This is a genomic window from Halomonas marinisediminis (assembly GCF_004347715.1).
Classification (GTDB): domain Bacteria; phylum Pseudomonadota; class Gammaproteobacteria; order Pseudomonadales; family Halomonadaceae; genus Halomonas; species Halomonas icarae.
This window is the reverse complement of record NZ_SLTR01000010.1, coordinates 56,940-113,419: the sequence shown is the minus strand read 5'-3', so window position 1 is coordinate 113,419 and position 56,480 is coordinate 56,940. Positions and strand designations below refer to the sequence as shown.

Sequence of the window (56,480 nt, the reverse complement as noted above, 5' to 3'; positions counted from 1 at the left end):
CACTCGCGATGCCTCGCCACCGTGGCGCAGGGCGTTGTCGACCAGGTTGCGCAGCGCGGTGACGGCAAGCTCCCGCGGCAGCGCCAGCGGGGCCTGTGGCCACGCCTCGGGCAACTCGAAGCGGGAGGTCTCAGCACCGCTGTCGCGCAGCGCGAGGGCCACCACCTCCGCGGGTCGACACAGAGTGCCATCCTCGAAGGCCAGCCGGCCCTCCACCCGGGCCAGCATCAACAGCTGGTCGAGAATTCGTGCCAGACGCTCGACGCCCTCCTCAGCGTAGATAACGGCATCGCGGGCGGCCCTGCCCTCTACGCGGCCCGCCACCTGCAGATGGGTCTTGATGGCGGTGAGCGGCGTGCGCAGCTCGTGGGCCGCATCGTTGGTAAAGCGCTGTTCGCGCACGATGGCCTGCTGGACGCGAGCCAGCAGGCCGTTGAGGGTTTCCACCAGCGGGCGCAGCTCGCCGGGTACCCCGTAGGTGGCCACCGGCGCCAGGGCCTCCGGATGACGCCGGGCCAGAGAGTCACGCAGCCGGGCGATGGGCGAGAGTCCGCGCACCACCCCGATCCATAGCGCCACCATGCTGCCCAGCATGGCCACCACGAAGGGCACCGTGGCCACCTTGATGACATTGCCGAGCAGCATATCGCGCTCATCCATGCGATCGGCGGTGGTGATGGTCAACCCGTTGCGCTCGTAGGTGAACACCCGCCAGGTTACGCCCCCCTCTTCGCGGTAGGTGTGCCCGCCGGCCTCCCCCATCGCCAGTATCGACCCCAGGTCGCTATGCGTCCGCGCCATGATCTCGCCGCGGGGCGAGTGCACCTGACAGGCCAGCCCCTCGATGGGCGGGATCGACAGCGCCCGTCGATCGGCCTCGAGCCACACCTCCTGGGGTAGCTGTGCCATCAGCCCCGCGACCATCCGCGCCGACTGGGCGAGACGCTGATCGAGGGTGGCCACGAACTGCTCCTCCAGATCACGCAGCAGCCAGGCGGCGGCCAGCCCCCACAGCACCAGCAGGGTGACACCGAGGGTCGCCAGCAGCCGCGTGCGCAGGCTCACGATCGTTCCTTATCGGCTGACTCGCCGACCGACTCACCCAGCGGCGGTCCCAGCCGATACCCCAGCCCGCGCACCGTCTCGATCAGCTCGCTGCCGAGCTTGCGGCGCAGATGATGGATATGCACGTTGAGGGCGTTGCTCTCCACCTCCTCGCTCAAGCCGTAGAGGCTATCCTTGAGCTGGTCGGCCGACAGCACGCTGCGCGGCGCGTGCAGGAAGGCCTCGAGCAGCACCAGCTCGCGGCGCGACAGCGTCACCGGACGACCGTCGAGGGTGACCTCCCGGGCCAGCGAATCAAGGCACAGGGCGCCGTGCTCGATCAGCGGATGCGAGCGCCCCGCCGCGCGACGCAGCAGGGCCTGGAGCCGGGCCACCAGTTCGTCGAGGTCGAAGGGCTTGACCAGATAGTCATCGGCACCGCCCTGCAGCCCCGCCACCCGGTCGCTGACCGCATCGCGGGCTGTCAGCACCAGCACCGGGGTGGTCACCCCGCCGCCGCGCCACTCCATCAGCAGGTTCAGGCCATCGCCATCGGGCAGCCCGCGGTCAAGGATCACCACGTCGCTTGCGACACTCGCCAGGGCGCGACGCGCCTCGGTGATGGAGGCCACATGATCGACGACATAGTCGTGCATCGCGAGCCCGGCGCAAATGCCCGATGCCACCAGGGCATCATCCTCGATCAGCAGTACGTGCATGGCGTAAAGGTCCTCTGGTTGGGCATCATCTTGTCACCGGGCCATTAAGCCAGCGTTAATGATTGTCGTGAGTTAAACCGTTCCCGGCGAGCCATTGGTCGTAGACGTCGACGCCCCTGCAGGCGGCACCTGCGGGGGCGTCGCTTGACGCAGGTCAGGCTCAGCCTCGGGCAGGAATCGCCCTGGCCAGGAACCAGCCCGCCACCATCGCCACCAGCATGGCGACCAGCGGGGCAGTGAGCCCCCCCACGGAGGCGATGGCCGGCCCCGGGCAGTAGCCGGAGAGCCCCCAGCCGATGCCGAACAGCGCCGAGCCGCCGATCAGGCGGGCATCCAGGTCCTGACGGGTAGGCAGCTGGAAGCGCTCGGCAAACAGCGGGTTGGGGCGCCGCAGCACCAGCCGGTAGCCGATAAAGTTGGTCACCACGGCGCCGCCGAGCACGAACATCAGGGTCGGGTCCCAGGCACCGAAGAGATCGAGGAAACCCAGCACCCGCGAGGGGTCGGTCATCCCGGAGACGGCGAGCCCCAGGCCGAAGATCAGCCCGGCGATATAGCCCGCCACGGTTTTCATGGTCGACGGTTTCATGCACCACCTCCGATCACGTGCCGCACAACAAACACGGTGAAGATTGCCGCCACCAGGAAAGAGAGGGTCGCGACCATCGAGCGCACCGAGAGCCGCGCCAGGCCGCACACCCCGTGACCACTGGTGCAGCCACTGCCCAGCCCCGTTCCCAGGCCCACCAGCAGGCCTGCCAGCAGCATCAGCGCCACGCCGCCGGCGGGCTCGCCGATCACCTGTCCCGTGATATCGACGGCACCGCCGGCGACGTTGCCCAGGCCACCGCCGAGCAGCATCACCACGAGGGGGCCGCTGATCAGGCCGAGCAGGAAGGTCAGCCGCCAGGCACTGTCACCCTTGGGTCGCGCCGTGATCAGGCCGCCGATGATGCCACTGATGCCGGCGATGCGACCCAGGGTCGCCATCAGCCAGGTCGCGGAGAGGCCGATCAGCACGCCGCCGGCCAGTCCCTGCAGGGATGAGCTCCAGTCCACTCTTCTCTCTCCTTTGGTGCACCCGGGGGTGCGCTATTAAAGAACCATTCAGGACACGGCCACTGCTAGAGCGGAGTATTTGCCTGCAGCTCGGTACAGCGCCGTGACAGGCCGAGATCGCTCTCGCCACGCAGCTCGCGCCAGGCATCATAGGTGCTCAAGAACACCTCACCGGTCATCTCGTGACAGAAATCGGTGTGCTGCAGTCGATCCATCACCGGACCCTTCACCTCGGCCAGATGGAGGCATACGCCGGAGTCCCTGAGGCGCGCATTGATCGCCTCGAGGCTCTCCAGGGCCGAGGCGTCGATGACATTGACCGCCTGACAGGCCAGCACGATATGCTCGAGGCCAGGCTGGCGGGCCGCCAGCGCCATCACGGTGTCCTCCAGGTAACGCGCATTGGCGAAGTAGAGGCTCTCGTCGACCCGCAGGATCGTCAGACGCTCGTCGGTCTCCACCACATGGCGCTGCACGTTGCGAAAGTGCTCGGTGCCTGGCACCCGTCCGACCACGGCACTGTGAGGACGGCTGGTGCGATACAGATGCAGCGCCAGCGACAGGCCCACCCCGACCATGATCCCGCTCTCCACGCCGTCTGCCAGGGTCACCGCGATGGTGGCCAGCATGGCGGCGACATCCCCCTTCGAGTACGCCCAGGTGCGCCTGATCGCAGCGATATCGACCAGCGACAGCACCGCCACGATGATGGTGGCCGCCAGCGTGGCGATCGGCAGATAGGCAATCAGTGGGGTAAGGCACAGTGCCGCCACACCGATGCCTACCGCGGTAAAGGCCCCGGCGGCCGGGGTCTCGGCCCCGGCATCGAAGTTCACCACCGAGCGCGAGAAACCACCGGTCACCGGCATGCCACCGGTCAATGACGCGGCGATATTGGAGGTACCCAGCCCCACCAGCTCCTGGTCGGGGTCGATGCGCTGACGCCGCTTGGCGGCCAGGGTCTGGCCCACTGATACCGACTCGACGAAACCGACGATGCTGATCAGCAACGCCGCCACGAACAGTTCGCGCCACAGACCACTGTCGAAGCCGGGCAGGGTCAGGGGCGGCAGTCCCGCCGGCACCTCACCGACCACCGCCACTCCATGGCGATCCAGCCCCAGCCCCCAGCTCGCCAGGGTGGTGGCGGCCACGGCGAGAATCGGCGCCGCCCTGGTGAGCATGTCCGCCGGGCGCGCCGGCACGCCGAGGCGACGCAGGGCGGGTTTGAGCCGGCGCCGCGCGACATGCAGAAAGGCCAGCACTCCAAGCCCGACCAGCAGGGTCGGCAGGTTGACGCTACCCAATTGGCCGCCCAGCTCCACCACCAGCGCCAGCAGGTTATGACCGCTCGCCTCGACGCCCAACAGATGCTTGAGTTGGCTGGCGGCGATGATCAACCCCGAGGCGGTGATAAATCCCGAAATCACCGGGTGGCTCAGGAAGTTGGCCAGAAATCCCAGCCGCGCTACTCCCATCACGGTCAGCATCAGCCCCGACATCAGCGCCAGCGCCAGGGCCGCACCAAGATATTCCGGCGTGCCCTGAGGCGCCACCTGCCCCACCGCCGCGGCAGTCATCAGCGATACCACCGCCACCGGGCCCACCGAGAGGGTGCGGCTGGTGCCGAACACGGCGTAGATCGCCAGAGGCGCGATGCTGGCGTAGAGCCCCACCTCGGGTGGCAGCCCGGCCAGCATGGCATAGGCCAGCGACTGGGGAATCAGCATGATGGTGACGATCACCGCCGCCATCAGGTCGCTGGCCAGAGCACTTCGCCCGTAGTCGGGCAGCCACTGCAGGATCGGCAGATAGCGTTTCGGATTCACGCGGCTTGCCTCGGCACTCGCTGGTTGGAACGTGTTGTTAGAACATGTTGTTAGAGCAAGTTGCTAGAATGTGTTGATCGGCACCTTGAGGTAGACCTGGCCGTTGTCCTCGGCGGGCGGCATCTCACCGGCACGCATGTTGACCTGTACCGAGGGAATGATCAGTTTCGGCATATCCAGGGTGGCGTCGCGCTCGGTGCGCATCTTGACGAACGCCTCCTCACCGATGCCTTCGTGGACGTGCACGTTATGCGCGCGCTGCTCGGCCACGCTGGTCTCGTGCTGAAACTCCTCGCGCTCCGGCGCCTTGTAGTCATGGCACAGGAAGAGTCGCGTCTCGTCGGGCAGCGCCAGCACCTTCTGGATGGAGCGATAGAGCATCCGGGCATCACCACCGGGGAAATCGCAGCGTGCGGTGCCGTAGTCCGGCATAAAGAGGGTATCGCCGACGAAGGCGGCGTCACCAATCACATAGGTCAGACAGGCCGGTGTATGACCCGGGGTGTGCAGCACCCGCCCCTCCAGATTGCCGATGGCAAAGGTATCACCCTCCTCGAAGAGGCAGTCGAACTGGCTGCCATCCCGGGCGAACTCGGTGCCGGCGTTGAACGCCTTGCCGAAGACCTCCTGCACCACGGTGATATTGGCGCCGATGCCGGTCAGCCCACCCAGTTGTTCGTGCAGATAGGGGGCGGCAGAGAGGTGGTCGGCATGCACGTGAGTCTCGAGGACCCACTCTACCTCCAAGGCGTTGTCTCGCACGAAGGCGATGATCTCGTCGGCGGAACGTACGTCGGTGCGCCCGGCGGCATAGTCGAAGTCGAGCACCGAGTCGAGGATCGCGCAGGACTTGCTGCTGGGGTCCTGCACCACATAACTGAAGGTGTTGGTGGACTCGTCGAAGAAGTGGGTCACGATGGGGAGGGGCGTGTTCGTCTTGGACATGGGAGATCGGCCTCCGTCGGATGTCGTATGGCGGTATACCGACAGCATAGACCACAATTCATTATAAGCATAGATTATTTTGCAATATGCAAGCGTCGCCACATGGCCACGCATACACCTGGAACGACACGGCTCCGAACCACACACGCACGGCGCCCGCGACCGGAAGGCCGCGGGCGCCGTCTTTCGTGAGCCGGCCGAAACCGGCGGTGACTACTTCTTGAGCTTGCAGGTGTTAACGCCCAGCAGCTTGTAGGCCGGGCAGAAGTTGAACAGGCCGGTGGCCAGCGGCACCACGCCGATCCAGCCCCAGGCACCGATGGTCCCAGTCAAGGCCAGCAGAATCAGCAGCGCTCCCACCACGATGCGCAGAATCTTGTCGATACCACCCACATTGCTTGTCATATCATGCTCCTCGGTAGATAAGCGTCAACGGCCTAGAAGGTGAAGACCGGAACGGACGGATCACGCATCAGCTCGGCAATCGGGCCTGGCGCCGCGACACCCACGCCATCCAGCAGCGCTTCCTGGCCAAAATCGCGGTTGGGGAGATAGATCGCACAGACGTCCACCTCGGCGCCGTTCTTCATCAGCATCTTCAAGATGCCCTCGGGCGTCACCTGAGCGCCAGGGCGGTCGAGGCCAATACGCCTTTTAAAGCCATGTACATAACAAAAAAATCTAAGCTAATTACCTTATTGGCGTTATCCAAGAGTAGTCTACCTGCGCGGCGTTGCCATGGGGCATGTGGCCACACCTTGATATAGGTCAAATAAATTCGGCGAGGGCTAGGCCGTCTGCCGCGCACCTATCAGCCGGTCGGTGAACCTCACGTACCAGGCCGTGGACGACGGCAAACGGCCGGTTGTCGCGGCACTACAGCTCGATTCGATCGCCGTAGCCCGGAATCTGTGCCTCGATATCGCTCTCGGCAAGCGCGGCCTGGAGCACCTTCTGGGTCTCGGGTTCGCCATGTACCAGAAAGAAGCGCGGATGGTTGCGGAAGGCGCCGGCCCAGCCGATCAGCTGGCTCTGTCCGGCGTGAGCGGAGAAGCCACCGATGGTGTGCACCCTTGCCTTAACCGCCAGATCCTGACCGAGTACGCGGATGCGTTCGGCGCCGTCGACGATCTGGCGACCGATGGTGCCACCGGCCTGGAAACCGACGATCACCAGCCGGGTGGCCGATGCCTCCAGGTTGTAGCGGAAGTGGTGGACGATGCGGCCACCGTTGCACATGCCGGCACCGGCGATGATGATGGCCCCGCCACGGATGCGGTTGATAGCCATGGACTCCTCCACCGTGCGCGTCATGCGCAGTACCGGCAGATACTGTGCAGTGTCACCGCTGGACGCCTTGTTGAGCACCTTGAGATCCTCGGGATCCAGCGCCTTGCGCGCCCGATGGTAGAGCTCGGTGACCTTGATCGCCATGGGACTGTCGAGAAACACCAGCTGCTGGCGCAGGCGGCCCTGGTGATAAAGCACACTGAGGTGATAGAGAATCTCCTGGGTGCGTCCCACCGCGAAGGCGGGAATCAGCACATTGCCACCGTCGGCATGCGCCTCCTCCAGCACGCTGGCAAACTCCTCGATGGTCTCCTCCAAAGGGCGGTGATCACGATCGCCATAGGTGCTCTCCATCAGCACCAGGTCGGCATCGAAGACCTTCTCCGGCTCCTTCATCAACACCGAACTGGGGTTGCCAAGGTCCCCCGAGAACACCAGACGCTTCTGCTGCCCACCGGAGGGGATGGTAAGCTCGACGATGGCCGAACCGAGGATATGCCCCGCATCGCGAAATACCAGGGTCACCCCGCCGGGCAGGTGCACCGGCTGGCCATAGGGGTGAGAGACGCACTGAGACAGCGTCTGTTCGACATCGTCAATCTCATAGAGCGGTTCCAACAGCGGCTTGGCGTTGCGTTTGCGCCACTTGTTCTCCCACTCGATATCCTTGGCCATCACGAAGGCCGCATCCTGCAACATGATCTCGAGCAGATCCCGGGTGCCGCGGGTGCAGTGGATCGGACCACGGTAGCCCTCGCGCACCAGCTTGGGCAGCAGGCCCGAGTGGTCCAGGTGGCCATGGGAGAGCACCACCGCCTCGAGCTCTCCCACCAACTTGCCGAAGGGCGCCTCGTTGGCTCGGTCGGCATCTACCCCGCCCTGGTGCAGACCGCACTCCAGCAGCAATTTACGGGGGCGGCCGTTGCCATCTACCTCGAGCAGGTAACGGGAGCCGGTGACCTCCTTCACCGCACCCTGGAACGTCAGGGTCGACATGGATATGCCTCCTTTTCGCCATGGATTGCCATGGCTTTCCATGGCTTACTTTCCCTTCAGCATAATAGATCCACGCCTGCACGATACCTATCCTCAACAATGGATTCGCCCAAAGGATATTCGCCAGGCGTCTATTGCCAATAAAACGACAATTTCCTTGCCTAGCCCTGCCGGCAGTTTTAATCTATCAACACACGTAATTACCGTGCTTCAAACATGACCATTGAGAGCCATTACAGGATATCGACACCCCCTCATCTCGTGCTGGTCATGGGTGTCTCGGGGTCGGGAAAGTCTTTCATCGGCCGGCTACTCGCCGAGGCGATATCGGCCGATTTCATCGATGCCGACGACCACCACAGCCCTACCAGTATCGCCAAGATGTCGCGGGGTGAGCCCCTCACCGATGGAGACCGTGAAGGGTGGCTAGCGACGCTGGCCGACTTCTATCGCGACTACCGTCGCCAGCGTCGTGCACTGGTCATCGGCTGCTCCGCCCTCAAGCGTCGCTATCGCGACACCCTGCGTAGCGGTGCGCCGGAGTTGAAGATCCTCTACCTGGACGGCAGCCGCGAGCTTCTGCTGAAACGACTGCATACCCGACAGGATCACTTCTTCCAGGGTGACCATATGCTGGATAGCCAGCTTCAGACCCTGGAACCTCCGGACGACAACGAAGCCTTGTGCCTCGACATTGCCCTGCCTCCCCTGGAAATTGTAGAGAGATTCACCCAACATCTAAGCGCCTTATAGCTCACCAACTCCTTCCCTTCCCGAAACCTTATACAAAGAAAAGGAGGAGGCTTAGGCCTCCTCCTTTTGCTTCTTCCTGCACTCATCTATAGCGGCCATATTGCCAGCTGTGGCCAGACGAGAAGTGCCGCCAACACCAGTAGCTGAATCGCCATGAAGGGTAATACAGAAAGGTAGATATCCTTCAGACTGATTTCCGGCGGGGCCACGCTCTTCAGATAGAAGGCCGCGGGTCCGAACGGCGGCGACAGGAAGGAGACCTGCATGTTTACCGCGAACAGGATGCCGAACCAGATCGGGTCGTACCCCAGCTGGGTAACGATGGGCAGAAAGATCGGCAGGGCCAGCATGGCGATGCCGATCCAGTCGAGAAAGAGCCCGAGCACCAGCATGATCGCCATCATCACCAGGATGATGACGATGGGCGCCACCTCCATGCCCAGGATCATCCCCGAGACGAAGCGGTTGCCACCCATCAGGTTATAGACTCCCACCAGGGCCGCGGCACCGATGCCGATCCAGATGATCATGCCGCAGGTATTGAGCGTCTGGCCAAGGCTATGATGCAGCATGCCGATACTGAACTCGCCACGCAGCACGATGGCCAGCATGACCCCGAACACCCCCATGGCCGCCGCCTCGGTCACCGAGGCGATCCCTCCATAGATGGTGCCCAGCACCAGGAACGCGATCATGCCCGGAAGCAGAATCGCCTTGGCCGCCTCGAGCTTGCTGTCGAAGGGGTTGTCCTGGGTATCGGCAGACAATGGCGGCCCCATCTCGGGATTCTTCAGACAACGCACCAACACGTAGGCGATGTAGGAGCCCATCAGAATCACCGCCGGGGTGATCGCGGCGGTAAACAGCTCGGCAATGGAGACGCTGGCGATCAGGCCGTAGATGATCAATACGATCGACGGCGGCATCATGGTGCCCAAGGCGCCACCCGCACATACCACGCCGATGGAGAGCCGCTTGTCGTAGCCCAGGCGCAGCATCTGGGGCAATGCCAGGATGCCGAGCAGCACGATCTCGCCGCCGATAATCCCCGACAGCGCGGCGAGGAAGAAGGCCACCACGATGGTCTGCACCGCCACGCCCCCGGGTAGCCGCCCGGCAAAGACCCGCATGGCATTGAAAAGATCCTTGGCGATGCCCGAGCGGTCGAGCAGCGAGGCCATCAGCACGAACATCGGCACCGCCACCAGCGAGTACTCGGTAATGAAGCTGAAGACTCGACTGGTGACCAGCGGCAGCGCCATCTCGCCGAACCAGCCGAAGGTGAACACCATCGCCACCAGACCGGTGATAAAGGCCAGCGGCAGGCCAGTCACCAGCAGGCCGAAGATGGCGGCGATCATGACGATTGTGGCCGTCCCGATATCCATCAGCGCACCTCCTCGTTGTCGACCGACTCAGGGTCGGCAGGACGGGCACGCAGCGACTGCACCAGGTGGAGCAGCGCCTGCAACGTCATCAGCGCCAGGGCAAACAGGATCACCCCCTTCACCAGCGCCGGAAAAGGAGGGTTCCAGGAAGTTCCGGAGCGCTCCAGCTGCCACTCGCCGAACGGGTTGTGAGAGGCTCGCCAGAACATGTGAAAGGCGGCATAGCTCATGGCCAGGCAGAAGCCCAGGGTCACCAGGTCGTTGAAGCGATCCATCCAGCACTTGAGACACGGCCCGGCACTGTCATAGAGCACGCGCACGCGAATATGGGCATTACGGGCCAGGGCTGCGGGACCGGCCAGGGCAAAGCTCACCGCCACCAGGAAGACCACCGATTCGTGTACCCAGGAGGTCGGGGTGTTGAAGCCGTAACGCAGGAATACCTCGACCACGCTGATGGCCATGGCCACCAGCACCAGCCAGGCGGCACCGCGTGCGCCACGAGCCACCAGGCGATCCAGGGCGGTACGTTCGGAACCGCTCTTCTGGCGTTGTTCGTCCGACTCGCCGTGCCCGCGATGTCGGGATTCGTTTGGGGGTTGAGTCATGCTGTATCTCGGTCGAACGCCGCCCGGAAGGAGATCCGAGCGGCGACGTGGTGATGAACAAACCGGCTTACATCAGGTTGCGCGCCTGAAGAAACGCGACCACGGAGTCGTATACCTTCTGGTTCATCTCGCTGCGCTCGGCCCAGGCGGCCCACTCTTCCTTGGCAATGTTGCGGAACTTGGCGCGCTCCTCCGGGGCCATGTCGATCAGCTCGATCTCGGGATCCTGACGTGCCTCGGCCACGGCCTCGAGATCCAGCTTCTTGAGCTCGAACACCATCTCGTAGGCCAGCTTGTCCACCGAGGTCTCGAGGATCGCTCGGAGATCCTCGGGCAGCCCATCCCAGATCTCCTTGTTCATAGAGACGGAAACCATGGGCAGCGAGTGAAACCCCGGGTAGTTGGGGTAGTTGGCGAAGCTATGCAGGCCCTGGCTGTGGTTGGTGGAGAACACCGTGTAGTCGGCGGCATCGATCACCCCCTTCTCCAGTGAGGTGTAGACCTCGGAGCCCGGCAGGTTCACCGGGGCGGCACCGGCCTTTTCGAAGATGTTGTAGACCATGCCCTCCGGAGCGCGCACCTTGAGGCCCTCGAGGTCCTCAACGGTGCGGATCGGCCGGGTGGAGGGGAAGGACTCCAGGCCGGTGGCGGCGGCACCGATCAACTGCACGCCATACGGATTGACCAGCTCGTTGTAGAGCGCTTCGCCGCCGCCGTGGTTCATGTACTCGAGGAACTCCAGCGGATCCCCCCAGGCGCCGACCAGATTGCCGAGCATGCCAAAGGCCGGATCGCGGCCGGAAAAGTAGCTGGGATCGGTCAGGTGGCCCTGGAGGATACCGGACTGTACGGCGTCCAGGGTCTGGTTGGCCTGGACCACGGCGTTGACCGGCAGGATCTCGATCTCGATGCGCCCGCCGGACATGGTGTTGACGTTGTCGGCCCACGCCTTCTTGAGCTCGAACTGCGGCTCACCGGCGGTCTCGGAGGTCTGGAAGGTCCACTCGTACTCCGCTGCCTGGGCGGACAATGTCACGGCACCGAGGACGACGGCCGTGAGCCCCTTGAGGGCGAAGGTGGGTAACGGCTTGAGCAATGGCATGGATGACTCCTTGTTATGGTGTTCGAGCTAGCACATGGTTGGCGATTGCCGTGATGGCCGGACGTTCAGCCCGGCGGGGGCTCGACCGCACCAGGCAGGCGCAGCCGAGGAGGTAAGTGATCGAAGAGACTGGCGAAGCCCAGGTCGAGGCCGGTGCGCTCAAGCACCGACAGTGCCGCCTGCTCCGCCTGTTCCGGTTGACGCAGGCGAATGGCCTCCATCAGCAGACGGTGGCGCTCCATGCTGTCGCTAAGCTCCGCGGCACTGTGATTGGAAGTCTCCACCAGCAGGCCGATGGCCGGCTTGAGCATATGGCTAAGCTGGGACCACAGCAGGTTGTGGGTGGCCGCGAAGATCGCTTCGTGGAACGCCACATCATGCTCGTCGTGGCTACGCCCTGCCCACCGGCGGTCGGGGGAGCTCAGCGCACCGATCATGTTGTGCCAGGCGGTCTCGATGGCCAACAGGTCGGCGGCGGTGGCGTTTTCGGCGGCCAGGCGTGCCATGAAAGGCTCTACCGCCACGCGGAAGGCGAAGATATCGCGTTGAATGCGAGGGTTGGGCTGGGCGAAGCGTGCCATCCAGTCGCTGACCCGTGGGTCGAGCAGATGCCAGTCGGTCAGCTCACACACCCGGCTGCCCTGCCCCGAGATTCGTACCACCATGCCCCCCGAGACCAGCTGCTGAAGCGCGCTGCGCACCGTGCTTCGGCTGACACCGTAGGTGACACAGAGGTCGACCTCTCGGGGCAGAAAGCTGCCCGGTACGTAATCTCCGGCGAAGATGCCGCGCGCCAAGTCCTCGGCGATGTCGGGTTTCTGCGGTATCGGCATGGAGAATGACTCTGTTCGACCTTTCGCACATTATGTCCGACATAGAGTGGAACAGATTGCGACCATCCGCCGCTAGACTTTAGTCGACCCCAGAAGGCAAGACCCCGCCAGGCGGAGTGCCTGGCGGGGTCTTGAAATAAGGCGCGGCGACGGACAGGCCCCGGAGGACCCGTCAGTCGTGATCAGCGATAGACCGGGAACTCGGCGCAGACGGCCTCGACCCTGGCCTTGACCTCAGCCTCGATGGCTGCGGTGTCTTCCCCCTTGGCCATCACATCGAGAATGTCGCAGATCCAGCCGGCCAGATCCCTGCACTCGCCCTCGCCGAAGCCCCGGGTGGTCACCGCCGGGGTACCGATGCGCAGCCCGGAGGTGACGAAGGGGCTCTGGGGGTCGCCCGGCACGGCGTTCTTGTTGACGGTGATATGGGCACGGCCCAGGGCGGCATCCGCATCCTTGCCGGTCAGCTCCTGCTTGATCAACGAGAGCAGAAAGAGGTGATCCTCGGTGCCACCGGAGACGATGTCATAGCCTCGCTCGAGGAACACGCCGGCCATCGTCTGGGCGTTCTTGACCACCTGCTGCTGATAGGTCTTGAACTCGGGTGCCATCGCTTCCTTGAAGCAGATCGCCTTGGCCGCGATGACGTGCTCCAGGGGACCGCCCTGGCCACCCGGGAAGACCGCGGACTGCAGTTTCTTCTCGATCTGCTCATCATTCTCGCTGGAGAGGATCAGGCCACCGCGCGGCCCACGCAGGGTCTTGTGGGTCGTGGTGGTCACCACATGGGCATGGGGCAGCGGGTTCGGGTAGACACCGGCAGCCACCAGGCCCGCCACATGGGCCATGTCGACCAGCAGATAGGCGCCCACCTCATCGGCGATCTCGCGGAACTTGCCCCAGTCGATGATCTGGGAGTAGGCGGAGAAGCCGGCGATGATCATCTTGGGCTGATGCTCACGGGCCAGCTTGGCGACTTCGTCGTAATCGATGCGACCGGACTCGTCGATCCCGTACTGCACCGCATGGTAGTGCTTGCCGGAGAAGTTGGGCTTGGCCCCGTGGGTGAGGTGGCCACCGGCATCGAGACTCATGCCGAGGATGGTATCACCCGGCTTGACCAGTGCCTGGAAGACGGCACCGTTGGCCTGGGAACCGGAGTGGGGCTGAACGTTGGCATAGGTGGCACCGAACAGCTCCTTGGCGTAGTCGATGGCCAGCTGCTCGACGATATCTACATACTCACAGCCGCCATAGTAACGCTTGCCGGGATAGCCTTCCGCGTACTTGTTGGTCAGCTGGCTGCCCTGGGCTTCCATGACCCGGGGGCTGGCGTAGTTCTCGGAAGCGATCAGCTCGATGTGCGCCTCCTGACGCTGCACCTCCTTCTGCATGGCATCAAAGAGGGCGTCATCGAAACCGGCAATCGTCATGTCACGGCTGAACATCGGCAGAAAACCTCGTATCACGGGGGGTTGAGTCAATCACGGCATGATACCCCAGCCCCCCGCCCCTTTCACATGAATCGATGTCACCCCTGATCGCGAAGCACTCATTTTCCCGGTCTGTTCCCGGGGTCAGCGCGCCTCCACCTGCATCGCAAAGCGCTCGGGCAGTGCCAAGGGATCCTCGGCGAAGCTCTCGAGACGCTCCTCGGCGGGCAGGTCCAGGGTGACCACCAGCTCCTCGGCACTTCCGGCCATCAGGTCGACCAGGCCATGGAGCAGGTCGCTCACCTGAGGACCGAACATCATCCCGAAACCTTCGGCCTGGGTCCGCGCCTTCTCGAGATACTCGGCTTCACTGACGCCCTCCATGGTCGCTCCCAGGGTCATCAAACGCCCGAATAGGCCTCGCTCGGCGAGGCTCAATACCAGATGACCGCCCCCGAGGCTGGCCTCTTCCAGCAGTGTTCCGTCAGCCATCAGCTCGGCAACCTCCGCCCCTTCCGGCAAGGCCAGCAGACTCTCCAGATCGAGGGCCAGGGACAGCGCATCGCGCAGGGCCAACTCGCCATTGCTGACCAGGCGCCCCTCCCGCTCACCCGAAGGCGCCCACTGGGCATCGAAGCCGCCATCCAGGCGAAGCTGACCGCTACCGTCGGTCAGTACATTGCTGACCATGCGCATCTGGGTACGCTCCTCTTCGGGCGCAAGCGCGATCAGGCGGTTCAGGTCGACCTTCAGCGCCTCGAGTGACAGCCCGCCCTCCTCGTCTTCGAAGTTACCGTCCAGCTCGAGCCCTACCAGGGACGCCAGCTTCCCCTCGGGATGATCGAGGCTCAGTTCGGCCAGGCTTATCACCTGGAACCACTGCTCCGCCAGCGTCTCGTCGTCGAGAGGCGGCACGGCACTGCCAGGCGCCTCCACCACGATGCTGCCGATGTTCAGCAACAGGTCTTCCTCGAGCTCCTGTGGAGCACCCTCCAGTTCGATGCCTTCAACACGGATGCCCTCGAGGGTGACGGTATCCGGATGCGCGTAGTCCCCCTCGACCACATAACGCTCGATCAAGAGCGTCTCGCCATCATGGCTCTCGAAGCGCAGATCCTCGGCGCGGGTCTCCCCGCCCAGCAGCGAGGTGGAGAGGTCGCCGATGGTAAGCTCGCCATGCTCGGCGACCAGAGCCCGCAGGTCGCTGCCGAGACGCTCGGCATCGGCGAATACGGACGAGCTGGCCAGCAGGGAGAGCGCCAGGGGCAGGGCCAGGCGTGGCAGAGTGGTATTCGGGAATCGCATGGGATCACCTCCTGTGTGATCGTGGAATCAGGCCACAGTCTAGACTAGAGAACTATTCTTCACTTGCGATGCCCCTGGCCGTCAAGGCCCTTTCAAGTCTCGCCCAACAGCCCCAGGCTGATGGCAGGAGCCTGGCGGCGCAAATTCCGGGAGAGCAGATGCCCGATGGCCCCGATCAACAGGGCCCCGCCCAGTGGCAGCACCAGCCATAGCCAAAGATGCAGGCGCGGCGCGAGATCGAGCCAAGCCAGGTAGAGCGCCGCGGCGGCCAGCTCGGCAAGCAGCGCCCCCATCAGACCACTGGACAGGCCGAGAATGGCAAACTCCGCACCCTGTATCCGGGAGAGCAGGCGATTACCGGCACCGAACACTCGCAGCAGGCCACTCTCATGGGCGCGCACCGGAAAGCTGGCGGTCAGCGCCGCGTAGAGCACGCTGACGCCGGCCAGCAGCACGAAGATCAGCACCACTTCCACGGCGCGAGTGACCCGGCTCAGCAGGTCTCGCACCTGGGCGAGGATGGCATCGACATTGAGCAGGGTCACGCCGGGAAAGTCGCGCACCAGGCCACGCTGCACCTCGCGTTCCGCGTCGTCGAGATGGAAGGCGGTGATATAGCTGTGGCCGAAGCGCTCCAGCACCCCGGGCGGGAAGATGACGAAGAAGTTGGGGCGAAAGCTGTCCCAGTCCAGGTCACGCAGGCTGTTCACCTCGCCGACGATCTCGGCGGCACCGATGGTAAAGGTCAGGGTGTCTCCCAACCCCAGGCCAAGTCGCTCGGCCAGGCCATCCTCCACGGAGATTGGCACCCGCTCGGCCTCGGGCGACGTGGCGGCCTCGCTGGCCACCTCGGCATACCAGTCGCTGGGCTCGCTGCCATCCTGTCCACTCTCCTGTCTACCTCGCTGCTTGTCGAACCAGGTGCCGGCGACCAGGCGATTGCCCTCCGGCAGCGTCTCACGCCAGGTGAGGTTGAGCTCACGGCGCAGGGCATTGTCGCCGCGCGCCTCGGCGGGCACCGCCTCGCGCGGCGTCATGTCGTTGATGGCGGTGATACGCCCGCGCACCATGGGGTAGAGAGCGCTGCGGGCATCGGCGGCACCGCTGAGGGATGCCGCGAAGGCCTCGCGCTCGTGGGGCTGGATATTGATGGCGAAATAGTTTGGCGTCTCTGCGGGTAGCTGCGCCTCCCAGGTGGAGAGCAGATCACCACGCACCAGGGCGATCATCGCCATGGCGAAGAAGGTGACCGCGAAGGCCAGCAGCTGGCCGAGGCTCGCGGTGCGTCGGCGTGCCAGCTGGGCACCGCCCAGCCGCAGCGCCTGGGCCACACCCGCCTCGCGCCCGTCACGCGGCAGGCGGGCCGCCAGGCGCAACACGCCGCCGAGCAGCAGCGAACCCAGCCCCCACAGCACCATCAGCATCACCAGGCCGCCCAGCAGCAGGCCCAACGCCAGACCCGGGTCACCCGAGTAGAGCCACAGCAGCCCACCGAATACGCCGCTGGCTACCGCCACCACCAACCAGGCCGAGGCGGGCAGCGGGTCGAGCTCGCGGCGCAGCACCTTGAGGGCGCTGACCCTCTTGAGTCGCAGCAGGGTGGGACCGGCGAAGCCTACCAGCACCGCCAGGGCGGTAAACACCCCGAGCCATAGCGGCAGCGCACCCGGGGGCGGCAGTTCCATGGGCAGCAGTGCCGTCAGCAGCGCCAGCAGCGCGGCCTGACCGGCCAGGCCCAGCAGAGCTCCCAGCAGCGAGGCCGCCAGCGCCAGCCACAGCAGTTGCAGGCCGAACAGGCGGCTCAACTCGCCCTGGGTGGCGCCGAAGCAGCGCAGCAGCGCGGCGGTATCCAGATGGCGATCGACATAGCGTCGGGTAGACATCGCCACCGCCACCCCGGCCAGCAGCACGGCGGCGAGCCCGGCCAGGCTCAGGTAGCGTTCGGCACGCTCCAGGGCACTGCCGAGCCCGGGACGGTCGCGACGCACGTCGCGGACCTCGACGCCGTTGCGGCGCAGCCGCTCCAGCAGCGGCGCCAGGTCGTCGAGGATAGCCGGCGGCCCCGCACCGAGCAGCTCGAAACCCACCCGCGAGCCATCCTGGACCAGCTCGGTGGCCGCCATGTCGTCACGATGCATCATCAGCCGCGGGTTGAAGCTGCCGAAGCCCGCGGACTGATCCGGTTCGCGCTCCACCACGCCACCGACGGTCAGCTCGCTCTCGCCCAGGCGTACACGGTCGCCGATCTCGGCCTCGAGCAGCAATGCCAGGCGGGGCGCCAGCCACACCTCTCCCGGAGTCGGGCCGTGAGCCACCACCTCGAGCCCCTCCCCCTGGTCGACATGTACCCCGCCATAGAGGGGATAGCGGTCATCCACCACCTTGAGGCTGGCGGGCTGGAAGGCGTCACCCAGGCTGATCATGGAGACCATGTCGACCTGATCGCTGAGCACCAGCCCCGCCTCCTCCAGGGTGGCACGCAACTCGGCATCGAAGGGGCGCCCCTGCTCCAGCACCAGATCACCGCCCAGCAGCTGACTGGCCTGACGGGTCAGGCCGCGGTCCAGCCGGTCCAGGAAGAAGCCGATCATGGTGGAGGCAGCCACCGCCAGGGCCAGGGCGATGAACAGCGCACGCACATCGGCGGCGCGCAGGTCGCGGGCAAGCCCCCGGACCGAGAAACGCACCAGGCGCAGAATGGAGAGACTCATGCGTCCACCTCGTCGAGCCGCATCTCCTCCAGACGGCCGTGATCGAGGCGCAGGCAGCGGTCACAGCGCCGCGCCAGGGCGTGGTCGTGGGTCACCAGCACCAGGGTGGTCCCGGCCTCGCGGTTAAGCAAGAACAGGGCATCGATGATGCGCTCTCCGGTCTCGGGGTCGAGGTTGCCGGTGGGCTCATCGGCGAATACCAGCTCGGCACCGGTGACGAAGGCGCGCGCCAGGGCCACCCGCTGCTGCTCGCCACCGGAGAGCTGCTTGGGCAGATGGTCGAGGCGCTCGCCTAGTCCCACGCGGGTCAGCCACTCCCTGGCACGCTGCTCGCTGTCCGCACGGGGTGAAAGTTCCAGCGGCAGCAGCACATTCTCCAGGGCGGTCAGGGTCGGCAGGAGCTGAAAGTTCTGGAACACGAAGCCGACACGGCCGGCACGCAACCGCGCCCGACCATCCTCGTCGAGGTCGGCGAGGCGCTGGCCGAACATCGCCAGCTCACCGCCGGTGGGCAGATCGAGTCCGGCCAGCAGCCCCAACAGGGTCGACTTGCCGGCACCACTCTGGCCGAGAATCGCCAGCGTTTCCCCGGGGAACACCGAGACGGCCAGATCACTCAGAATGGTGAGTTTTCGCTCACCGCTTCTCACCTGCTTGATCAGATGCTCGGCGTGTAGAATCGGCGTCATATCCGTACGAGAGGTCGCGTTCATGATGAAAAAGTTCCCTGAAGTTGCGTTGCGCCATCTCATCACCTGGCTGCTGGCGTTGGCCCTGTCGATGGGTCTCACCGTGGTCCAGGCCGACGAGCGTCCCACCCTGCTGGTGATGGGCGACAGCCTGAGTGCCGCCTACGGTATCGAGGCCGACAGTGGCTGGGTCAGCCTGCTGCAGGCGAGGCTGGAGAACAAGGCGCGGGTGATCAACGCCAGCATCAGCGGCGAGACCACAGGCGGCGGGGCAAGCCGCTTACCCGAGCTTCTCGGACAGCATGCCCCCGACATCGTTCTTCTCGAACTGGGTGGCAACGATGGCCTGCGCGGCCTGCCTCCCGGCCAATTCGAGGCCAACATGCGGCGCATGATCGAGGCCAGTCACGCGGCCGATGCCGAGGTGCTGTTGCTGGGGATCGATATCCCCCCAAACTATGGTCGGGCCTATCGCGACGCCTTCACCGGGGTCTACCGCCGCCTGGCCGATGATTTCGAACTACCGCTGGTGCCTTTCCTGCTCGATGGCGTGGCTCTGGATGACAATCTGATGCAGGAGGACGGCATTCACCCCACCGCCGCCGGCCAACCCATCATTCTGGAGAATGTATGGCCCAAACTGATGACGTTGCTGGAGATTGATCTGGACCTGGTATCAGACTAAACCTTAACTCACCTGCTGCCGGTTTAGTGGAGACAGCCCCCATTTCTGGACCCTGCCCATGCCTTCGCCGCCGCATTCACAATTACGCTACTCGCGTCGTGGTCTGCTCGGTGGAGGCTTGGCTCTGTTGACGACGCTATGTATCGGCGGCTGGCCGGGGACAGCCGCGGGAAGCTTCAGGCCCGACCAGCTACGCCTGGTGATGCGTACCCGCTATGGCGACTCGGGCAGCACAATCCTTGAGGAGTGGTTCACCCTACTCGAGCGATTGGCCAGCCAACCCTTGCGGACGCAGCTTCGCGACACCAACGACTTCTTCAACCGACGCATTCGCTGGCTGGATGATATCGATATCTGGGGCCAGGAAGACTATTGGGCCACGCCGCTGGAGACCATGGGCAAGGCCCAGGGCGACTGCGAAGACTTCTCCATTGCCAAGTACATCACCCTTACGCACCTTGGTGTGCCGACCCGGCAGCTACGCATGATCTATGTGCGTGCCCGCATCGGACGTCGACGGGTTACCCAGGCACACATGGTGGTGGGTTATTACGAGACACCCACCAGCGAGCCTCTGGTCCTCGACAACCTGTTGACCACGATCACACCCGCTGCCCAGCGGGTCGATCTGGACCCCGTATTCAGCTTCAACAGCGATGGCTTATGGGCCGCCGGCTCGACACGGTCAACCGCCAATCCGGTACAGCGCCTGTCGCGGTGGAGCAGCGCACTGACTCGGATGCAGGAGCAGGGGTTTTTATGATTTTCCTCTGCATCACGATACCAACCGCCTTGTTCTCACCGCGAAACCTTGCAGGGGAGTGGCCGCCATGTCGCTGATAAAACAACTGTGGATCACGATTCTGGTGATCCTGCTACTAGCCCTGGGCGGCAGCCTGGCGATCGGGCTAACGGCTCTGCGGAATTACACTGAGCAGGAAATTCGGATCAAGAATATCGATAACGTCAATGCCCTGGCACTCTCGATAAGCCAACTGGACAAGGATCCGGTCGTTATCGAACTGCTGATGGCCGCTCAGTTCGATACCGGTCACTACCAGCTGATCGAACTGCACACCCCCGGTGGAGAGCTGATTGCTCGGCGCGAGGCCGACGACCCTGTCGATAAGGTGCCTGGCTGGTTCGTCGACCTGGTACGTTTCGATATCCCCTCCAGCCAGGCGGTGATCCAGAACGGTTGGCAACAATACGGTACCCTGACCCTGCAGAGCCAGCATGGCTTCGCCTACCAGTCCCTATGGCACGGCACCATACGGTTGGTCGCCTGGTTCGGCCTGGCCGCTCTGGTCGGCCTGCTGCTCGCCGGCTGGATCGTGAGAACCATCCGCAAGCCACTAGAAACCGTGATCGCCCAGGCCCGGGATATCGGCGCACGACACTTTACTAACAGCCCCGAGCCGCGGACTCGGGAGCTGCGCCAGGTGGTTCAGGCCATGAACCGGCTCTCCAATTCCGTCAGGCAGATGCTGCATAGCGAGAGCGAGAAGCTCGACAAACTGCGCCGCCGGCTGCAGCAGGATAAAGCGACTGGCGCCCTGGGACGCGATGCTTTCATGACCCAGCTGGCTGCGCATCTCGAAAGCAACGATGAGCGCGCCAGTGGCTGCCTGGCGATGGTGCGCCTGAATCAGCTTCCCGACGTCAACCAGCATCTGGGGCGGGCCCCCACCAAGGCACTGCTCAAGAACCTGAGCCAACGCCTTCACAGGGTCGTCCAGACCCAGGGCGATGGCGTCGTAGGCCGCCTGAATAGCGGCGACTTTGCTCTTCTGATACCGGGTAGCGAGAACAACGGCGCACTGGGCAAGGCCCTGACCGCCGAGCTGGAGGCCCTGCGGAACAGCGAGACTTCGCGGGAACTGGAGCTGTTCTCGGCCCTCTGTCACTATGCACCTGAAGATACCATCAGCACGCTGATGGCCGGCCTGGATGCCGCCCTGGCCGCCGCCGAAGCCCAGGACGGCCTGGGTCAGCAGTGGGTCGAGAGCCAACCCGGCAATCTGCTCTATACCAACCGCGCCGACTGGCGAAACGCCCTGGAACGCGCCATCGCACAGGGGCCCCGGCTGGCCAGTTTCCCGGTGATCGATGCCCACGGCAATCTGCTACATCATGAGAGCCCCGCTCGCCTTCACCTCAAGGGCGAGTGGCGAGCGGCGGGCACCTTCATGCCCTGGATATCGCGTCTCGCACTCACCACGTCTCTCGACCTGGCAGTTGCCAAGACCGCCATCGATTCCATCGTCCGTGACCACACTCCCCTCGGAATCAACCTCTCGCTCGCCTCGATTCGCGATGCACACTTCCTTACTCGTCTGTCAGACCTGCTCAAGGCACACCCCGAACAGGCCCGGTTACTGTGGTTGGAGCTGCCAAAATCCGCCGCCCTGCGCGACCCGGAGCGATTCCGTCTGCTGTGCAGGGTGCTGCTGCCGCTAGGCTGCCGTATTGGTCTGGAGCATGTGGGGAACGAGTTTTCTCGCCTCGGCGAGCTGCAGGGTAGCGGCCTCTCCTTCCTGAAGTTCGACCGCAGTCTGGTTCAGGGCATCGAAACGAGCCAGGAGCAGCAGACGGTCCTGCTTGGCATGGCGACCCTCTGTCGCTCCCTGGGCGTGCTGACGATTGCCGAGGGTGTTGCCAACGACACCGAGTGGCAAACGGTGCTCGACCTCGGTCTGGATGGCGTCACCGGTCCCGGCGTTCGCTTGTAGCACCGCCGAGAGCGCTCATGAAGGATCACACAGTCAACGCTTCCGGTTCGACTCGCGCGACTCAATGGCCTCGTCGAAGACCCTGACTCAAGGCGCCTTCTGCCACTGCTGCAGCCCGAGTCCGCCGAGGATCAGGACCAGGCCGATCAGGGTGGAGGGCAGAATCGGCTCACCCACCACCAGGTAGAGCAACAGCAGCGATACCGGCGGCGAGAGGAAGATCAGGTTGGAGACCTTGGCCGTTCGCGACACGCCGTGCACGGCGAGCTGCCACAGCACGAAGGCGATCCCCATCTCGAACAGTCCCACATAGACACCGGCTCCGAGCGCCGGCCAGCCATGCCACTCGAACCCGGGGCCGGCGATCAGCAGCAGCGTCAACACCGGCACTCCGACGCTGAAGTTCTGCCACTGGGCCACCAGCGGGGGCCGATGGTCACGGGCGTTGAGCAGCCAGTAGAGCGCCCAGACCAGCGTCGAGGCCAGCGCCATTCCGACCCCGAGCGGATCGGCGAAGGCCACATCGAAGATGGCGCCACGGGTGGCGATCACCCACACCCCGGCGTAGGCAACAAGGCCCGCCAGCACATCGATACGCGTCAATCGCTGGCCGAGGAGCGGTACCGCCAGAAACGCCATGGCCAACGCCCAGGTATAGTTGAGCGCCATGGCTTCCTGCCCAGGCAGGCGGTCATAGGCACCGAACAGCACCAGGTAGTAGGCCACCGGGTTCATCAGCCCGGCCCAGGCGGCGGTACGCCAGCCCCGCCGCAACGCCTGGCCCAGTCGTCCCTCGCGTGCCACCAGGATGCCGATCAGCGCCCATGAGACCAACGAGGCGAGCCACATCAGCTCCAGCGGGGTCATGTACCCCAGCGCCACCTTGAAGGCGGTGGCCACGGTGGACCACAGTGCCACCGCGCCGAGGCCGTAGAGCATGGCCTGACCATCGCGGGTCATGGTGACACCTGCATGCGTCTAGAGCAGTCGAAGAATCTGATAGATGACACGGCGGCCTCCCTGTCGCGACAATGGGCCACCATCCTACCAGCGAGGAGCCCCCATGGCCGCACCCGATATCAGTCAGCACCGCCTCTATGAGTGGCTGACCGGCGACGATGACAGCCGGATGTGCAAGGACATCCCCGACGAGGCGTGCGACGAGCAGCCACGCAGCTTCTTCCTGCATCTGATCGCCTCGCTGGGCAACAAGCTGGCCGACGAGCTGTCCAGTGCGCGGCTGGTGCTGCCCTGGCTACTGGGGGTGATCGGTGCCCCCCTCTGGATGATCGGCCTGCTGGTGCCGATCCGCGAGTCCGGCGCCCTGCTGCCACAGCTGTTCGTGGCCGGCTTCATCCGCCTCAAGCCCCAGCGCAAGTGGGTATGGGTGGCCGGTGGGCTGCTCCAGGCGGCAGCCGCGGCGTGCCTGGCCCTGCTGGCGCTATTCGGCTCCGGCGGCATCGGCGGCAGCCTGGTGCTTGTCGCCCTGGTGGCGCTCTCGCTGGCCCGGGGGCTCTCCTCCATCGCCACCAAGGATGTGCTGGGCAAGACCATCGCCAAGCAGCGCCGTGGCAATCTGATGGGCTGGAGCGGCAGCGTGGCGGGCGCCGTGACCCTGGCCGCCGGCGGCGTATTGATGCTCTTCGAGGACCGCCAGGGGGAGGTCGCCCTGGCCGTGCTGCTCGGGGTGGCGGCGCTGGGCTGGGCGCTGAATGCCCTGTGTGCGGCGCGTATCCATGAGGCGCCTGGTGCCGTGGAGGGCGGCGAGAATGCCTGGGACAGCATCAAGCTAGGCCTGCGCCTGCTGCGTGAGGATCGCGCCTTCCTGCACTTCAATATCTCGCGCACCCTGCTCCTGGCCAGCGCCCTGGCACTGCCCTGGGTGGCACTGCTCGGCCAGCAGCAGAGTGGCACCGAACTGGGAGGCCTGGGGGTGCTGATCGTGGTGTCGGGACTCGCCGGCATGCTGGCAAGCCCGGTATGGGGAAAGCGCGCCGATGCCTCGAGCCGACGGGTGATGCGCGATGCTGGCCTGGGGGCAGCGGCCTGCTGCCTGCTCGGCGCCACCATCGCCTGGCTGCCGGGCGACTGGACCCGGACGGTATGGCCCTATGCGCTGGTCTATGCGCTGCTGGTGGTCGTACACGCCGGGGTGCGGCTGGGTCGCAAGACCTATGTGGTCGACATGGCCAGCGGCGACAACCGCGCCCTCTACGTGGCGCTCTCCAACACCATCACCGGGGCACTGCTGCTGGCGGTGGGTGGAGCGGTCGGTGCCCTCGGCCAGTGGCTGGGCAGCCCGGCCCTGCTGGTGATACTCGCCGCCATGGCGCTGGCCGCCGCCGCCAGCGCCAGCCGGCTGCCCGAGGTGGAGTAAAGAGACGGAGCAAGCAGATGACACGGAAAAGCCAGGGTATGCAGCATGCCGAATTGAAATCCACGCGGTCGCTGGCCATGATAACAGGCACACTTGACCGCAATTGGCATGCCGTCAGCCCAGTGGCCAGGACAGGATCAGCGCCGGTAACAGCCCCATAATGGAATGCTTAACATGAAACGATCTCCACTGATCAGCCCGGACCTGCTCGAGCGCATCGTCGACGCCTCCGATGATGGCATCGTGGTTGCCGAACAGGAGGGCGACGAGACTATCCTGATCTATGTCAACCAGGGCTTCGAGCGCCTGACCGGCTACAGTGCCGACGAGATCCTCTATCAGGACTGTCGGTTCCTGCAGAACGATGATCGTGACCAGGAGGGGCTTGTCACCATTCGCAAGGCGCTGGCCGAGGGGCGCCCCTGCCGAACGATACTGCGCAACTATCGCAAGGACGGCACCCTGTTCTGGAATGAACTCTCAATCACGCCGGTCCACGACGAGGACGACAACCTTACCTATTACATCGGCGTGCAGAAGGACGTTACCGAGCGAGTCGAGGCCCAGCAGGAACTGGAGCGCGTCAAGGCCGAGCACGGCCTGGATTGACCACCCTGAACGATATCGCACCCAAAGGGCTTGCACTTCTCGATTTTTAGCATTATATAGCGCCCAGGCAGCCATGTTGTGACCGAGTGTTGTGACCGAGTTGCCTGGGCGCTTCGGATTCCACGGATGCACGGGGAAGAGAAGCGATATGTGATCGGTCGGCACGGGTCGACCACTGGCCATGGGAGGAACGCCACATGCGCCGTGAACACCTTCTCGATTCCGATGATGACACTGATCGGGAATCCGCTGATGCAATGAACGATGACGACTACGCTCCGCCCCGCGCCTCCAGTCGCGCCGACACCCTGCGCGCCCGACGCCGCGTGGAGTCACTGCTAGAGGAGCGGCGCCTGCGTCGTGCCATCGAGGATGACTGGGCGATCGACGAAGAGGAGTAGGCCCCGACCGAGCGCTCACTCCAGTGGCTGGCCTTTACCCGTTGCGGGCACTATCATCCGTGGGTCAGCCAATCCTCCAACCAAGTGGAACTCCATGGCGCAATACGTCTACACCATGAACCGGGTGGGCAAGATCGTGCCCCCCAAGAAGCAGATCCTCAAGGATATCTCTCTCTCCTTCTTCCCGGGCGCGAAGATCGGCGTACTGGGCCTCAACGGCGCCGGCAAGTCGACCCTGCTGCGCATCATGGCAGGCGTCGACACCGAATTCGAGGGCGAAGCGCGCCCCATGCCGGGCATCAACGTCGGCTACCTGCCCCAGGAGCCCCAGCTCGACGACGACAAGAACGTTCGCGAGACCGTGGAAGAGGCGCTGGGCGAGATCAAGGATGCCCAGGAGAAACTCGACGCCGTCTACGCCGCCTATGCCGAGCCGGATGCCGACTTCGATGCCCTGGCCAGCGAACAGGCTCGTCTGGAAAATATCATCGAGGCCTCGGACGCTCATAACCTGGACCGCAAGCTGGAGGTGGCCGCCGAGGCCCTGCGCCTGCCGCCCTGGGATGCCCGCGTCGGCAATCTCTCGGGGGGTGAGCGGCGCCGCGTGGCGCTGTGCCGCCTGCTGCTCTCAAGCCCCGACATGTTGCTGCTCGACGAGCCCACCAACCACCTGGACGCCGAGTCCGTGGCCTGGCTCGAGCGCTTCCTGCATGACTACAGCGGCACCGTGGTCGCGATCACCCACGACCGCTACTTCCTCGACAACGTGGCCGGCTGGATCCTCGAGCTCGACCGCGGTCAGGGCATCCCCTTCGAGGGCAACTACTCGGGATGGCTCGAAGCCAAGGAGAAGCGCCTCGAGCAGGAAGCCAAGCAGGAGGCCTCGCGGAACAAGGCCATCAAGCATGAGCTTGAGTGGGTGCGCAGCAACGCCAAGGGTCGCCAGGCCAAGAGCAAGGCGCGCCTCAATCGTTTCGAGGAGATGCAGTCCGGCGACTTCCAGAAGCGCAACGAGACCAACGAGATCTATATTCCGCCCGGCCCGCGGCTCGGCGACAAGGTCATCGAGTTCCACGGCGTCTCCAAGGCCTTCGACAACAAGCTGCTCTACGAGGACCTGGACTTCACCATTCCGCCCGGTGCCATCGTCGGTATCGTCGGCGGCAACGGCGCGGGCAAGTCGACGCTGTTCAAGCTGATCACCGGCAAGGAGCAGCCCGACACCGGCGAGGTGGTGGTCGGCGAGACCGTCGATATCGCCTATGTCGAACAGCTGCGTGACGCCCTGGATGACAAGCAGACCGTGTGGGAAGCCGTCTCCGACGGCCAGGACATGCTCAACATCAACGGCTATGAGGTCTCCTCACGGGCCTATGTGGGTCGCTTCAACTTCAAGGGCAACGATCAGCAGAAGCGGCTCAACGAGCTCTCCGGCGGTGAGCGGGGTCGTCTGCAGCTGGCCCAGACCCTCAAGCAGGGGGCCAACGTGCTGCTGCTGGACGAGCCTTCCAACGACCTGGATATCGAGACCCTGCGCGCCCTCGAGGAGGCCCTGCTGGCCTTCCCCGGCTGTGCCCTGGTGATCTCTCACGATCGCTGGTTCCTCGACCGGATCGCCACTCATATCCTGGCATTCGAGGGCGACTCGCATGTGGAGTTCTTCGAGGGCAACTACACCGAGTATGAGGCAGATCACAAGAAGCGTGTCGGCGATGACACCCCGCATCGCATGAAGTACAAGCGCATCGACGCCTGACGTCTCAAGACCGCACTATCGCCCCCTCGCCCGACAGGCAGGGGGCGTTTTCGCTGTGTGGGGTTGCTCCCTGCCACGCGACAGGCCATAAGGGAGTCAATCATCGCGAGGACTCTATCATGCGCGTCTTGCTGTACTGGCCCATTCATCTGTTCAAGACCTTTCGGCAGAGTATTGCCTACCTGCCCTCTCTGCTGGCGCTGGCCTATGCGGTGTTGGCCTATGTGTCACTCTTTCTGCCGATCTCCGACGAGCAACTTCCCTCCCTGCTGGTCAAGCTGATCGAGCCACCGGAAAGCACCCGCTCGCTGCTCGCCGCCCTGCTTGGCGGCATGATCTCGTTGATGGTATTCAGCTTCTCGATGGTGATGTCGGTACTCTCCCAGGCCGGCGGTCAATTCTCCCATAAGCTGGTATTTGGCCTGATATCGGAGCGGCATCATCAGAGAGTCCTGGGTCACTATCTGGGCACCATCCTCTTTGCCCTGGTGCTGCTGATGACCCCGGATGTCACCGAGGGCATCGCGACCTGGCGGACGCTGGCGATCTACCTCGCCTGCCTCATGGTCATTCACTGTCTCGCCCTGTTCGTCTACTTCATCCACAACGCCTCCCAGTCGATACAGGTCGACGCCGTGGCGGCCGACCTGCACCGGACTACCCTCAGCTCGATGCAATCCCTGCAGTCCTGCCAGAATGGCGAGGAGTGGCGAACCCTCTCTACCTGCATCTCCCCCACCACCTCCGATCACCCCTATCACCCTGTAAATGCCCGGCAGGCGGGGTATCTGCTGAATGCCGACCTCACTACCCTGGCAACCCTGGCGGAGCGTGCCGAGGGCACCCTGCACCTGCATTTCCACTTCGGCGACTACGTGGTGGCGGGCATGCCGATCCTCTCGCTGGAAGCCCCGGAAGCGCCCGATTCGGACTGGTGCGATGAGGTGCGCGCCACGCTGACCTATATGGAGGGGGAGTCGATCGGCGAGCACTACGTGTTCGGCATGACGCAGCTGATGGAGGTGGCCCTCAAGGCACTGTCACCGGGGATCAACGACCCCGGCACTGCCCGGCTGTGCCTGCATCGCCTCACCGACCTGCTGCGCCGACGCCTGGAGTGGCGGCCCTGTGACGCGCTCTTCGACCAGGACGGCGTCTGCCGAGTGACCTGGCGGGTAGAGGAGTTCGACAGCCTGGTTTTTCGGCTCTTCCAGCCCATCCTGACCTACGGCGGAGCAGACCTGAGCATCGGCCTGGAGCTGCTGAGATCACTGAAGACCCTCTCTCAGTTCGCCGATAACAAGGATATCAAGACACTCCAGGCCCATGCCGATCGCGTGGTGGAAGCGCTCGCCCAAACGGCAGATCACCCCCTGGATCGGCGCTTCGTCTCGGATCAATTGAATCGCGGCTCCCATCGCCTCTCGCTGCCGGATACCCTGCCCCGCCTCTCCTGACTCGCCACGTCAGTAGGGAGAGGGCTCCCCTTCCGGGCGTGTCTTGAAGCGCCGGTGCAGCCACAGATACTGTTCGGGGTGCTGGCGGATCGCCGCCTCGATCACGGCATTGATGCGGGCGGCATCGGCCACTTCATCATCGCTGGGAAAGTCTCTGAGTGGCGGCAGGTACTCGAGGGTATAGGTGCGATTATCGGCGTTGCGGTGGAAGACCAGCGGTATCACCGGCGCGCCGGTCATGCGAGCGATGCGTGCGGTCATCTTCACCGTGGCCGCCTGAATACCGAAGAAGGGCGCGAAGACGCTGACATCCCGGCCAAAGTCCTGGTCAGGCGAGTACCAGACCGCATGCCCCGCCTTGATGCGACGCACCACGCCGCGCAGGTCGTGGCGGTCGATTACCGCATCGAAGTAGGGGGCTCGGGCACGCCCCATGAAGCGGGCGAAGAGCGGATTGTCATGGGGTCGCTGCACGGCGTCGGCCCGAAAATAGAGCGAATGCAGGGCGGCACCCAGGTCGAGGGTCGAGAAGTGCACCCCGAGGATCAACGCCCCCCTCCCTTCCGCCTCCAGCCGGGCACGATGCTCCTGGCCCTTGAAGACGACGCGATGGCGAAGGTGCTCAGGATCTCGACACCAGCCCGTTGCGGTCTCCATGAGACCGATGCCGTTGGCGATAAAGGTCTCTCTGACCAGGCGGCGCTGCGCCTCATCACTGAGCTCAGGGAAGCAGAGCCTGAGATTGGTCTCGGTGATATGCCGGCGCCGCCCGGCGAGGCGTTGAGCGGCCAGGCCGATCAGCTTGCCGGCCCACAGCTTGAAGCGCCAGGGAAGCAAGGCCGCGATATGCATGGCGGCAATGGCCAACCAGACCGGCCAGTAACGGGGGTGAGCGAAGTTGGGGCGGTCAGGAGCGTCCCTGGACATGTTCGGTTCCTGTCGGGCTTTCAAGACGCTCCATGATACCGCCTCGGCACCCTGGGCAGCACCCCGGTAAGCAGGGTGTAGCTGATGGTATCGCAGTGGTGGGCCACCTCATCCACCGACAGCACCTCGCCGTTGGTGGACCGACCCCACAGCACGACCTCGCTGCCGATATCCGCCTCGGGAATATCGGTGATATCCACGGTGAGCATATCCATGGAGACCTTGCCGGCAATGACGGTGCGCTGGCCCGCGACCAGCACCGGGGTGCCGTCCACGGCATGGCGATCATAGCCATCACCGTATCCCGCCGCCACCACGCCGATGCGTGAGGGCCGGGGGGTGACCCAGCGCCCGCCGTACCCTACCGGCTCACCGGCAGGAAGCTCACGTACGGCGATGATCGCCGAGCGCAGGGTCATCACCGGCAACAGCCGGGAGGTCAAGGCGTTGGGCATCTCGAGGGGATCGCTGCCGTAGAGCATCACCCCCGGGCGATTCCAGGCACCATGGGCCTCGGGGTGCGCCAGGGTCGCCGGCGAGTTGGCCAGACACAGCGGCGCCCCCAGGCGTTCTGACAGGGACTCGAGCTGGGCCAGTTGACGCTTGAAATAGCTGCCATCGACCCGATCCGCGGTCGCGAAGTGGCTCATCAGGTGGAGGTCAAAGGCCTGCTCCGGCGCCGCCGCCAGACGCTGCCATGCCGCCTGTGCACGTTCGGGCGAGAAGCCCAGACGATGCATGCCGGAGTCCACCTTGAGCCACACCGGCACCGGCCGCGAGAGTCGCTGCCCCAGCAGGGCGTCGATCTGCCAGTCGCTGTGTACCGCGATCCACAGACCAAGCGCATCCACCTGGCTCATTTCATCCGCGCTGAAGATGCCCTCGAGCAGCACGATGGGGGCGGTGATACCCGCCTCGCGCAGCGTCACCGCCTCTTCGATGCAGGCCACCGCAAAGGCGGGCGCGATGTCCTCCAGGGCTCGTGCACAGGCAACCGCACCATGCCCGTAGGCATCGGCCTTGATCACGGCGACGCTGCGACTGAGGGGCGAGCACTCACAGGCGAGACGATAGTTATGGCGCAGGGCGTCGAGGTCGATCTCGGCGATCAGCGGCCGGGCCATGGCAAACTCCTGAACGATGGTTAATGGTCCAGCATGGAATTATCATTGGAAACAACCCCAAAATCACGCAAAAAGCCACCATATTAGTGGTGGCTTATCGCAACAACATGCTTAATTATCAAGAAAAATTAGTGTTTTTTGCTGTCCAAGAGTGTCAGGCAAAGATAGCGTCCAGGCTCAGACCCTGTTTCTCGAGAACTCGGCGCAGCTTCTTCAGTGCCTCCACCTGAATCTGTCTGACACGTTCACGGGTCAGACCGATCTCCTCCCCTACCTGCTCAAGGGTGGCCGCCTCATGGCCACGCAGGCCGAAGCGACGCACCACGACTTCGCGCTGCTTTTCGCTGAGCGCGGAGAGCCACTCATCCACAAGCTGCTTGACATCACCATCGAGCAGACTCGACTCGGGACCATCATCGCTGTCATCGGCAAGCGTCTCGATCAACGGCTTGTCGCTATCCCCTCCCACGGGATAATCCACCGACGAGATGCGCTCGTTGAGACCCATCATCTTCTTGACGGCTTCCACTGGCTTGTCGAGATACTCGGCGATCTCCTCCGCGGTGGCCTCATGATCGAGCTTCTGGGTAAGCTCGCGAGCCGCACGCAGGTAGATATTGAGCTCCTTGACCACGTGGATAGGCAGCCGAATGGTGCGTGTCTGATTCATCAGCGCCCGCTCGATGGTCTGACGAATCCACCAGGTGGCATAGGTGGAGAAGCGAAAGCCTCGCTCGGGGTCGAACTTCTCCACGGCGCGAATCAAACCGAGGTTGCCCTCCTCGATCAGATCGAGCAACGAGAGACCACGATTGAGATAGCGCCTGGCAATCTTCACCACCAGCCGCAGGTTGGACTCGATCATGCGTGAGCGACCCATGGGGTCGCCCTTCTGGGCCAGGCGACCGTAGAATACCTCCTCCTCGGGAGTCAGCAGCGGCGAGAAGCCGATCTCGTTGAGATAGATCTGAGTGGCATCAAGGCTCTGATGGCTGTAGCGATCCTCGCGGGTCAGTGCCTTCTCGAAGGCCACCTCATCGTCGGCTCCTGGCTCGTCGATGGCATCGACGATCTCCTGCTCCTTCTCCTCGAGCGTGTCCAGATCTACGTCCTGAAGGTCCCGTTCAAGCATGCTCATCGATGGCTACCCCGTGCTAGCGTCCTGTCGCCGACCCCTGGAGCATCGGCGAAACCGATTATTATTGTGTGACCCCCCCGGCGAGACTCCCTCACCGGGCGGCGGCATCAACGTGAGGGCAGGTAGTCCAGGGGGTTCTGGGGCTGACCATCCTTGCGCACCTCGAAGTGAAGCCTGACACTCTCGGCATCACTGTCCCCCATGGTGGCAATCACCTCGCCTGCCTCGACCACATCATTCTCGCTTACCTTCAACGTCTCGTTATGGGCATAGGCGCTGAGGAACTGGTCGTTGTGCTTGAGCAGGATCAGCTTGCCATAGCCCCTGACGCCGCTGCCCGCGTAGACCACGATGCCGGGCCCAGCCGCCTTGACAGGTTGCCCCTTTTGTCCGGCGATATCAATGCCGGCGGTAATCGCACTGCCATCGCCGAACTGGCCGACCACATCACCGCTCACGGGCCACTGCCAGGGCACCTCGGCGACCGGGGTATAGGTACGTGAGCCGCGCTCCCGGGCCTGGGTGCCACCGGCAACGGCGGTACCGGCATCGGCTCCGGTGGCCTCTTCTCTGGATGGCTCGCTGGCCGGCTCTTCCCTGGCTGGCTCTTCCCGGGTTTCGGTGTCGGCCACTGCCTGAGACTCGTTCGCCTCGTCGGTCGCAGGGGCGCCCTGCGACCTGTCACTCGCGGCATTCCGCTCGCTGCGTTCGGCCAGGTCCCGCTCACTCAGGCTGCCGTCGGCCCCTGGACTATCCGGCGAATAGACCGGCCCCGGCCCGCCATCATTTTCTCCGCTGGATGACGATGCCTGGACGCCCTCGGAGTCGCCGGGTGCAGCACCCGACCGGTCGCGGCGTGACACCGTTTCGGTCTCGCCACTCGGCAGCAGCCACTCCATATCACCGGAGCTGTCGTCGGCCTGGGCACCGCCGAGGGGGGTGGCCACCGCCACGGCACTGTTGCTCATGTCGTCGGCCTGCGGCGCCGACGGCTGTCCAGCGGCCCCCTCGCCATCGAGGACCAGTCGCTGGCCTGGCTGAATCGCGTAGGGAGGGCCAATACGGTTGAGGCGTGCCAGGTCGCGGTAGTCCATGTTATGGCGCCAGGCGATGCCATAGAGGGTATCCCCCCGTTCCACGGTGTAGTGGCTGACCGCCGTTTCGGCGCGACTGGCCGAGAGATCTCGCACCGGCACCTGGTTCGGGGCGCCCTGCTGGTTGGCACAACCGACCAGCGCCAGGGCCAGCCCCGAAATCATCAATACATTACGCATCAGAGCCTTCCTCCTTGTTGGTCTTTAGAGCTGGTCTCTTTAGAGCTGGTCTCTTGAGAGTGAGAGCTGGCTTCTCGAGAGCTTGCCTGTTGAGAGCCAGTCCCTCGAGCACTGGTTTCCTGAATGCCTGTCGCAGATGAGCCATTGTCTCGCACTGCCGCACTGCGTCGCCCCGAGCGATCCAGCAGCAGAACGGCGACTGCCCCCGCCAGCATCAGCGCCACCACCGCCACCAGCTGAGGGGCATCGCCGGTGAGCAGGGCGTAATCGCCCGGTGTCAGGTAGCGATAGTCCAGCGGAATCATCTGCCCATCCGGACCCAGCTGGTAGCGTACCAGCTCCCGCCATGGCCAGAGTAGCGGCAGTGAGCCGACAATAAAGCCTACCAGCAGCTGCAGGGTCGCGGTGTGGTAGCGATCGAGAAGCCAGGAGAGCAGCCGCGAAAAGGCAAACAGACCCACCGCACAGCCCATCCCGAAGAGTCCGATCAATTCCATGTCAAAGCCACGGATGCCATCCATCACGGTGCCATAGAGGCCCATGGTCAGCAGCAGGAAGCTGCCGGAAACCCCGGGCAGGATCATGGCGCTGATGGCGATGGCGCCTCCTGCCAGCAGCATCACCTCCTGGCTGCCCAGCTCGCTGATCAGCGGCATCAGCGAGGGCAGTCCGTTGGCCATCAGCAGACCGCCTATCAGTGGCAGGATATGCCACCAGCGCCAGTCGGCCGGATGACGGCTGACCACCAACGCCGATGCCAGCACCAGCCCGAAGAAGAAGCCGTTGAGCAGCAGCGGGTGGTCCTCGAGCAACCACACCGCCAGGTGGGCGACGCTGATCAGGCTGACGGCGATCCCCAGCAGCAACGGCAACAGGAAGGGCAGATTGAGATGGGCCACCAGGCCAGCCACCCCACCACGCCGCCACGCCCCGAAGGCACTGGGGCCGAACTGCTTGATGGTATGGATCAACTCCTCGTAGATCCCGGTGATAAAGGCGATGGTGCCGCCGGACACGCCAGGAACCGCGTCGGCGGCGCCCATGCCGGCGCCCTTCAAGAGAGTGGCGAGATATCGCTTCAACAGCGGACTCCTTTCAACGAATGACGCCTTCGAGCAGCGGCACGAAGCGCACCGGCTCCAGCCGCCGCTTCTCGAACTGGTCGTCCTGGCGCTGGATACGGGTAAGCCACTGGCGCCCCCGAGCGTCGGACAGCGGGGCAATCAGCACGCCGCCTTCGGCGAGCTGGGAGAGCAGTGCGGCCGGTAGCTCGCTGGCACAGGCGGTCAACAGGATCACATCGAAGGGCGCGGCCTCTTCCCAGCCATGGCCGCCGTCGGCCAGGCGCAGGTGAGTATTCTTCGCCCCCAGCAGGCGCAGCCGCTCGGCGGCACGTCGCTGCAGGGCATTGATTCGCTCGATGGACCAGAGTTCCGGCACCAGTCGCGAAAGTATCAGCGTCTGATAACCGGATCCGGTGCCGACCTCCAGCACGCGTTGTGGCGATGCCTGTAGTACCAGTTCGGTCATGCGCGCCACCATCCACGGCTGGGAGAGGGTCTGGCCGTAGCCGATCGGCAGGGAGGTATCCTCGTAGGCGCGATGGGAGAGCGCCTCATCGAGAAACAGATGGCGTGGCTCACGCCCCAGGGTTTCCAGCACCCGAGGATCACGGATGCCCTGGGCGGTCAGGCGCTCCAGCATGCGGTCGCGGGTACGCTGGGAAGTCATGCCCACACCACGCACCAGCTCGGCCAGACGTTCAGGTGAGTGCATCCAGCCAGCCTTTTACGTCCGCAATGGCCGCATGCCGAGTCAGGTCGGTCTGCAACGGGGTGATGGAGACGAAGCCCGCCTCCACGGCGGCGAAATCGGTGTCGGCGCCATCGTCGGCATTCCTGCTCAGCGGAGCGATCCACCAGCGCACCTTGCCACGTGGGTCACGCACCTCCTGGGGAGACCCCGCGGGGCCACGATAGCCCAGGCGGGTAACCCGAAACCCGCGGATCTCGTCCCAGGGCAGGTCGGGCACGTTGACATTGAGCAGGCTGCGCGGCGGCAGCGAGAGCTGCTCGGCGGCCCCCACCAGGCTTGCCGCCACCCTGCCGGCGGTGTCGAAGTGGCGATGGCCCACCAGCGACATGGCGATGGCCGCCATGCCCAGGTTGCGCCCCTCCATGGCGGCGGCCACGGTGCCCGAGTAGAGCACGTCATCCCCAAGGTTGCCGCCATGGTTGATGCCCGAGATCACCAGATCGGGCTTCTCGTTCCAGACACCGTTGACACCCAGGTAGACACAGTCCGCCGGTGTGCCGTCGACGCTGTAGAAACCGTTTTCCATGGCCGTCAGTGACAGCGGCCGGGACAGGGTCAGCGAGTTGCTGGCCCCGCTCTTGTCGCGGTCCGGCGCCACCACCCGCAGCCTGGCATGGGAGGCCAGGGCATCGTGCAGGGCGCGCAGCCCCGGGGCGTGAACACCGTCGTCGTTGGAGAGCAGCAGTCGACGCATCTCGAATCCTTGCATGGGCGCCTCCGTCACAGGGTCGGGTGCGCGATCAGTTCTCTGAGTACCGCGGTGGCAAAGGCACCGCGGGGCAGTGTAAAGGTCAGCCACAGCTCACCGTCACCAGGCTCCAGGCGTGTCTCGGCCAGACGCAGGCGCAGCGGGCGGCGCCCCAGGCGTACGCCGGCCGCCTCGAGCCCCGCGCATAGCCCCGGGAAGCACTGAACCAGCTGGTCCTCACGGCGCCGCGCCTCGCCACTCGCCAGCGAGCCACCCACACCCCACAGCACACCACTAGGATGCAGGTCGAGGCGCGCCGCCCGGGCCTCGAGCTCGGCATCCGGTGCCTCGACGGCGAACTGGCTGGCGCTGCCATCGAGATTGGCCACCTCACCCGGCAACAGACGACCCCAGCTGCCCTCGCGGATGCGCTCGGCGAGCAGCTCATTGAACAGGAAGCTGCGTGTCGACGAGAGCAGCATGCCATCGCGGTCGTCGCGCTTGCGCCAGCCGCGGGCCAGCAGCGAGCGCGCACGCAGCAGGTTACGGCCATCCGGGCCGAAGCGCTGGGGGCCGAAATAGTTGGGCACCCCACGCTCGAGCAGGCGTTCCCAGCGATGAACGAGGCCCTCGTCGGCCACCGCCGGGCCCGTCAGGCGTAACCGGAAGCGGTTGGTGCGATGCACACCACGCTTGAGCTTGCGCGGATGGCGTGCCATCTCAAGCACCCTTATGCCACGCTCGGCCAGGGCCTCGCCAAGTCCCACCGGCGCCTCGCGTCCCGGCAGTTGCACCGACAACCACTGGCGGGTCACGGCGACCCGGTCCTTCATCCCCGAGTAGCCCACCGCCCGCGGCGAGGCCTCGCATAGCCTGGCGAGCTCCTTCACTGCCATGGCGGTGGTCAGGTCACGCTTCTCGATATAGAGCCAGAGATGCTCGCCCTCCCCCCCGGGGGCGAAGTCGAGCGTCTCCTCGACCAGGAAGTCCTCGGGGCGTGCTCGATAGTCCCCCGCCGGGGGCGGCCCGAACTCGGCATCGAGCACCCGCGGCCAGGTCGGAGGCCAGCCGAGGGCGTCGAGCGGATGGCGTGAAGGCGAATTACTCACCGGCGCCCTCGCTCGTCGTGGCCTCACTGTCAACGCCCGACGAGACCGGCAGAAGCAACGCCACCGCCTCGGCGGCGATGCCCTCGCCGCGGCCGGTAAAGCCCAGGCGTTCGGTGGTGGTGGCCTTGACGTTGACGGCGCTGCGCTCGACGCCCAGGTCGACGGCGACATTGGTCGCCATGGCCTCGACGTGAGGGGCCATCTTCGGCGCCTGGGCCATCAGCGTGGCATCGAGGTTACCGATCCGATAGCCGGCCTGGTGCACCAGGGCCACCACGCGACGCAACAGGTCGCGACTGTCGGCGCCCTTCCAGGCCGGATCGGTATCGGGGAAGTGACGGCCGATATCGCCCAGGCCGCAGGCGCCCAACAGCGCATCGCTGACGGCATGCAGCAGCACATCGCCATCGGAGTGCGCGACGAAGCCGCGCTCGAAGGGGACGGCGACGCCGCCGATCATCAGGTGGTCGCCCTCGCCGAAGCGGTGGACATCGAAACCATGGCCGATTCGCATCATCTCTCCGCAACGCCCTCCGGCGTCGTCTCGCTGTACGCCGAGGCCTGGGCGGCCAGGATCATGCCGGCCAGGGCCAGGTCCTCGGGATGGGTGATCTTGAGGTTGTCGCGACGCCCGGGCACCAGCCGCGGCGCATGCCCCAGGGCTTCCACCGCCGAGGCCTCGTCGGTGACCGTGACGCCGGACGCCGCGGCCTGGCGAAGCGCCTGAGTCAGCAGGCCGTAGCGAAAGCCCTGAGGGGTCAGGGCGTGCCAGAGGCCCGCACGGGGCTCGGTAAGGGCGACCCGGCCGGCGCCATCATCGCGTTTCATGGTATCCGCCACGGGGGCAGCCAGCAGCCCGCCCACCGCATCATCGGCAAGCACCTGCAGCAGCCGCCGCAGGTCCTCGACGTCGACACAGGGGCGCGCCACATCATGGACCAGCACCAGGTCATCATCACGTGCCTCACCGGCGATGGCCCCCAGGGCGTTGGCCACGCTGTCCGCACGCTCGGCGCCTCCCGCCACGCGCCGCCAGTCGGCGAAGGGTACCCAGTCAGGGTCGAACCAGGCGTCGTCGGGGTCCAGACAGAGGCAGAGTCGAGCCCCTGGGAAGGCGGCATGCAGCCGGGTCAGGGTGTGGGCCATCACCGGGCGGGCATCGAGGGTCAGGTACTGCTTGGGACGGTCGGTCCCCATGCGCCGTCCCTGCCCCGCCGCCGGCACCACCAGCCAGGGTGACGCACTCATCGGCTCGCCTCCAGGCGAGTGGCGGGCAGCGGATTGACCACCGGCTCCACCTCCACCGCCACATCGGGCACCCAGAAGAACTGCTCGTCGGTGCGCACCATGCCGATGTCGCTGCGTGCCCGCTCCTCGATGGCATCGAGGCCGGTCTTGAGGTCGAGCACCTCGGCGGCCAGGCGCGCATTGCGGTCGCGCAGCGGCTGGTTGGCCGCCTCCAGCGACGCCACTCGCTGGCGAACCTCACGCAACTCCATGACGCCTCCCTGGCCGAGCCACAGTCGATACTGCAGCAGCGCCAGCAGGATCGTCAGCGTCAGCGCCAACCCCTTGAGCATGATGCCTTCCCGTCACCTCGATACGATGCCGCGCATTATGCCATTTTCATTGCTCGCCGGCAGAGTCAATCTTCGCCTCATCGCGAAACGGCAGTGCCGACTCGGCGGCGCGCCGATAGGCCAGCACATGTTCGCGCTCCTCGGCACAGAAACGCGCCACGGCATCACGCAAGCGTGGATCGGCGATATGGTGAAGCGAGGTCAGCAGCCGCGGCTCGAACCCCCGGGTGAGCTTGTGCTCGCCCTGGGTACCGGGGTCGAAGCGCGTCAGGCCACGAGCCAGACAGTGCTCGATACCCTGGTAGTAGCAGGCCTCGAAGTGCAGGCAGTCGGCGCTCACTTCGCTGCCCCAGTAACGGCCAAAGAGGGTACGTGCACCCTGCAGGTAGAGCGCCGCCGCCACGGGGCGATCGTCGCGACGCGCCTGCACCAGCAACAGGTTCTCGGGCATGGTGGCACGCAAGCGCCGAAAGAAGTCGAGGTTGAGGTAGCCATGGCGACCACGCTCCAGATAGGTGATCTCATAGCAGCGATAGAAGTGCTCGAGGGCCGCGGCGTCAATCGCCTCGCCCTCCAGACGATGCAGGCTCAGCGTCTGGTCGGCGACGATCCGCCGTTCACGACGAATCGCCTTGCGCCGCTTGGAGGTCAGGGTGGCCAGGAAACCCTCGAAGTCGCCATAGCCACGATCCTGCCACTGGAACTGTACACCGTGCCGCGCCAGCAGCCCCGGCCAAGCCTGCTGCCACTCGGCCACCTCCGCCTCCTCGGCGAACAGCAGGTGCCAGCCGGATAGCTCGCCCTCCTCCCAGGCACTGGCCAGGGTCTCACGTGCCTCGCGTGGATCAACACCCGACGCCAGCGCCAGGCGCGGACCGGGTGCCGGAGTATAGGGAATCGCCGTCAGCGCCTTGGGGTAGTAGCGCCCACCGGCGCGCTCCCAGGCATCGGCCCAGGCCCAGTCGAAGACGTATTCACCGAAGGAGTGATGCTTGTGGTAGAGCGGCATGAGGCCGACCAGCGCTTCGCCCTGCCACAGGGTCTGGTGGCGCGGCACCCATCCGGTGGCCGGGCACGCCGAGCCGCTGGCTTCCAGGGCATGCAGGAACTCATGGCGCAGAAAGGGGTGATCATCACCGACCAGGGCGTTCCAGACGCTGGCGGACACCGCCTCCATGGAGGACAGGGGTTGGCGCCTCAGCATTGTCATGCGATCACTCCTTTCACGGTTCGTTGCGCCTCCCTCCCTGGCCCTGGCGGCGAGATGGCGCCACCATTGTGCACAGCCCCCCATCAACCTTCCATCACCACGAACAGGATTCCAGCATGAGCGATGTCCGTGATCTCCAGGCCCTCCTCGACAGCCAGCGGCGTGCCTTCGAGGAAGCGCCCTTCCCGAGTCTCGCCACCCGTCGCGACCGGCTGACACGCCTGGCCACCCTGACCCGCCGCCATCGCGACGAGATCGCCGCCGCCATCAGCACTGACTTCGGCCACCGCGCCGCCATGGAGACACGCCTGACCGAGGTGGCCACCGTCCTTCAGTCGGCCAGCTTCACCCGACGCCGACTGCGTCGCTGGATGCGCCCCGAGCGCCAGCCGGTGGGCTGGAGGCTATTGCCGGCCCGGGCGAAGGTTCACCATCAGCCGCTGGGCGTGGTCGGCATCATCGCCCCATCCAACTACCCCTGGAACCTTGCCTGGCTACCCGCCATCGATGCCCTGGCCGCCGGCAACCGGGTAATGATCAAGCCCAGCGAGTACAGCCCTGCCACCTCGGCACTGATGGCACGCCTGGCGGCTCGTTACTTCGCTCCCGAGGAGCTCTGCGTGGCAGAGGGCGATGCCGATCTGGCCAGGGCCTTCGCTGCTCTCCCCTTCGATCACCTGCTGTTTACAGGCAGTGCCACCATCGGTCGAGAGGTGGCGCGTGCCGCGGCAGCCAACCTGACGCCGGTCACCCTGGAGCTGGGCGGCAAGACGCCGGCGCTGGTGGCCGCCGACGCCGACCTGGAGAAGGCCGCCGAACGCATCGCCTTCGGCAAGTGGCTGAACGCCGGCCGCACCTGCATCGCCCCCGATCACGTGCTGGTGGAGGCCTCGCGACTCGAGGCATTTCTCAAGGCGATGCAGCGCCAGGTGGCACGCTTCTACCCCCGGGGCACCGCCAGCCATGACTACAGCGCGGTGCCGGGGACGGCACACCGTCAGCGTCTCGAGGCGATGCTCGAAGAGGCCCGCGACCATGGCTGCCGGGTGATCGACCTGGGGGAAAGGCTCGAGCTGCCCGACGGTGGAGTCAAATTGCCCCCCACGCTGATCGTCGACCCGAGTGACGGCCTCACCCTTATGCAGGAGGAGATCTTCGGCCCCTGGCTACCGGTGCTCGGGGTGCGTGACATGGAGGCCGCCATCTCACGTATCAAGAGCCAGCCACGTCCGCTGGCGCTCTACGCCTTTACCGAGGACCCCGCCCTGCGCCGACGCCTGCTCGAAGAGACCCATTCCGGTGGGGTGGTGTTCAATGACACCCTGTGGCACAACGCCGTGCCGGCACTGCCCTTCGGCGGCGTCGGCGAGAGCGGCAGCGGCGCCTATCACGGCGAGGCGGGCTTCCAGCGCTTCAGTCATGCGCGCGCCGTCTTCACCCAGTCGCCCCGCAGCCTGGTAGGCCGGCTCAATCCCCCCTACCGGCGCTGGCTGTTGCGTCTGTTGGAGCTTTGATGCCCCAGCGTCAAGCCGCGCCACGACATGCAACGGCTTCCAAGGGCATTCAACGACACAAGGTAATAAAACTACATTTCACGCGAAATATTCGCTAGCATGCCCCAGAGTACCGATCATTGATTTGGTAAACTTACCAAACAGTCACTGCCGAGGTGCACCATGGCCAACTCCAACCCGACCCTCAACGCCACCGTCGCCGACGTCACCGACCGTATTCGCCAGCGCTCCGCCGAGCGACGCGCCCTCTACGAGGCACGCATGGCCGACCAGCACCGGCGTGGCGTGCACCGCGGAGAGCTCTCCTGCGGCAACCTGGCTCACGGCTTCGCCGCCTGCGGGGTCGAAGACAAGAACGCCCTGAAACTGATGAACAGTGCCAATCTGGGCATCATCTCGGCCTACAACGACATGCTCTCGGCTCACCAGCCGCTGGAGACCTTCCCCGAGACCATCAAGGCCGCGGCGCGCGCCATGGGCAGCACCGCCCAGTTCGCCGGGGGCGTACCCGCCATGTGTGACGGCGTCACCCAGGGCCAGCCGGGCATGGAGCTGTCGCTGTTCTCCCGCGACGTGATCGCCATGGCCACCGCCGTGGGCCTCTCCCACAACATGTTCGACGCCGCGCTCTACCTCGGAGTCTGCGACAAGATCGTGCCGGGACTGTTTATCGCCGCGGCACGCTTCGGCCACCTGCCGGCCATGTTCATCCCCGCGGGCCCCATGCCCAGCGGCCTGCCAAACAAGGAGAAGGCACGCATTCGCCAGCTGTTTGCCGAGGGCAAGGCGAGCCGCGAGGAGCTGCTGGAGGCCGAGTCCGCCTCCTATCACAGCCCCGGCACCTGTACCTTCTACGGCACCGCCAACTCCAACCAGCTGATGATGGAAATGATGGGGCTGCATCTGCCCGGCACCTCCTTCGTCAACCCCGGTACCGAGATGCGCGAGGCGCTGACGCGCTTCGCCACCGAGCAGGCGATCCGCAACACTGAAGCCGGCGGCGACTACCGCCCCTTCTACAGGCAGATCGACGAGCGCGCCATCGTCAATGCCATCGTCGGTCTGCTCGCCTCCGGCGGCTCCACCAATCACACCCTGCACCTCGTGGCCATGGCCGCCGCCGCCGGCCTGACTCTCACCTGGGAGGACTTTACCGACCTCTCCGCGGTGACCCCGGGCCTGATGCAGGTCTACCCCAACGGCCAGGCCGACATCAATCACTTCCAGGCCGCCGGCGGCATGAGCTTCCTGTTCCGCGAACTGCTCACGGCCGGCCTGATCCACGGGGATATCCCCACGGTGTTCGGTACCGATCTAACCGCCTACACCCAGGAACCCTTCCTCGAGGAGGGCAAGCTGGTCTGGCGCGAGGGGCCGGCAGCGAGCCTCGATCGCGACGTGCTGCGCGGCGTGGCAGAGCCCTTCGCCGCCACCGGTGGACTCACCGTGGTCGACGGCAATCTGGGGCGCGGCGTGATCAAGGTCTCGGCGGTCGCCGAGGAGCACCGTGTGGTGGAAGCGCCGGTGAAGATCTTCGAGGACCAGAACGAGCTCAAGGCCGCCTTCGAGGCCGGCGAGCTCGACCGTGACGTCATCGCCGTGGTGCGCTTCCAGGGCCCCAAGGCCAATGGCATGCCCGAGCTGCACAAGCTGACGCCCTATCTCGGCGTGCTTCAGGACCGTGGCCACAAGGTGGCGCTGGTTACCGACGGACGCATGTCCGGCGCCTCCGGCAAGGTGCCGGCGGCCATCCATATCAGCCCCGAGGCGCTGGACGGCGGTCCCCTGTCGAAGCTGCGTGACGGCGATATCGTGCGTCTCGACGCCAATGCCGGCACTCTCGAGACCAGGGTCGAGGCCCATGTCTGGGCCGATCGCGAGCAGCGCGTCGCCGCACTGGACCACTACCATGTGGGGCTGGGCCGCGAGCTGTTTGCCGGCTTCCGCCACCTCGCCATGCGCGGCGAGGAGGGAGCCGGGGTCTTCGGCGGCTTCGAGGCCGACGACCTGGCCCGCCAGGCCGGACAGATCCACGATGAGGACGCCTGAGGATCTCTGCAATGATACGACCGGCCCTGATCGGTGACATCGGTGGGACCAACGCACGTTTCGCGCTGGTCACCCCCGGGGGAGTCGCCCCTCACGATATCCTCAGCCTGCCCTGCGCCGATTACCCCGGCCTGGTGGAAGCGGTGCAGGACTACCTTGCCCGCGTGGGCGCCACCGGCACACAGGCACCGCGAGAGGCGTGCCTGGCCTTCGCCTGCCCGGTGCATGACGACCGCATCAAGATGACCAACAACCACTGGGTCTTCTCGCGCGCCGCGGTCCAGGCCGAGCTCGGGCTCACCCTCTTCAAGGCGATCAACGACTTCACCGCCCAGGCCCTGGGAGTACCCCATGTGGCCGAGGAGGAGCTGGTCGAGATCCAGTCCGGCCAGGCGACTCCCCACGCCGCCCGGCTGGTCATCGGCCCCGGCACCGGCCTCGGTGTGGCCACCCTCTTCCCCGGACGCCACGCCTGGATCCCGCTGCCGGGTGAGGGAGGCCACATTACCTTCGCCCCCACCGATGAGCGGGAACGACAGCTGCTTCACCACTTCCATCACCGTTACGGGCGCGTCTCGGTGGAGCGCGTTCTCTGTGGCCAGGGGCTGCTCGACCTCTACCTCGCCCACTGCTCACTGGAGAGCGCCACGCCCGCGTTCTCCACGCCGGCCCAGGTGACAGCGGCCGCCGACGAGGACCCCATCGCCCGTGATACCCTGCTGCGATTCCTGAAGATCCTCGGCGATGTCTGCGGCGATGCGGCACTCACCCTGGGCGCCCGCGGCGGTGTCACGCTATGCGGTGGCATCCTGCCACGGCTGCTCGACTGGCTGCCCGAAAGTCGCTTCCGCGAGGCCTTCGCCGACAAGGGGCGCATGCATGCCTACAATGCCGCGATCCCGATCCATGTCGTCACGGCGCCATGGCCGGGCCTGCTGGGCGCCGCCGAGGCACTGCACAATGAAGAAGTCGAATAGCTCGACGGAAGAGGTCAAACGATGATTCCCGCAAGTCTGCGAACCCTGCTCGATGATACCGACGGCCAGCGTCGTGCCGAATGGCATGGCCGCGAGATATGGCTGGCCAACGAAACCTGGGGCGAGCTTGTCGTCTCGCTGCAGGGGGCCCAGGTGCTGCACTATTTTCCTGCGCCCGATGCCGCGCAAGCCGCAGGCGCTTCTCCTAACGCGCCCGAAACCGCGCGAACCGCTGACGCTCTTCCTAACGCGCCCGAAGCCGCGCGAGCCGCTGGCGCTCTTCCTAACGCGCCCGAAGCCGCGCGAGCCGCTGGCGCTCTTCCTAACGCGCCCGATGCCGCGCAAGCCGCAGGCGCTCTTCCAACCGACGCGGCGGAGGCACCCGAAGGCATGGCGGCCGGCGGCTGGCTATGGGTAACGCCCACGCCCCAGGACCCGCCCGGGGCCATCCGCGGCGGTATCCCGCTCTGCTGGCCCTGGTTCGCCGACGAGCACACGGCCGATGAGAGTGCGGACCGCTCCGGCCCGCTGCATGGGCCGGCGCGCAAGGCGGCGTGGCGCCTCGACGCGGTGGACAAACATGAAGAGGGCGTGGAGCTTCACCTCTCCCCCGAGTCACGCCTGCATAGTCAGCTCACTCCGCGAGCGGTGATCCAGGCCAACGCCAACCGCCTTCATGTGGAGCTCATCACCGAACACACCGGCGAGACGCCGGTGAAGATGAGCGGTGCGCTGCACACCTATCTGGCGGTAACCGACGCCTTCGGGTGCCGCCTGGAAGGCCTCCCCGGCGCCCGCTATCTCGACAAGCTGGCCGGCTTCGCCGAGCGGGAGCAGCAGGGCGAACTCGGCGTGCGTGGCGCGCTGGATCGCATCTATCACAGCAATGCCGAGCTCACCCTCGACGATGGCAACCGCCGCCTGCGCATCGCTCGCCAGGGCAGCGACTCGGCGGTGGTCTGGCACCCCGGCGATGATGCCTTGCCCGCCGATACACCGGCCGAGGTGGGTCGCCACTTCCTCTGCGTGGAGGCCGCCAACACCCGTCTCGACCCGGTGTGGCTGGTGCCCGGCGCCCAGCATCTGCTGGGTACCACCCTGTCCCGGGCAGAAGACGCCTGACCGCCAGCCCCACCAAGAAGAATCAACGACAAGGATCAACGACAAGGATCAACGACCATGCTGCCCGTTATCGCCTTCGGTGAAGCCCTCGTCGACATGCTCTCCAGCCGTCTGGGGGACACTGCCGATGGGACCACGGAGACCTTCACCCCCTACGCCGGCGGCGCTCCGGCCAACGTCGCCGTGGCCTGCGCACGGCTGGGGGTGCCCAGCCGTTTCCTTGGCATGCTCGGCGACGATCACTTCGGCGACTTCCTGGCCGCCGAACTCGCCGCTCAGGGCGTCGAACTCTCCGGGGTGCGGCGCACCCGCGAAGCGCGCACGGCGCTGGCCTTCGTCTCCCGGGATGCGAGCGGCGAGCGCACCTTCGACTTCTACCGCCCCCCCGCGGCCGATCTGCTCTATCGCCTGCCGGACCTGCCTGCCGGGGTCTTCGACGAGCCCGCCATTCTGCACCTCTGCAGCAATAGCCTGACTGAACCGGAGATCGCCAAGACCACGTTGGCCATGGCCGAGATGGCATCGCGGGCCGGCTGTCTGGTCAGCGTGGACGCCAACCTGCGCCACAACCTCTGGCCCCGTGGCAAAGCCGACGGCGCCCTGGTCACCCGACTGCTCGACGCCGCCGACCTGCTCAAGCTCTCCCGGGAGGAGGTCGACGATCTGCGTGGCGACCATCCGGAGGAGAGCTGGCTGGCCGAGCGCCTGGCCGCCGGCGTCAGATTGATCGTGGTCACCGATGGCGGTGGAAGCGTGCGCGCCCTTGGCGCGGAAGTGTCACTGTCGATCACTCCACCGACCGTCGTGCCGGTGGATACGACGGCGGGTGGCGATGCCTTTATCGGTGGGCTGCTGGCCGCCCTCGCCGAAGGTGGCTTCGAGGAGGGTTGGCATCGCGACGCGGAACGCCTGGAAGCCGCACTGGCGTTCGCCTGCCGCTGCGGTGCCCATGCCGTCACCCGCCCGGGCAGCTATGTCGCCCTGCCCACCCAAACCAACCTTTCGCCGGCCTGATGGGCACCACGACGGCCTGAGATACCTTGCAAGGCGATTAACGCATTATCTTACAGGCACCCTGTCCAGCAACCGGCACCGAGTTGAACACCAGCGGACTGGAAGTCATGAACTACCGGATCAAGACGCTCAAGCGGATACCCGGGCCGATACCAAGACATAGACAACATCTTCTTGAAGGTCCATGCCACGCTTCCCGGTAACATGTGATGAACTGCACTTCGAGCGACCTCACCGGCCATGGCGACGTCACCCTTGCTCAGGGCGCCACCCTGGCGGCAGCCAGGACCGGACTCTCTGTAACTTTACAACATCCCATTATGACAACTCACTGTCATCGCGCCCCCATGCCATCCTCGCCAACACCTCGGCAAGCCCCTACAGGTTCATAGACCTTCGTATAAAGATCTCCAGGTAGTAAAATAACTACATATTCGATACCTTCCTGAACATCATCGCCGTCGAGGACGTTAATCCATACCCGGTGACGGTGAGTGGCTGGCCCGCCAACGGCAGAAACTGACAGGCCGAGCCACGCATTCGAGATGTGCATTGCCGGGTCCGGCTACCGAGTCTCCGGCCGGTCCACCGATTGCCCCCTGCCTCCCAAAATCCCGACGAGGTCCACGATGTTCCAGCTTACCCGCAGCGTCACCTGGCAAGCCCTCACCCAGTTGCATGACCAGACTCGCCACGACCGCATCAGCGACTACTTCGCCGCCGACCCCCAGCGCTACGACAAGATGAGCCTGCGTGTCGGAGGGTTGTTCCTCGACTACTCGAAGCACCATATCTCCCCGGCCGTGCTCGACACCCTGCTCGAGCTCGCCGATCACTCGGCACTGGTCCAGCGTCGTGCCCAGATGTTCTCCGGCGACATCATCAACGTCACCGAGAACCGCCCGGTGCTGCATACCGCCCTGCGCAACCTTGGCGAAGGCCCGCTGATGGTCGACGGCCAGGATGTGATGCCCGAGATCCAGCGCACCCGGGAGCAAATCCAGCGCTTCTCCGAAGCGGTACGCAGCGGCGAGTGGAAGGGCTACGATGGCCAGCGCATCAAGGATGTGGTCAATATCGGCATCGGCGGCTCGGACCTGGGCCCCAACATGGCGTGCCGGGCACTGCTCAAGTATCGTCAGAGCGACCTCAACTTCCACTTCGTCTCCAACGTCGACGGCACGCATATCCAGAAAGTACTGCGTCGCCTCGACCCTGCCACCACCCTGTTCATCGTCTCCACCAAGACCTTTTCCACCCAGGAGACACTGCTCAACGCCAAGACCGCGCGGCGCTGGTTCGTCGATAACGCCGGCGAGGACGCCGACGTCGGCGCCCACTTTGTCGCCGCCTCCACCAACAAGCGCGCGGCGATGGACTTCGGCATTCGCGAGGAGAACATCTTCGAGTTCTGGGCCTGGGTCGGAGGACGCTACTCGATGTGGTCATCGATCGGCCTGCCGATCGCCCTGGCGGTGGGCTTCGAGGGGTTCATGGCGATGCTCGAGGGCGCCTACGAGATGGATCAGCACTTCCTGACCGCGCCCAATGCCGCCAACATGCCGGTGCTGATGGCCCTGATCGGCATCTGGTATATCAACTTCCACGGCGCCGAGACCCAGGCCATCGTGCCCTACGACCAGGCCCTGCATCAGCTGCCGGCCTTCCTTCAGCAGCTCGACATGGAGTCCAACGGCAAGTCGGTGGACATCTTCGGTCAGCCGGTGGACTACAAGACCGGACCGATCGTCTGGGGCCAGACCGGCTCCAACGGCCAGCACGCCTTTTTCCAGCTGCTCCACCAGGGCACCCGCTATGTTCCCATCGACTTCATCGCCAGCCTGAAGCCGGAACCGGGGGTGGAGGACCATCACTTCGCCCTGCTCACCAACATGCTGGCCCAGGCCAACGCCTTCATGGAGGGCAGCCTCAAGGGGGGAGAGGGAGGCGGCAGCGACCTCGACCCCTACAGTTGTCCAGGCAACCGCCCCTCCAGCACCCTGCTGCTCGACGAGCTGACGCCCAGGAACCTCGGTGCACTGATCGCGCTCTACGAGCACAAGGTATTCGTCCAGGGGGTGATCTGGAACATCAACTCCTTTGACCAGTGGGGCGTGCAGCTCGGCAAGCGCATCGCCGGGGAGATCAGCAGTCGCCTCGACGCCCAGAGCCAGGACTTCGACGCCTCCACCCAGGGCCTGCTCATGCGGGTCAGGGAGCACTTTCCCGGACACGCCAGCGCGACACCAGAACCCGCGGCACCCAGGTCCGGCAAGGGGGCAAAGGGCAAGGCCAGCAGCCGAGCACCCAGCCGCTGACACCATCTTGATGGTTACGCCTCTGGACCCACGATGGCCGGTGAGGCATGTTCCCTGCTAGCCAATCGACAAGCGGCCAAACGTTCCGGCGGGTGAACCGGGACAAGCGCACCACACAGACAGGCCTGCCATGCCAGGCCTCTACCCCAGCAAGGAGACGCCGACATGCGCCAGCTACAATGGGGCATACTGAGCACCGCCGGCATCGCCCGCAAGGCGATGATCCCGGCCATCCAGGCCGCGCCCAATGCACGCCTCACCGCCATCGCCAGCGAAAGCGGCAAGGCCGGTGATGTGGCCGCGGAATACGGCATCCCCCGGGCCCACGAGGGGTTCCGCCAGCTGCTGGAAGACCCGGATGTGGAAGCGGTCTATGTGCCACTGCCCAATCACCTCCATGCTCGCTGGGTGTGCGAGGCGGCACGTCACGGCAAGCATGTGCTGTGCGAGAAGCCCGCCGCCCTCGACGCCGAGGAGGCACGCGCCATGCAGGAGGCCTGCGACAGGGCCGGGGTGGCGCTGATGGAGGGCTACATGTATCGCCATCACCCTCAGCACCTCCGGGCCCGAGAGCTTATCGAGCGTGGCGAGATCGGCGAGGTCCGCCAGGTGCGCGGGCTCTTCTCCTTTCCCCTGGCCCTGGACAGCGACAATATCCGCCTCTCCGCCGATGCCGCCGGCGGCAGCCTCCACGACGTCGGCTGCTATCCACTGGATGTGATCCGTCGCCTGCTCGGCATGCCCGAGTCGGTCACGGTGGTGGGCCGGGTACCCGAGACGCTCGGCGTCGACACCAGCGCCAATGGCGTGCTGCGCTACGGCGACGGCCGATTGGCAGAGTTCGGCGCCAGCTTCGAACAGACCATGCTCAACCGCTACGAGGTGATCGGTAGCCACGGCAGCCTGCTGCTCCCCTCCGCCTTCCGTCCCGACAAGCAGGGCGGCGTGGGCGAGATCGTCATCACCGACGAACGGGGCCGCACCCGCCGCGAGCCGGTCTACGGCGATCAGTATCCGGCCCAGGTCGAGGCCTTCTCCGCCTGGGCCCTGGGTGAAGGCCCAGCTCCGGATGCCCCCACCGAGCTCGCCGACCAGGCGCAACTACTGGCGGCCTGCCGGGAGTCGCTGCATCAGGAGTGCACGATTCGCCTTCGCGCATAGGCCGACGCCTCTCCTAGCCCCCTGACCAACCACCGGCACCGAACCAGGCTGCCTCGGCCTCTACCACGCTGTGACATGCCTGGTACCGGCCGGCCGCCCTGACGGCTTGTTAAAATGTCAGACATTTATTAATCTAGGTACATTGCCAACGCTGGAGCGATGCCATGTCTGACAAGGCAGCCCCCTCGACCGAGCCCCGCACGACCTCCCTGAGTGACCTCCCCCGCCACCAGGGAGGCGCCGAGGCGCTGGCTCGCCTGCTGGCCCGGGCGCTGTTCGCCGGCCGCTGGCGACCCGGCGATGACTTCCCCAAGGAGATGGATCTTTGCCATCACTTCGCGGTGAGTCGCAATCAGGTTCGCAACGCCCTGGCCAGTCTCACCGCCACCGGGCTGATCGAGCGCACCGCCGGCCGCGGCAGTGTGGTACGCATGGTCGATGACTGGCACCTGCTCGACCCGCTCGTCAGCGACTGGATGACCGGCATCGAGAGCCTCGATGCCTCCCTGATCCGTGAGATCTTCGCCTTCCGCTATTCGGCGGAACCGGTGGTCGCCCGGCTCGCTGCCGAGGCCGCAGAGCCGGCGGACCTCGATCGTCTGGCGGCCGCCTATCAGGGCATGTGTGCCACCGCCGACAAGCCCGGCGCCCGCGACCTTCACGCCGAACACGACGTGGCCTTCCACGACGCCATCTATCGCGCCAGCCACAACCTGGTCTGGCGCCAGATGGGCCATCTGCTGCGTCCCTCGATCATTGCCCTGATCCAGAGTTCCCAGGCGCGGGTCTCCGCTGAGCACGAAGGGCTCGGCGACAGCCTGGCCCGCCACGGCCGCGTGCTGGAGGCCATCAACCGACGTGATGCCGCCGCCGCCGAGAGTGCCGCCCGCGAGGTACTCCGGCGTACCGCCATCGACCTGGCCATCGTGCCCGCTCCCTCTCACTCCCATCTCGCTTCCGAGGACTCCCCATGAAGATCACCCGACTCAAGACCTGGCAGGTCCCCCCGCGCTGGCTGTTCCTCAAGATCGAAACCGATGAAGGGTGCTACGGCTGGGGCGAGCCGGTCATCGAGGGTCGCGCCGCCACCGTGGAGGCCGCCGTCCACGAGCTCGCCGACTATCTGATCGGCCAGGACCCGCACCGCATCGAACACCTGTGGAACACGCTATATCGCGCCGGCTTCTATCGTGGCGGGCCGATCCTGATGAGTGCCATCGCCGGCATCGACCAGGCGCTCTGGGACCTCAAGGGCCGCGATCTGGGAGTTCCGGTGCACCAGCTGTTGGGCGGCGCGGTGCGCGATCGCATGCGCATGTACGCCTGGACGGGCGGCGACCGTCCGAGTGACGTGGGCGCCGGGGCCCGTGCCCTGGTCGAACAGGGCTTTACCGCCTTCAAGATGAACGGTACCGCGGAGCTCGCCATCGTCGACTCCCACCGCAAGGTCGACGAAGCGGTGGCACGTGTGGCGGAGGCCCGCGACGCCGTGGGCCCCGACGTGGGCATCGGCATCGACTTCCATGGCCGGGTCCATCGGCCCATGGCCAAGGCGCTGCTGCGTGAGCTGGAACCCTTCCATCCGATGTTCGTCGAGGAGCCGGTGGCCCCCGAGCACCTGCCCTGCCTCAAGCAGATCGCCGGTGGCCTGGGGTATCCCCTGGCGACCGGCGAGCGACTGCACACCCGCTTCGAGTTCCGCGACCTGCTCGCCGACGGCATGATCGATATCATCCAGCCCGACCTCTCCCACTGCGGCGGCATCAGCGAGGGGCTCAAGATTGCCTCGATGGCCTCCGCCCATGATGTCGCGCTGGCCCCGCACTGCCCGCTCGGCCCGCTGACCCTGGCCGCCTCCCTGCAGCTCGATGCGGTGTGTCACAACGCCTTCATCCAGGAGCAGAGCATGGGCATCCATTACAACCGCGACAACGACGTGCTGGACTACCTGGTCGACAAGTCGGCGCTGGCCATCGATGAGGGCTTCTGCGCCATCCCCCAGGGGCCGGGGCTCGGCGTGGAGATTGACGAGGCCTTCGTCGAGGAGCGCGCGAAGGTCGGCCACCGCTGGCGCAACCCGGTATGGACCCACGAAGATGGCTCCATCGCCGAGTGGTAAGCGTGGAGTGGGCAGAGTGAGGAGAAAGCGATGAGTTTCAGCTTCAACGACCTGGCCTTCGGCGACCTGAAGGGCCAGAGCGTCTTTATCACCGGCGGTGGCTCGGGCATCGGCGCGGCCCTGACCGAGGGTTTCCTGGCCCAGGATGCCAGGGTGGCCTTCGTCGACCTGGACGATCCCGAGGCGTTCTGCGATGCCATGGAGGCGAAGTACGCCAACCGGCCGCTCGCCATCATCTGTGATATCCGTGACGTGACGGCACTCCAGGCGGCCATTGCCCAGGCGCGTCATGCCCATGGCCCGATCGGCGTACTGGTCAACAATGCCGCCAGGGACACCCGCCATCGCCTCGAAGACTGGGGCACCGAGCAGTGGGATGACTCCCTCGCCACCAACCTGCGGCCGCAGTTCTTCACCGCCCAGGCCGTCGCCGCCGACATGCGCGAGCTGGGCGGCGGCGCGATCATCAACCTCTCCTCCAACAGCGTGCACCTGGGCCTTGCCGGCTACCCGGCCTATGTCACCGCCAAGGCCGGCATTCTGGGCCTGACCCGGGCACTGGCCCGCGAGCTGGGCCCCGATGCCATCCGCGTCAACTGCCTGATACCCGGCTGGGTGATGACCCAGCGTCAGAAGGCGCTCTGGGTCAACGAGGCCGATCTTCAGGAGTGTCTGGCTCAGCAGTGCCTCAAGGAGCCGATTCCGGTGGAAGACATGATCGGTCCCTGCCTGTTCCTGGCCTCCCGGGCATCGCGGATGATGACCGGCCAGGAGCTGATCATCGATGGGGGTCGAGCATGAGCCAGTCGGTGGCCGAGTCGCTGGCCTGGGTCGCTGTCGACTGGGGCTCGAGCAATCTTCGCGCCTGGGCCCTGGACGCCCAGGACAGGGTGCTGGCTCGCTGCGACTCTCGGCGCGGCATGCTCTCGCTGAGACCCCATGACTATGAGGCCGAACTCAAGCGGGTGATCGGCGACTGGATGCCCCCCACGGGCCATGTGCCGGTGCGGATATGCGGCATGGCAGGCGCTCGCCAGGGTTGGCTCGAGGCCGCCTACCTGCCGGTGCCGACCCGGCTGGACAATCTGTCTCGGGGCGCGGTGAGGCCCTCGCTCAAGGATCCACGCCTGGAGGTCACCCTGCTGCCGGGGCTCTGCCAGGCAGCCGGGGACCAGCAGCACGGCTTCGACGTGATGCGCGGCGAGGAGACGCAGCTGGCCGGCCTCTGTCGTGTCGATACCGGTCACGATGGGCGAGAGCAGGCCTTCTCCCCTGTCACGGGGCTCGCCTGCCTGCCCGGCACCCACGCCAAGTGGGCATGGCTCAATGCGGGAGCGATCACCCGCTTCACCACCTGCATGACCGGCGAGCTATACGACCTGTTGGCCCACCAGTCGGTACTGCGCCACTCCCTCGATCATCCAGACGGTAGCGACGACCCGAGCGACCCGGGCAATCGCGAGTGCTTCATTGCGGCTGTGCGCGAGATCAACGAGGCCCCCGCCGCCTTCACCGCCAGGCTCTTCGGCCTGCGTGCCCGCGACCTGTTGGACGACGGCCTGCCGGTCGGCGAGGCCCGTGGCGCTCGCCTCGCCGCGCGTCTGTCGGGTCTCGTCATCGGCCTGGAGCTCGCGGGACTGCAAGACGAGCTGAGGCTCGAGTCGGCCGCGGCCCGGGACATCACCTTGATCGGCAACGACACGCTCTGCGCGCGCTACGCCCTGGCGCTTTCGACCCTGGGCCACACCAGCCACACGCTGGACGGCGAGAGCGCCGTGCTCGCCGGCCTGAGCCTGGCCAATCGCACCCTGAGCCAGGCCGCCATGAACCGCGCCTCAGGCGCCTGAATCCCCGTTGATGGAGATCGACACATGACCCTGCCTCTGATCGGCATCCTGCGCGGCGTCACCCCCGACGAGGCGGTGGCGGTGGGTGAAGCGGTGCTCGCCGCCGGCATCACCACCCTCGAGGTGCCCCTCAACTCCCCCGACCCGCTGGAGAGCATCCGCCGCCTGGCCGACACCCTGGGCGATCGAGCCCTGGTGGGCGCCGGCACCGTGTTGACGCCCTCCCAGGTACGCGACGTCTTCGCCGCCGGCGGTCGACTCGTGGTGTCGCCCAACTGCCGGCCGGCGGTCATCGAGGAGAGCCGTCGTCTCGACATGCAGAGCTGGCCGGGCATCGTCACCCCTTCCGAGGCCTTCGACGCCCTGGAAGCAGGCGCCAGCGGCCTCAAGCTGTTCCCGGCGATCCAGGTGGGTCTCGAGGGCATGCAGGCCATGCGTGCCGTGCTCCCCACCGGCACCCGGCTCTATGCGGTGGGTGGCATCGGCGTGGACAACTTTGCCGCCTGGCGCTCCGCCGGCATCGATGGCGCCGGCCTGGGCAGCGCTCTCTACCGCCCCGGCCAGAGTCCGGCAGTCGTGGGCGAGCAGGCCCAGGCGCTGGTGGCGGCCTGGCGTGCCGCAGGAGACGAGACATGAGCCTGCCGGCCCTTACCGCAGAGCTCGCCGTGGCAAGCCGCTGCACGCTGGGCGAAGGCCCCCAGTGGCATGCCGCCACGGGACGCCTCTACTGGTGCGACATTCTCGCTCGGCGACTGCACTGGCTGGCACCCTCCACCGGGGCCACCGGCCAGCACGCCCTCGACCATCGGGTCTCCCTGGCCGCCCCCCTGGCGGGTGGGGAGCTTCTGCTGGTGGGCGAGGACCGCCTCAGTCGTTTTGCCCCCCATAGCGGAAGAGTCGAGACACTCCTCGACTTCGAGGCCGACAATCCCGTCACCCGCAGCAACGATGGCCGTGTCGACCGCCACGGCAGCCTGTGGCTCTCCAGCATGGGCAAGGCAGCCGAGCCTGGTGCCGGCAGCCTCTATCGCCTGCACCGGGGTGAGCTGACGCGTCTGCGTACCGGCTTGACCATCCCCAATGCCATCTGCTTCTCGCCCGACGGTGAGTTTGCCTGGTTTACCGACACCGTGACCGGCGTGGTGATGCGCTGGGCCCTGGATCGTGAAGGCTGGCCGCAGGAGGAGCCTACCCCTTGGGCCGACGTCTCGGCCACTTCGGGCCATCCCGACGGCGCGGTGGTGGACGCCGAGGGCTACCTCTGGCTCGCCCTGTGGGGCGCCGGCCAGGTGGTAAGACTGGACCACGACGGCCATATCGTCGCCAAGATCGAGCTCCCGGTGACCCAGCCTTCCTGCCCCGTCTTCGCCGGAAAGAACCTCGAGCGACTCTATATCACCACCGCCCGGGAGGGCCTGGACCAAGCCTCACTCGCCGCTCAGCCACTGGCGGGCGCCCTGTTCGTGGCCGATGTCGGCGTGACCGGACTGGCCGAGCCGCTACTGCGACTGACATAGAGCCGCATTGACATAGGGCCGAGCTGACATAGGGCATAGGTAAAAAACCCGGCCATGGAAGGCCGGGTGAAAGGCGACAGCGACTGGCTGTCGATAGAGCACAGGGTCATGAAACCATCAGTGGTGGTAACGCTCCGCCACTTCCCGGGCCAGCTGGCGGATGCCGTTCCAGTCCTCGGCATCGACCAGTGATTTCGGCGTCAACCAGGATCCCCCCACACACATCACGTTCGGAAGCGCCAGATAGTCTGCCGCGTTGTCCAGATTGATGCCGCCGGTGGGGCAGAATCTCGCCTCGGGCAAGGGACCCGCAAAGGCCTTGAGCGCCTTGACGCCACCACTGGCTTCGGCGGGGAAGAACTTGAAGCGGCGGTAGCCAAACTGCCAGCCGGTCATCAGCTCGGAGACACTGGCCACTCCGGGCAGCATGGGCACCGGGCTGCCCACGCCATGGCGATAGAGCGCCTCGGTGGTGCCGGGGGTAACGATGAAGTCGGCTCCCACCTCCTCGGCCTGCCGGTACTGGGCCGGCGTCAGCACGGTACCCACGCCAATGCTGGCCTGGGGCAACGCCTCCTTGATGCGTCGAATCGCCTCCAGGGCACAGTCGGTGCGCAGGGTGACCTCCAGCACGGCGAGGCCACCTTCGAAGAGAGCGCGAGCCAGAGGCACGGCATCCTCGATACGCTCGATGGCCAGCACCGGGATGACCTCGGCCTTGAGGCAGATGCTGTCAAGCTCGGTAGTCCGGGTCGAGGGAAGCTGCTTGTCGGGGATCATGAAGATATCTCCAAAACTCAGGGGGCCCAGTAGGTCGCCAACGGGCAGGCCAGAAAGGCGCGAATCGGTAGTTCACGGACGTCGTCGCCGGCCAGCGCTCGGGCCAGCACGGCCCGCTTGTCGCCACCGGTGATATGCAGAAAATGGCGGCGCGCCTGGTGCAGCCGCTCGGCGCTCAGGGTGATGCGCGGCTGGGGCTGACTCGGCGTCCGCACGGCCACCGTGGTGGCGTCGGTGCTCAGCGCCAGGTCGAGCTCGCGGCTATCGGGAAATAGCGAGGCGGTGTGGCCGTCGCCCCCCATGCCGAGAATCACCACGCTGGCCGGCCAGGCCAGGGCCTCGATGCGCTCGGCCACGACCTCGGTCCCCTGCTCGGGGGTGGGGTGGTCGCTGGTCAGGGGCGCGAAGGTGGCCGCCGCCGCCGGGCCGCACAGCAGATGCTCTCGCACCAGGCGGGCGTTGCTGTCGTCGGCCGT

Annotated in this window: 54 protein-coding genes (2 of these 54 cut by a window edge); 22 read left to right on the top strand and 32 right to left on the bottom strand. The window is 65.6% G+C overall.

The features are described from left to right. From E0702_RS09305 to E0702_RS09265, 9 genes are all read right to left on the bottom strand, one after another. Positions 1 to 1,065, bottom strand: partial view of an ATP-binding protein gene (locus tag E0702_RS09305; RefSeq protein WP_132043103.1) — the 5' portion only. The gene continues 273 nt to the left of window position 1, outside the view; 1,065 of the gene's 1,338 nt are visible here — the first part of the coding sequence; its start codon is at positions 1,063 to 1,065; its stop codon lies beyond the left edge, outside the window. Beyond that, positions 1,062 to 1,763: a response regulator gene (locus E0702_RS09300; RefSeq protein ID WP_132043101.1), complete on the bottom strand. Its 702-nt coding sequence runs from the start codon at positions 1,761 to 1,763 to the stop codon at positions 1,062 to 1,064. Before E0702_RS09300 ends, E0702_RS09305 begins: the two co-directional genes overlap by 4 nt. A 160-nt stretch (positions 1,764 to 1,923) precedes the next feature. After that, complete coding sequence (locus E0702_RS09295) at positions 1,924 to 2,352, bottom strand: DUF6691 family protein (protein ID WP_240721706.1); 429 nt, start codon at positions 2,350 to 2,352, stop codon at positions 1,924 to 1,926. Further along, positions 2,349 to 2,822, bottom strand: a complete 474-nt coding sequence (locus E0702_RS09290; RefSeq protein WP_132043099.1) for a YeeE/YedE family protein — start codon at positions 2,820 to 2,822, stop codon at positions 2,349 to 2,351. The genes E0702_RS09295 and E0702_RS09290 overlap by 4 nt, the downstream gene beginning before the upstream one ends. Positions 2,823 to 2,887: 65 nt before the next feature. Then, complete coding sequence (locus tag E0702_RS09285; RefSeq protein WP_132043097.1) at positions 2,888 to 4,651, bottom strand: SulP family inorganic anion transporter; 1,764 nt, start codon at positions 4,649 to 4,651, stop codon at positions 2,888 to 2,890. Between the two features lie 63 nt (positions 4,652 to 4,714). Further along, positions 4,715 to 5,596 (bottom strand): MBL fold metallo-hydrolase, encoded by an 882-nt coding sequence (locus E0702_RS09280; RefSeq protein ID WP_132043095.1) that lies wholly within the window; start codon positions 5,594 to 5,596, stop codon positions 4,715 to 4,717. 213 nt (positions 5,597 to 5,809) lie between these two features. Continuing rightward, positions 5,810 to 6,001 carry a YgaP family membrane protein gene (locus E0702_RS09275; RefSeq protein WP_132043093.1) on the bottom strand — a complete coding sequence of 64 codons (192 nt, stop codon included), beginning with the start codon at positions 5,999 to 6,001 and terminating at the stop codon, positions 5,810 to 5,812. 32 nt (positions 6,002 to 6,033) lie between these two features. Beyond that, on the bottom strand, positions 6,034 to 6,198 hold the full coding sequence (locus tag E0702_RS09270) for a hypothetical protein (RefSeq protein WP_237561954.1): 165 nt from the start codon (positions 6,196 to 6,198) through the stop codon (positions 6,034 to 6,036). A gap of 274 nt (positions 6,199 to 6,472) precedes the next feature. Continuing rightward, positions 6,473 to 7,882: an MBL fold metallo-hydrolase RNA specificity domain-containing protein gene (locus tag E0702_RS09265; protein WP_132043091.1), complete on the bottom strand. Its 1,410-nt coding sequence runs from the start codon at positions 7,880 to 7,882 to the stop codon at positions 6,473 to 6,475. Between the two features lie 216 nt (positions 7,883 to 8,098). On the opposite strand from E0702_RS09265, the gene E0702_RS09260 reads away from it, so the two are divergent. Beyond that, positions 8,099 to 8,635 (top strand): gluconokinase, encoded by a 537-nt coding sequence (locus E0702_RS09260; protein ID WP_132043089.1) that lies wholly within the window; start codon positions 8,099 to 8,101, stop codon positions 8,633 to 8,635. 86 nt (positions 8,636 to 8,721) lie between these two features. On the opposite strand, the gene E0702_RS09255 is transcribed toward E0702_RS09260, so the two are convergent. The 8 genes from E0702_RS09255 to E0702_RS09220 form a co-directional block, all read right to left on the bottom strand. Beyond that, positions 8,722 to 10,023: a TRAP transporter large permease gene (locus E0702_RS09255; protein WP_132043087.1), complete on the bottom strand. Its 1,302-nt coding sequence runs from the start codon at positions 10,021 to 10,023 to the stop codon at positions 8,722 to 8,724. Further along, positions 10,023 to 10,631, bottom strand: coding sequence for a TRAP transporter small permease subunit (locus tag E0702_RS09250; protein ID WP_132043085.1), 609 nt, complete (start codon positions 10,629 to 10,631; stop codon positions 10,023 to 10,025). Before E0702_RS09250 ends, E0702_RS09255 begins: the two co-directional genes overlap by 1 nt. Before the next feature lie 67 nt (positions 10,632 to 10,698). Beyond that, on the bottom strand, positions 10,699 to 11,733 hold the full coding sequence (locus tag E0702_RS09245) for a TRAP transporter substrate-binding protein (protein ID WP_132043083.1): 1,035 nt from the start codon (positions 11,731 to 11,733) through the stop codon (positions 10,699 to 10,701). A gap of 65 nt (positions 11,734 to 11,798) precedes the next feature. After that, positions 11,799 to 12,566, bottom strand: coding sequence for a FadR/GntR family transcriptional regulator (locus E0702_RS09240; protein ID WP_132043081.1), 768 nt, complete (start codon positions 12,564 to 12,566; stop codon positions 11,799 to 11,801). A gap of 182 nt (positions 12,567 to 12,748) precedes the next feature. Beyond that, positions 12,749 to 14,014 carry a serine hydroxymethyltransferase gene (glyA, locus tag E0702_RS09235; RefSeq protein ID WP_132043079.1) on the bottom strand — a complete coding sequence of 422 codons (1,266 nt, stop codon included), beginning with the start codon at positions 14,012 to 14,014 and terminating at the stop codon, positions 12,749 to 12,751. A gap of 129 nt (positions 14,015 to 14,143) precedes the next feature. After that, positions 14,144 to 15,304: a hypothetical protein gene (locus E0702_RS09230; RefSeq protein WP_132043077.1), complete on the bottom strand. Its 1,161-nt coding sequence runs from the start codon at positions 15,302 to 15,304 to the stop codon at positions 14,144 to 14,146. Positions 15,305 to 15,396: 92 nt separating this feature from the next. Further along, complete coding sequence (locus E0702_RS09225; RefSeq protein ID WP_132043075.1) at positions 15,397 to 18,015, bottom strand: ABC transporter permease; 2,619 nt, start codon at positions 18,013 to 18,015, stop codon at positions 15,397 to 15,399. After that, complete coding sequence (locus tag E0702_RS09220) at positions 18,012 to 18,728, bottom strand: ABC transporter ATP-binding protein (RefSeq protein ID WP_132043073.1); 717 nt, start codon at positions 18,726 to 18,728, stop codon at positions 18,012 to 18,014. Before E0702_RS09220 ends, E0702_RS09225 begins: the two co-directional genes overlap by 4 nt. Here E0702_RS09220 and E0702_RS09215 point away from each other — a divergent pair. From E0702_RS09215 to E0702_RS09205, 3 genes are all read left to right on the top strand, one after another. Then, complete coding sequence (locus E0702_RS09215; protein ID WP_439952326.1) at positions 18,727 to 19,389, top strand: arylesterase; 663 nt, start codon at positions 18,727 to 18,729, stop codon at positions 19,387 to 19,389. The two genes, E0702_RS09220 and E0702_RS09215, sit on opposite strands and share 2 nt — an antisense overlap. Before the next feature lie 127 nt (positions 19,390 to 19,516). Beyond that, positions 19,517 to 20,152 carry a transglutaminase-like cysteine peptidase gene (locus E0702_RS09210; RefSeq protein ID WP_240721705.1) on the top strand — a complete coding sequence of 212 codons (636 nt, stop codon included), beginning with the start codon at positions 19,517 to 19,519 and terminating at the stop codon, positions 20,150 to 20,152. 67 nt (positions 20,153 to 20,219) lie between these two features. After that, on the top strand, positions 20,220 to 22,121 hold the full coding sequence (locus E0702_RS09205) for a bifunctional diguanylate cyclase/phosphodiesterase (protein WP_132043069.1): 1,902 nt from the start codon (positions 20,220 to 20,222) through the stop codon (positions 22,119 to 22,121). 87 nt (positions 22,122 to 22,208) lie between these two features. Here E0702_RS09205 and E0702_RS09200 read toward each other — a convergent pair whose 3' ends face one another. Next, complete coding sequence (locus E0702_RS09200) at positions 22,209 to 23,081, bottom strand: DMT family transporter (protein WP_132043067.1); 873 nt, start codon at positions 23,079 to 23,081, stop codon at positions 22,209 to 22,211. Positions 23,082 to 23,184: 103 nt separating this feature from the next. On the opposite strand from E0702_RS09200, the gene E0702_RS09195 reads away from it, so the two are divergent. The 5 genes from E0702_RS09195 (at position 23,185) to E0702_RS09175 (ending at position 28,721) form a co-directional block, all read left to right on the top strand. After that, positions 23,185 to 24,498 (top strand): MFS transporter, encoded by a 1,314-nt coding sequence (locus E0702_RS09195; protein ID WP_132043066.1) that lies wholly within the window; start codon positions 23,185 to 23,187, stop codon positions 24,496 to 24,498. Positions 24,499 to 24,672: 174 nt separating this feature from the next. Further along, on the top strand, positions 24,673 to 25,107 hold the full coding sequence (locus E0702_RS09190) for a PAS domain-containing protein (protein WP_132043064.1): 435 nt from the start codon (positions 24,673 to 24,675) through the stop codon (positions 25,105 to 25,107). 197 nt (positions 25,108 to 25,304) lie between these two features. Beyond that, on the top strand, positions 25,305 to 25,508 hold the full coding sequence (locus E0702_RS09185; protein WP_132043062.1) for a PA3496 family putative envelope integrity protein: 204 nt from the start codon (positions 25,305 to 25,307) through the stop codon (positions 25,506 to 25,508). Between the two features lie 94 nt (positions 25,509 to 25,602). Beyond that, positions 25,603 to 27,264, top strand: coding sequence for an energy-dependent translational throttle protein EttA (gene ettA / locus E0702_RS09180; protein ID WP_132043060.1), 1,662 nt, complete (start codon positions 25,603 to 25,605; stop codon positions 27,262 to 27,264). 119 nt (positions 27,265 to 27,383) lie between these two features. Next, the gene (locus E0702_RS09175) at positions 27,384 to 28,721 is read left to right on the top strand and encodes a DUF2254 domain-containing protein (protein ID WP_132043058.1); all 1,338 of its coding nucleotides are present in this window, start codon (positions 27,384 to 27,386) and stop codon (positions 28,719 to 28,721) included. A gap of 9 nt (positions 28,722 to 28,730) precedes the next feature. Here E0702_RS09175 and lpxL read toward each other — a convergent pair whose 3' ends face one another. From lpxL to E0702_RS09115, 12 genes are all read right to left on the bottom strand, one after another. Then, complete coding sequence (gene lpxL / locus E0702_RS09170) at positions 28,731 to 29,648, bottom strand: LpxL/LpxP family Kdo(2)-lipid IV(A) lauroyl/palmitoleoyl acyltransferase (protein WP_132043056.1); 918 nt, start codon at positions 29,646 to 29,648, stop codon at positions 28,731 to 28,733. Positions 29,649 to 29,668: 20 nt separating this feature from the next. After that, positions 29,669 to 30,772, bottom strand: coding sequence for an alanine racemase (alr, locus tag E0702_RS09165; protein ID WP_132043054.1), 1,104 nt, complete (start codon positions 30,770 to 30,772; stop codon positions 29,669 to 29,671). Between the two features lie 154 nt (positions 30,773 to 30,926). Further along, positions 30,927 to 31,904: an RNA polymerase sigma factor RpoS gene (gene rpoS / locus E0702_RS09160; protein WP_132043136.1), complete on the bottom strand. Its 978-nt coding sequence runs from the start codon at positions 31,902 to 31,904 to the stop codon at positions 30,927 to 30,929. 113 nt (positions 31,905 to 32,017) lie between these two features. After that, the gene (locus E0702_RS09155; protein WP_132043052.1) at positions 32,018 to 33,184 is read right to left on the bottom strand and encodes a peptidoglycan DD-metalloendopeptidase family protein; all 1,167 of its coding nucleotides are present in this window, start codon (positions 33,182 to 33,184) and stop codon (positions 32,018 to 32,020) included. Then, on the bottom strand, positions 33,184 to 34,227 hold the full coding sequence (locus E0702_RS09150; RefSeq protein ID WP_132043134.1) for a DUF368 domain-containing protein: 1,044 nt from the start codon (positions 34,225 to 34,227) through the stop codon (positions 33,184 to 33,186). Before E0702_RS09150 ends, E0702_RS09155 begins: the two co-directional genes overlap by 1 nt. A 52-nt stretch (positions 34,228 to 34,279) precedes the next feature. Beyond that, positions 34,280 to 34,960 (bottom strand): protein-L-isoaspartate(D-aspartate) O-methyltransferase, encoded by a 681-nt coding sequence (locus tag E0702_RS09145; protein WP_132043050.1) that lies wholly within the window; start codon positions 34,958 to 34,960, stop codon positions 34,280 to 34,282. Continuing rightward, the gene (surE, locus tag E0702_RS09140; protein ID WP_132043132.1) at positions 34,947 to 35,693 is read right to left on the bottom strand and encodes a 5'/3'-nucleotidase SurE; all 747 of its coding nucleotides are present in this window, start codon (positions 35,691 to 35,693) and stop codon (positions 34,947 to 34,949) included. The genes E0702_RS09145 and surE overlap by 14 nt, the downstream gene beginning before the upstream one ends. 26 nt (positions 35,694 to 35,719) lie before the next feature. Next, entirely contained in the window at positions 35,720 to 36,796 is a 1,077-nt protein-coding gene (gene truD, locus E0702_RS09135) for a tRNA pseudouridine(13) synthase TruD (protein ID WP_132043048.1), read from the bottom strand. Continuing rightward, entirely contained in the window at positions 36,789 to 37,310 is a 522-nt protein-coding gene (gene ispF, locus E0702_RS09130; protein ID WP_132043046.1) for a 2-C-methyl-D-erythritol 2,4-cyclodiphosphate synthase, read from the bottom strand. The genes truD and ispF overlap by 8 nt, the downstream gene beginning before the upstream one ends. Continuing rightward, positions 37,310 to 38,044 carry a 2-C-methyl-D-erythritol 4-phosphate cytidylyltransferase gene (ispD, locus tag E0702_RS09125; protein ID WP_132043044.1) on the bottom strand — a complete coding sequence of 245 codons (735 nt, stop codon included), beginning with the start codon at positions 38,042 to 38,044 and terminating at the stop codon, positions 37,310 to 37,312. The genes ispF and ispD overlap by 1 nt, the downstream gene beginning before the upstream one ends. Beyond that, positions 38,041 to 38,376: a cell division protein FtsB gene (ftsB, locus tag E0702_RS09120; RefSeq protein ID WP_132043042.1), complete on the bottom strand. Its 336-nt coding sequence runs from the start codon at positions 38,374 to 38,376 to the stop codon at positions 38,041 to 38,043. Before ftsB ends, ispD begins: the two co-directional genes overlap by 4 nt. Before the next feature lie 46 nt (positions 38,377 to 38,422). Continuing rightward, complete coding sequence (locus tag E0702_RS09115) at positions 38,423 to 39,586, bottom strand: GNAT family N-acetyltransferase (protein WP_132043040.1); 1,164 nt, start codon at positions 39,584 to 39,586, stop codon at positions 38,423 to 38,425. A gap of 116 nt (positions 39,587 to 39,702) precedes the next feature. On the opposite strand from E0702_RS09115, the gene E0702_RS09110 reads away from it, so the two are divergent. The 13 genes from E0702_RS09110 (at position 39,703) to E0702_RS09045 (ending at position 55,224) form a co-directional block, all read left to right on the top strand. Beyond that, complete coding sequence (locus E0702_RS09110; RefSeq protein ID WP_132043038.1) at positions 39,703 to 41,100, top strand: coniferyl aldehyde dehydrogenase; 1,398 nt, start codon at positions 39,703 to 39,705, stop codon at positions 41,098 to 41,100. A gap of 162 nt (positions 41,101 to 41,262) precedes the next feature. Next, positions 41,263 to 43,149, top strand: coding sequence for a phosphogluconate dehydratase (edd, locus tag E0702_RS09105; RefSeq protein WP_132043036.1), 1,887 nt, complete (start codon positions 41,263 to 41,265; stop codon positions 43,147 to 43,149). Between the two features lie 11 nt (positions 43,150 to 43,160). Further along, entirely contained in the window at positions 43,161 to 44,126 is a 966-nt protein-coding gene (glk, locus tag E0702_RS09100; RefSeq protein ID WP_202597194.1) for a glucokinase, read from the top strand. Between the two features lie 21 nt (positions 44,127 to 44,147). Further along, the gene (locus E0702_RS09090; protein WP_240721704.1) at positions 44,148 to 45,248 is read left to right on the top strand and encodes an aldose epimerase family protein; all 1,101 of its coding nucleotides are present in this window, start codon (positions 44,148 to 44,150) and stop codon (positions 45,246 to 45,248) included. A 57-nt stretch (positions 45,249 to 45,305) separates the two neighbouring features. Continuing rightward, the gene (locus tag E0702_RS09085; protein ID WP_132043034.1) at positions 45,306 to 46,262 is read left to right on the top strand and encodes a carbohydrate kinase family protein; all 957 of its coding nucleotides are present in this window, start codon (positions 45,306 to 45,308) and stop codon (positions 46,260 to 46,262) included. Positions 46,263 to 46,891: 629 nt separating this feature from the next. Then, positions 46,892 to 48,580, top strand: coding sequence for a glucose-6-phosphate isomerase (gene pgi / locus E0702_RS09080; protein WP_132043032.1), 1,689 nt, complete (start codon positions 46,892 to 46,894; stop codon positions 48,578 to 48,580). Between the two features lie 165 nt (positions 48,581 to 48,745). Continuing rightward, positions 48,746 to 49,741, top strand: a complete 996-nt coding sequence (locus E0702_RS09075; RefSeq protein ID WP_132043030.1) for a Gfo/Idh/MocA family protein — start codon at positions 48,746 to 48,748, stop codon at positions 49,739 to 49,741. Between the two features lie 164 nt (positions 49,742 to 49,905). Next, positions 49,906 to 50,715: a FadR/GntR family transcriptional regulator gene (locus tag E0702_RS09070; protein ID WP_132043028.1), complete on the top strand. Its 810-nt coding sequence runs from the start codon at positions 49,906 to 49,908 to the stop codon at positions 50,713 to 50,715. Then, positions 50,712 to 51,860: a galactonate dehydratase gene (gene dgoD / locus E0702_RS09065; RefSeq protein ID WP_132043026.1), complete on the top strand. Its 1,149-nt coding sequence runs from the start codon at positions 50,712 to 50,714 to the stop codon at positions 51,858 to 51,860. The genes E0702_RS09070 and dgoD overlap by 4 nt, the downstream gene beginning before the upstream one ends. A 30-nt stretch (positions 51,861 to 51,890) precedes the next feature. Continuing rightward, entirely contained in the window at positions 51,891 to 52,661 is a 771-nt protein-coding gene (locus E0702_RS09060) for an SDR family NAD(P)-dependent oxidoreductase (RefSeq protein WP_132043024.1), read from the top strand. Beyond that, complete coding sequence (locus E0702_RS09055; RefSeq protein WP_132043022.1) at positions 52,658 to 53,707, top strand: 2-dehydro-3-deoxygalactonokinase; 1,050 nt, start codon at positions 52,658 to 52,660, stop codon at positions 53,705 to 53,707. Before E0702_RS09060 ends, E0702_RS09055 begins: the two co-directional genes overlap by 4 nt. Positions 53,708 to 53,731: 24 nt before the next feature. Beyond that, positions 53,732 to 54,343, top strand: coding sequence for a 2-dehydro-3-deoxy-6-phosphogalactonate aldolase (locus E0702_RS09050; RefSeq protein WP_132043020.1), 612 nt, complete (start codon positions 53,732 to 53,734; stop codon positions 54,341 to 54,343). Beyond that, the gene (locus E0702_RS09045) at positions 54,340 to 55,224 is read left to right on the top strand and encodes an SMP-30/gluconolactonase/LRE family protein (protein ID WP_132043018.1); all 885 of its coding nucleotides are present in this window, start codon (positions 54,340 to 54,342) and stop codon (positions 55,222 to 55,224) included. Before E0702_RS09050 ends, E0702_RS09045 begins: the two co-directional genes overlap by 4 nt. A gap of 117 nt (positions 55,225 to 55,341) precedes the next feature. Here the strand turns inward: E0702_RS09045 and E0702_RS09040 are convergent, their stop codons facing one another. Both E0702_RS09040 and pgl read right to left on the bottom strand, forming a co-directional pair. Further along, a complete protein-coding gene (locus E0702_RS09040) occupies positions 55,342 to 56,004 on the bottom strand; it encodes a bifunctional 4-hydroxy-2-oxoglutarate aldolase/2-dehydro-3-deoxy-phosphogluconate aldolase (protein ID WP_132043016.1) in 663 nt (220 codons plus the stop codon). 17 nt (positions 56,005 to 56,021) lie between these two features. Beyond that, positions 56,022 to 56,480, bottom strand: the 3' portion of a protein-coding gene (pgl, locus tag E0702_RS09035; RefSeq protein WP_132043014.1) for a 6-phosphogluconolactonase. 213 nt of this gene lie beyond the right edge of the window; the window shows 459 of its 672 coding nt (coding positions 214-672); the start codon falls outside the window, past its right edge — the gene reads right to left on this strand; it ends in the stop codon at positions 56,022 to 56,024.

What these genes read in the sequence shown, in the direction of transcription:
- E0702_RS09300 (WP_132043101.1), bottom strand. Translation starts at nt 1,763, where the DNA reads ATGCACGTACTGCTGATCGAGGATGATGCCCTGGTGGCATCGGGCATT.
- E0702_RS09295 (WP_240721706.1), bottom strand. Translation starts at nt 2,352, where the DNA reads ATGAAACCGTCGACCATGAAAACCGTGGCGGGCTATATCGCCGGGCTG.
- E0702_RS09280 (WP_132043095.1), bottom strand. Translation starts at nt 5,596, where the DNA reads ATGTCCAAGACGAACACGCCCCTCCCCATCGTGACCCACTTCTTCGAC.
- E0702_RS09275 (WP_132043093.1), bottom strand. Translation starts at nt 6,001, where the DNA reads ATGACAAGCAATGTGGGTGGTATCGACAAGATTCTGCGCATCGTGGTG.
- E0702_RS09265 (WP_132043091.1), bottom strand. Translation starts at nt 7,882, where the DNA reads ATGTCGACCCTGACGTTCCAGGGTGCGGTGAAGGAGGTCACCGGCTCC.
- E0702_RS09260 (WP_132043089.1), top strand. Translation starts at nt 8,099, where the DNA reads ATGACCATTGAGAGCCATTACAGGATATCGACACCCCCTCATCTCGTG.
- E0702_RS09255 (WP_132043087.1), bottom strand. Translation starts at nt 10,023, where the DNA reads ATGGATATCGGGACGGCCACAATCGTCATGATCGCCGCCATCTTCGGC.
- E0702_RS09250 (WP_132043085.1), bottom strand. Translation starts at nt 10,631, where the DNA reads ATGACTCAACCCCCAAACGAATCCCGACATCGCGGGCACGGCGAGTCG.
- E0702_RS09245 (WP_132043083.1), bottom strand. Translation starts at nt 11,733, where the DNA reads ATGCCATTGCTCAAGCCGTTACCCACCTTCGCCCTCAAGGGGCTCACG.
- E0702_RS09240 (WP_132043081.1), bottom strand. Translation starts at nt 12,566, where the DNA reads ATGCCGATACCGCAGAAACCCGACATCGCCGAGGACTTGGCGCGCGGC.
- glyA (WP_132043079.1), bottom strand. Translation starts at nt 14,014, where the DNA reads ATGTTCAGCCGTGACATGACGATTGCCGGTTTCGATGACGCCCTCTTT.
- E0702_RS09230 (WP_132043077.1), bottom strand. Translation starts at nt 15,304, where the DNA reads ATGCGATTCCCGAATACCACTCTGCCACGCCTGGCCCTGCCCCTGGCG.
- E0702_RS09225 (WP_132043075.1), bottom strand. Translation starts at nt 18,015, where the DNA reads ATGAGTCTCTCCATTCTGCGCCTGGTGCGTTTCTCGGTCCGGGGGCTT.
- E0702_RS09215 (WP_439952326.1), top strand. Translation starts at nt 18,727, where the DNA reads ATGATGAAAAAGTTCCCTGAAGTTGCGTTGCGCCATCTCATCACCTGG.
- E0702_RS09220 (WP_132043073.1), bottom strand. Translation starts at nt 18,728, where the DNA reads ATGAACGCGACCTCTCGTACGGATATGACGCCGATTCTACACGCCGAG.
- E0702_RS09205 (WP_132043069.1), top strand. Translation starts at nt 20,220, where the DNA reads ATGTCGCTGATAAAACAACTGTGGATCACGATTCTGGTGATCCTGCTA.
- E0702_RS09200 (WP_132043067.1), bottom strand. Translation starts at nt 23,081, where the DNA reads ATGACCCGCGATGGTCAGGCCATGCTCTACGGCCTCGGCGCGGTGGCA.
- E0702_RS09195 (WP_132043066.1), top strand. Translation starts at nt 23,185, where the DNA reads ATGGCCGCACCCGATATCAGTCAGCACCGCCTCTATGAGTGGCTGACC.
- E0702_RS09190 (WP_132043064.1), top strand. Translation starts at nt 24,673, where the DNA reads ATGAAACGATCTCCACTGATCAGCCCGGACCTGCTCGAGCGCATCGTC.
- E0702_RS09185 (WP_132043062.1), top strand. Translation starts at nt 25,305, where the DNA reads ATGCGCCGTGAACACCTTCTCGATTCCGATGATGACACTGATCGGGAA.
- ettA (WP_132043060.1), top strand. Translation starts at nt 25,603, where the DNA reads ATGGCGCAATACGTCTACACCATGAACCGGGTGGGCAAGATCGTGCCC.
- E0702_RS09175 (WP_132043058.1), top strand. Translation starts at nt 27,384, where the DNA reads ATGCGCGTCTTGCTGTACTGGCCCATTCATCTGTTCAAGACCTTTCGG.
- lpxL (WP_132043056.1), bottom strand. Translation starts at nt 29,648, where the DNA reads ATGTCCAGGGACGCTCCTGACCGCCCCAACTTCGCTCACCCCCGTTAC.
- alr (WP_132043054.1), bottom strand. Translation starts at nt 30,772, where the DNA reads ATGGCCCGGCCGCTGATCGCCGAGATCGACCTCGACGCCCTGCGCCAT.
- rpoS (WP_132043136.1), bottom strand. Translation starts at nt 31,904, where the DNA reads ATGCTTGAACGGGACCTTCAGGACGTAGATCTGGACACGCTCGAGGAG.
- E0702_RS09155 (WP_132043052.1), bottom strand. Translation starts at nt 33,184, where the DNA reads ATGCGTAATGTATTGATGATTTCGGGGCTGGCCCTGGCGCTGGTCGGT.
- E0702_RS09150 (WP_132043134.1), bottom strand. Translation starts at nt 34,227, where the DNA reads ATGGGCGCCGCCGACGCGGTTCCTGGCGTGTCCGGCGGCACCATCGCC.
- E0702_RS09145 (WP_132043050.1), bottom strand. Translation starts at nt 34,960, where the DNA reads ATGCACTCACCTGAACGTCTGGCCGAGCTGGTGCGTGGTGTGGGCATG.
- surE (WP_132043132.1), bottom strand. Translation starts at nt 35,693, where the DNA reads ATGCGTCGACTGCTGCTCTCCAACGACGACGGTGTTCACGCCCCGGGG.
- ispF (WP_132043046.1), bottom strand. Translation starts at nt 37,310, where the DNA reads ATGCGAATCGGCCATGGTTTCGATGTCCACCGCTTCGGCGAGGGCGAC.
- ispD (WP_132043044.1), bottom strand. Translation starts at nt 38,044, where the DNA reads ATGAGTGCGTCACCCTGGCTGGTGGTGCCGGCGGCGGGGCAGGGACGG.
- ftsB (WP_132043042.1), bottom strand. Translation starts at nt 38,376, where the DNA reads ATGCTCAAGGGGTTGGCGCTGACGCTGACGATCCTGCTGGCGCTGCTG.
- E0702_RS09115 (WP_132043040.1), bottom strand. Translation starts at nt 39,586, where the DNA reads ATGACAATGCTGAGGCGCCAACCCCTGTCCTCCATGGAGGCGGTGTCC.
- E0702_RS09110 (WP_132043038.1), top strand. Translation starts at nt 39,703, where the DNA reads ATGAGCGATGTCCGTGATCTCCAGGCCCTCCTCGACAGCCAGCGGCGT.
- edd (WP_132043036.1), top strand. Translation starts at nt 41,263, where the DNA reads ATGGCCAACTCCAACCCGACCCTCAACGCCACCGTCGCCGACGTCACC.
- glk (WP_202597194.1), top strand. Translation starts at nt 43,161, where the DNA reads ATGATACGACCGGCCCTGATCGGTGACATCGGTGGGACCAACGCACGT.
- E0702_RS09090 (WP_240721704.1), top strand. Translation starts at nt 44,148, where the DNA reads ATGATTCCCGCAAGTCTGCGAACCCTGCTCGATGATACCGACGGCCAG.
- E0702_RS09085 (WP_132043034.1), top strand. Translation starts at nt 45,306, where the DNA reads ATGCTGCCCGTTATCGCCTTCGGTGAAGCCCTCGTCGACATGCTCTCC.
- pgi (WP_132043032.1), top strand. Translation starts at nt 46,892, where the DNA reads ATGTTCCAGCTTACCCGCAGCGTCACCTGGCAAGCCCTCACCCAGTTG.
- E0702_RS09075 (WP_132043030.1), top strand. Translation starts at nt 48,746, where the DNA reads ATGCGCCAGCTACAATGGGGCATACTGAGCACCGCCGGCATCGCCCGC.
- E0702_RS09070 (WP_132043028.1), top strand. Translation starts at nt 49,906, where the DNA reads ATGTCTGACAAGGCAGCCCCCTCGACCGAGCCCCGCACGACCTCCCTG.
- dgoD (WP_132043026.1), top strand. Translation starts at nt 50,712, where the DNA reads ATGAAGATCACCCGACTCAAGACCTGGCAGGTCCCCCCGCGCTGGCTG.
- E0702_RS09060 (WP_132043024.1), top strand. Translation starts at nt 51,891, where the DNA reads ATGAGTTTCAGCTTCAACGACCTGGCCTTCGGCGACCTGAAGGGCCAG.
- E0702_RS09055 (WP_132043022.1), top strand. Translation starts at nt 52,658, where the DNA reads ATGAGCCAGTCGGTGGCCGAGTCGCTGGCCTGGGTCGCTGTCGACTGG.
- E0702_RS09050 (WP_132043020.1), top strand. Translation starts at nt 53,732, where the DNA reads ATGACCCTGCCTCTGATCGGCATCCTGCGCGGCGTCACCCCCGACGAG.
- E0702_RS09045 (WP_132043018.1), top strand. Translation starts at nt 54,340, where the DNA reads ATGAGCCTGCCGGCCCTTACCGCAGAGCTCGCCGTGGCAAGCCGCTGC.
- E0702_RS09040 (WP_132043016.1), bottom strand. Translation starts at nt 56,004, where the DNA reads ATGATCCCCGACAAGCAGCTTCCCTCGACCCGGACTACCGAGCTTGAC.